This window comes from Planotetraspora thailandica, from assembly GCF_016863335.1.
GTDB classification, from domain to species: domain Bacteria; phylum Actinomycetota; class Actinomycetes; order Streptosporangiales; family Streptosporangiaceae; genus Planotetraspora; species Planotetraspora thailandica.
Genome location: NZ_BOOR01000012.1, coordinates 112,154 through 169,824, shown reverse-complemented (window position 1 = coordinate 169,824; position 57,671 = coordinate 112,154). Strand labels below are relative to the sequence as shown.

44 protein-coding genes and 1 pseudogene (2 of these 45 running past the window's edge) are annotated in these 57,671 nt (G+C 70.9%); 13 read left to right on the top strand and 32 right to left on the bottom strand.

The genetic code is table 11. The annotated features are described in order from the left end of the window. Positions 1-218, bottom strand: the beginning of a protein-coding gene (locus tag Pth03_RS11675) for an RNA-guided endonuclease InsQ/TnpB family protein (RefSeq protein ID WP_203944326.1). It extends 979 nt beyond the left edge of the window; only the first 218 of its 1,197 coding nucleotides appear in the window; the start codon lies at positions 216-218; its stop codon lies beyond the left edge, outside the window. Positions 219-240: 22 nt separating this feature from the next. On the opposite strand from Pth03_RS11675, the pseudogene tnpA reads away from it, so the two are divergent. From tnpA to Pth03_RS11660, 3 genes and pseudogenes are all read left to right on the top strand, one after another. Continuing rightward, positions 241-655 (top strand): annotated as a pseudogene (tnpA, locus tag Pth03_RS42475) (IS200/IS605 family transposase). Positions 656-1,029: 374 nt separating this feature from the next. Further along, positions 1,030-1,527: a Cys-tRNA(Pro) deacylase gene (gene ybaK, locus Pth03_RS11665; protein WP_203944194.1), complete on the top strand. Its 498-nt coding sequence runs from the start codon at positions 1,030-1,032 to the stop codon at positions 1,525-1,527. An 82-nt stretch (positions 1,528-1,609) separates the two neighbouring features. Next, positions 1,610-3,016 carry an amidase gene (locus tag Pth03_RS11660; RefSeq protein WP_203944193.1) on the top strand — a complete coding sequence of 469 codons (1,407 nt, stop codon included), beginning with the start codon at positions 1,610-1,612 and terminating at the stop codon, positions 3,014-3,016. Positions 3,017-3,022: 6 nt separating this feature from the next. Here Pth03_RS11660 and Pth03_RS11655 read toward each other — a convergent pair whose 3' ends face one another. Then, the gene (locus tag Pth03_RS11655) at positions 3,023-3,511 is read right to left on the bottom strand and encodes a hypothetical protein (RefSeq protein WP_203944192.1); all 489 of its coding nucleotides are present in this window, start codon (positions 3,509-3,511) and stop codon (positions 3,023-3,025) included. A gap of 77 nt (positions 3,512-3,588) precedes the next feature. Between Pth03_RS11655 and murA the strand changes: the two genes are divergently transcribed. Then, positions 3,589-4,926 carry a UDP-N-acetylglucosamine 1-carboxyvinyltransferase gene (gene murA, locus Pth03_RS11650; RefSeq protein WP_203944191.1) on the top strand — a complete coding sequence of 446 codons (1,338 nt, stop codon included), beginning with the start codon at positions 3,589-3,591 and terminating at the stop codon, positions 4,924-4,926. Between the two features lie 51 nt (positions 4,927-4,977). Beyond that, positions 4,978-7,539, top strand: coding sequence for a transglycosylase domain-containing protein (locus Pth03_RS11645; protein ID WP_239118944.1), 2,562 nt, complete (start codon positions 4,978-4,980; stop codon positions 7,537-7,539). A gap of 88 nt (positions 7,540-7,627) precedes the next feature. Here the strand turns inward: Pth03_RS11645 and Pth03_RS11640 are convergent, their stop codons facing one another. From Pth03_RS11640 to Pth03_RS42470, 3 genes are all read right to left on the bottom strand, one after another. Further along, entirely contained in the window at positions 7,628-8,518 is an 891-nt protein-coding gene (locus tag Pth03_RS11640) for a helix-turn-helix domain-containing protein (protein WP_203944190.1), read from the bottom strand. A gap of 34 nt (positions 8,519-8,552) precedes the next feature. Continuing rightward, a complete protein-coding gene (dnaE, locus tag Pth03_RS11635) occupies positions 8,553-11,813 on the bottom strand; it encodes a DNA polymerase III subunit alpha (RefSeq protein ID WP_203944189.1) in 3,261 nt (1,086 codons plus the stop codon). An 86-nt stretch (positions 11,814-11,899) separates the two neighbouring features. Continuing rightward, positions 11,900-12,829: a chorismate mutase gene (locus Pth03_RS42470; protein WP_373318528.1), complete on the bottom strand. Its 930-nt coding sequence runs from the start codon at positions 12,827-12,829 to the stop codon at positions 11,900-11,902. Positions 12,830-13,129: 300 nt separating this feature from the next. On the opposite strand from Pth03_RS42470, the gene Pth03_RS11625 reads away from it, so the two are divergent. Next, positions 13,130-15,550 (top strand): serine/threonine-protein kinase, encoded by a 2,421-nt coding sequence (locus Pth03_RS11625; protein WP_203944188.1) that lies wholly within the window; start codon positions 13,130-13,132, stop codon positions 15,548-15,550. Between the two features lie 378 nt (positions 15,551-15,928). On the opposite strand, the gene Pth03_RS11620 is transcribed toward Pth03_RS11625, so the two are convergent. The 3 genes from Pth03_RS11620 to Pth03_RS11610 form a co-directional block, all read right to left on the bottom strand. Beyond that, positions 15,929-16,471 (bottom strand): GNAT family N-acetyltransferase, encoded by a 543-nt coding sequence (locus Pth03_RS11620; protein WP_203944187.1) that lies wholly within the window; start codon positions 16,469-16,471, stop codon positions 15,929-15,931. 147 nt (positions 16,472-16,618) lie between these two features. Beyond that, entirely contained in the window at positions 16,619-18,049 is a 1,431-nt protein-coding gene (locus tag Pth03_RS11615; RefSeq protein WP_203944186.1) for a M1 family metallopeptidase, read from the bottom strand. Positions 18,050-18,136: 87 nt separating this feature from the next. After that, positions 18,137-20,962, bottom strand: coding sequence for a M14 family zinc carboxypeptidase (locus Pth03_RS11610; protein WP_203944185.1), 2,826 nt, complete (start codon positions 20,960-20,962; stop codon positions 18,137-18,139). 250 nt (positions 20,963-21,212) lie between these two features. Here Pth03_RS11610 and Pth03_RS11605 point away from each other — a divergent pair, with 250 nt between their 5' ends. Both Pth03_RS11605 and Pth03_RS11600 read left to right on the top strand, forming a co-directional pair. Next, a complete protein-coding gene (locus Pth03_RS11605) occupies positions 21,213-22,829 on the top strand; it encodes a serine/threonine-protein kinase (RefSeq protein ID WP_203944184.1) in 1,617 nt (538 codons plus the stop codon). Between the two features lie 59 nt (positions 22,830-22,888). After that, complete coding sequence (locus tag Pth03_RS11600) at positions 22,889-24,253, top strand: serine/threonine-protein kinase (RefSeq protein WP_203944183.1); 1,365 nt, start codon at positions 22,889-22,891, stop codon at positions 24,251-24,253. Here Pth03_RS11600 and Pth03_RS11595 read toward each other — a convergent pair. Genes Pth03_RS11595 through Pth03_RS11585 form a run of 3 tightly spaced genes read right to left on the bottom strand, consistent with a single transcriptional unit; the run spans position 24,234 to position 26,090 of the window. Further along, positions 24,234-25,166 carry an RluA family pseudouridine synthase gene (locus Pth03_RS11595; protein ID WP_203944182.1) on the bottom strand — a complete coding sequence of 311 codons (933 nt, stop codon included), beginning with the start codon at positions 25,164-25,166 and terminating at the stop codon, positions 24,234-24,236. The two genes, Pth03_RS11600 and Pth03_RS11595, sit on opposite strands and share 20 nt — an antisense overlap. Beyond that, on the bottom strand, positions 25,159-25,731 hold the full coding sequence (lspA, locus tag Pth03_RS11590) for a signal peptidase II (protein ID WP_239118943.1): 573 nt from the start codon (positions 25,729-25,731) through the stop codon (positions 25,159-25,161). The genes Pth03_RS11595 and lspA overlap by 8 nt, the downstream gene beginning before the upstream one ends. Then, positions 25,695-26,090, bottom strand: coding sequence for a TraR/DksA family transcriptional regulator (locus Pth03_RS11585; protein ID WP_203944180.1), 396 nt, complete (start codon positions 26,088-26,090; stop codon positions 25,695-25,697). The genes lspA and Pth03_RS11585 overlap by 37 nt, the downstream gene beginning before the upstream one ends. Positions 26,091-26,724: 634 nt before the next feature. On the opposite strand from Pth03_RS11585, the gene ileS reads away from it, so the two are divergent. Continuing rightward, a complete protein-coding gene (ileS, locus tag Pth03_RS11580) occupies positions 26,725-29,883 on the top strand; it encodes an isoleucine--tRNA ligase (RefSeq protein WP_203944179.1) in 3,159 nt (1,052 codons plus the stop codon). A 175-nt stretch (positions 29,884-30,058) separates the two neighbouring features. Here ileS and Pth03_RS11575 read toward each other — a convergent pair whose 3' ends face one another. The 15 genes from Pth03_RS11575 to Pth03_RS11505 all read right to left on the bottom strand — a co-directional run bounded on the left by Pth03_RS11575 (position 30,059) and on the right by Pth03_RS11505 (position 48,134). Then, positions 30,059-32,191 (bottom strand): hypothetical protein, encoded by a 2,133-nt coding sequence (locus Pth03_RS11575; protein ID WP_203944178.1) that lies wholly within the window; start codon positions 32,189-32,191, stop codon positions 30,059-30,061. Between the two features lie 56 nt (positions 32,192-32,247). Further along, a complete protein-coding gene (locus Pth03_RS11570; protein ID WP_203944177.1) occupies positions 32,248-33,111 on the bottom strand; it encodes a DivIVA domain-containing protein in 864 nt (287 codons plus the stop codon). Between the two features lie 51 nt (positions 33,112-33,162). After that, positions 33,163-33,450 carry a YggT family protein gene (locus tag Pth03_RS11565; RefSeq protein ID WP_203944176.1) on the bottom strand — a complete coding sequence of 96 codons (288 nt, stop codon included), beginning with the start codon at positions 33,448-33,450 and terminating at the stop codon, positions 33,163-33,165. Positions 33,451-33,532: 82 nt separating this feature from the next. Further along, positions 33,533-34,060, bottom strand: a complete 528-nt coding sequence (locus tag Pth03_RS11560) for a cell division protein SepF (RefSeq protein ID WP_203944175.1) — start codon at positions 34,058-34,060, stop codon at positions 33,533-33,535. Between the two features lie 134 nt (positions 34,061-34,194). Beyond that, on the bottom strand, positions 34,195-34,911 hold the full coding sequence (locus Pth03_RS11555; protein WP_203944174.1) for a YggS family pyridoxal phosphate-dependent enzyme: 717 nt from the start codon (positions 34,909-34,911) through the stop codon (positions 34,195-34,197). A gap of 12 nt (positions 34,912-34,923) precedes the next feature. Then, positions 34,924-36,297 (bottom strand): cell division protein FtsZ, encoded by a 1,374-nt coding sequence (gene ftsZ / locus Pth03_RS11550; RefSeq protein ID WP_203944173.1) that lies wholly within the window; start codon positions 36,295-36,297, stop codon positions 34,924-34,926. A gap of 227 nt (positions 36,298-36,524) precedes the next feature. Further along, positions 36,525-37,199: a cell division protein FtsQ/DivIB gene (locus tag Pth03_RS11545; RefSeq protein ID WP_239118942.1), complete on the bottom strand. Its 675-nt coding sequence runs from the start codon at positions 37,197-37,199 to the stop codon at positions 36,525-36,527. Beyond that, positions 37,196-38,593 (bottom strand): UDP-N-acetylmuramate--L-alanine ligase, encoded by a 1,398-nt coding sequence (murC, locus tag Pth03_RS11540; RefSeq protein WP_203944172.1) that lies wholly within the window; start codon positions 38,591-38,593, stop codon positions 37,196-37,198. The genes Pth03_RS11545 and murC overlap by 4 nt, the downstream gene beginning before the upstream one ends. Continuing rightward, positions 38,590-39,669 (bottom strand): undecaprenyldiphospho-muramoylpentapeptide beta-N-acetylglucosaminyltransferase, encoded by a 1,080-nt coding sequence (gene murG, locus Pth03_RS11535; RefSeq protein ID WP_203944171.1) that lies wholly within the window; start codon positions 39,667-39,669, stop codon positions 38,590-38,592. The genes murC and murG overlap by 4 nt, the downstream gene beginning before the upstream one ends. An 18-nt stretch (positions 39,670-39,687) precedes the next feature. Beyond that, positions 39,688-40,947, bottom strand: a complete 1,260-nt coding sequence (ftsW, locus tag Pth03_RS11530) for a putative lipid II flippase FtsW (RefSeq protein ID WP_373318527.1) — start codon at positions 40,945-40,947, stop codon at positions 39,688-39,690. Continuing rightward, on the bottom strand, positions 40,944-42,332 hold the full coding sequence (murD, locus tag Pth03_RS11525) for a UDP-N-acetylmuramoyl-L-alanine--D-glutamate ligase (protein ID WP_203944170.1): 1,389 nt from the start codon (positions 42,330-42,332) through the stop codon (positions 40,944-40,946). The genes ftsW and murD overlap by 4 nt, the downstream gene beginning before the upstream one ends. After that, positions 42,314-43,387 (bottom strand): phospho-N-acetylmuramoyl-pentapeptide-transferase, encoded by a 1,074-nt coding sequence (mraY, locus tag Pth03_RS11520; RefSeq protein ID WP_203944169.1) that lies wholly within the window; start codon positions 43,385-43,387, stop codon positions 42,314-42,316. Before mraY ends, murD begins: the two co-directional genes overlap by 19 nt. Continuing rightward, entirely contained in the window at positions 43,384-44,751 is a 1,368-nt protein-coding gene (locus Pth03_RS11515; protein ID WP_203944168.1) for a UDP-N-acetylmuramoyl-tripeptide--D-alanyl-D-alanine ligase, read from the bottom strand. The genes mraY and Pth03_RS11515 overlap by 4 nt, the downstream gene beginning before the upstream one ends. 55 nt (positions 44,752-44,806) lie before the next feature. After that, on the bottom strand, positions 44,807-46,366 hold the full coding sequence (locus tag Pth03_RS11510; RefSeq protein ID WP_203944320.1) for a UDP-N-acetylmuramoyl-L-alanyl-D-glutamate--2,6-diaminopimelate ligase: 1,560 nt from the start codon (positions 46,364-46,366) through the stop codon (positions 44,807-44,809). A gap of 40 nt (positions 46,367-46,406) precedes the next feature. Next, on the bottom strand, positions 46,407-48,134 hold the full coding sequence (locus Pth03_RS11505; protein WP_203944167.1) for a peptidoglycan D,D-transpeptidase FtsI family protein: 1,728 nt from the start codon (positions 48,132-48,134) through the stop codon (positions 46,407-46,409). A gap of 169 nt (positions 48,135-48,303) precedes the next feature. Between Pth03_RS11505 and Pth03_RS11500 the strand changes: the two genes are divergently transcribed. Next, positions 48,304-48,477: a hypothetical protein gene (locus tag Pth03_RS11500; RefSeq protein WP_203944166.1), complete on the top strand. Its 174-nt coding sequence runs from the start codon at positions 48,304-48,306 to the stop codon at positions 48,475-48,477. Between the two features lie 400 nt (positions 48,478-48,877). Here Pth03_RS11500 and Pth03_RS11495 read toward each other — a convergent pair whose 3' ends face one another. The 4 genes from Pth03_RS11495 to mraZ all read right to left on the bottom strand — a co-directional run bounded on the left by Pth03_RS11495 (position 48,878) and on the right by mraZ (position 51,404). Next, on the bottom strand, positions 48,878-49,072 hold the full coding sequence (locus Pth03_RS11495) for a hypothetical protein (RefSeq protein ID WP_203944165.1): 195 nt from the start codon (positions 49,070-49,072) through the stop codon (positions 48,878-48,880). Between the two features lie 51 nt (positions 49,073-49,123). Beyond that, positions 49,124-49,777 carry a cell division protein FtsL gene (gene ftsL, locus Pth03_RS11490; protein WP_203944164.1) on the bottom strand — a complete coding sequence of 218 codons (654 nt, stop codon included), beginning with the start codon at positions 49,775-49,777 and terminating at the stop codon, positions 49,124-49,126. After that, positions 49,774-50,754 (bottom strand): 16S rRNA (cytosine(1402)-N(4))-methyltransferase RsmH, encoded by a 981-nt coding sequence (gene rsmH, locus Pth03_RS11485; RefSeq protein ID WP_203944319.1) that lies wholly within the window; start codon positions 50,752-50,754, stop codon positions 49,774-49,776. Before rsmH ends, ftsL begins: the two co-directional genes overlap by 4 nt. 218 nt (positions 50,755-50,972) lie before the next feature. Continuing rightward, positions 50,973-51,404, bottom strand: a complete 432-nt coding sequence (gene mraZ, locus Pth03_RS11480) for a division/cell wall cluster transcriptional repressor MraZ (RefSeq protein WP_203944163.1) — start codon at positions 51,402-51,404, stop codon at positions 50,973-50,975. A gap of 459 nt (positions 51,405-51,863) precedes the next feature. On the opposite strand from mraZ, the gene Pth03_RS11475 reads away from it, so the two are divergent. Genes Pth03_RS11475 through Pth03_RS11465 form a run of 3 tightly spaced genes read left to right on the top strand, consistent with a single transcriptional unit; the run spans position 51,864 to position 56,520 of the window. Beyond that, positions 51,864-52,844, top strand: coding sequence for an AAA family ATPase (locus Pth03_RS11475; RefSeq protein ID WP_373318526.1), 981 nt, complete (start codon positions 51,864-51,866; stop codon positions 52,842-52,844). A gap of 11 nt (positions 52,845-52,855) precedes the next feature. Further along, positions 52,856-54,082 carry a DUF58 domain-containing protein gene (locus tag Pth03_RS11470; RefSeq protein WP_203944162.1) on the top strand — a complete coding sequence of 409 codons (1,227 nt, stop codon included), beginning with the start codon at positions 52,856-52,858 and terminating at the stop codon, positions 54,080-54,082. Continuing rightward, positions 54,079-56,520: a transglutaminase TgpA family protein gene (locus tag Pth03_RS11465; RefSeq protein ID WP_203944161.1), complete on the top strand. Its 2,442-nt coding sequence runs from the start codon at positions 54,079-54,081 to the stop codon at positions 56,518-56,520. The genes Pth03_RS11470 and Pth03_RS11465 overlap by 4 nt, the downstream gene beginning before the upstream one ends. A 96-nt stretch (positions 56,521-56,616) precedes the next feature. On the opposite strand, the gene Pth03_RS11460 is transcribed toward Pth03_RS11465, so the two are convergent. Beyond that, the gene (locus Pth03_RS11460) at positions 56,617-57,000 is read right to left on the bottom strand and encodes an SCO2097 family morphological protein (protein WP_203944160.1); all 384 of its coding nucleotides are present in this window, start codon (positions 56,998-57,000) and stop codon (positions 56,617-56,619) included. A gap of 147 nt (positions 57,001-57,147) precedes the next feature. Further along, on the bottom strand, positions 57,148-57,671 hold the 3' end of the coding sequence (locus tag Pth03_RS11455; protein WP_203944159.1) for a DNA polymerase IV. It continues 718 nt past the right edge of the window; the window shows 524 of its 1,242 coding nt (coding positions 719-1,242); the start codon falls outside the window, past its right edge — the gene reads right to left on this strand; the stop codon is at positions 57,148-57,150.

Genomic DNA, 57,671 nt, shown 5'->3' with positions numbered 1-57,671 from the left:
ACCTCGCCCAGCCACGAGCGTTCCGGAGTCTTCTTCGCTTCAGTGATGACCCGCTTGGACAGGTCCCCATCGGAGATGTACGTCAGCCCGGCCGCGTGGGCGTCCTGCCTCATACGCAGCCCGTCGTTGAACACCACCCGCGCGGACCCGAACGCCCGCGCCAGCGACTCACGCTGACCGGGCGTCGGGTAAAGACGGAAGCCGTACCGAAGCTGCACACCATGATCTTGCCATTGGTCTATGGCCGAATATGGAGACATCGGAAGCGGCAGGCACTGCGTTTTCGCTCTACACGCCCACTTGGTTTTCGTGACCAAGTTCCGGCACCCGGTCTTCACGAGAGCCCCATCTGGAACGCATGGAGTAGATCATGCGGGACGTGCGCGCCGACTTCGAGTGCGAACTGGCCAAGTTCAACGGCCAGGCCAGGATCACCTGCTGGTGAACTTCCCGCCCCAAAGTCGCCATCTCCAGGCTCGACAACAGCCTCAAGGGCGTCTCCTCACGACGGATGCGGCAGGAGTTCTCCGAGCTGGCCCGTCACTACTACCGGGCGAACAAGCTGTGGCCGGACTCCTACCTCGCCGGATCGGTGGGCGGCGCACCCATCAGCGTCCTACTCCAGTACATCAAGCAACAAAACCGCCCGGCCTGAGCCGGTGAACGCCGTTTCGCCTTGACGGCGAATCGGCGTCTCCTGCCCCGCTTGCGCGAGAGGGTCCGCTTCAGCCCAGGCCCGAAGGCCGGAGCACTGCGGACGAATCAGGTAGCCCGCCGTACCAGGCCTGGTTCGGGTCGGTGCCGACCGGGAAGTCGACGGGGCGATGGACTTGAGGATCTTGACGTTGGGGTTGTTCCTCAGGTTGTGGACCCAGCTGTACCACTCGCTGACCGACGAGGTGTACGTGGCGGCGCGGTGATCGCTGTTCGCCAGCCTTGATTCAAGTCGCGACACACCTGGCCGTCAAGGGCAGTCAGGCAGGCCGTCAGGATCAGGCCGCCGGCGTGTGGATCGCTAGTCTGTGCGTCGTGAGTAAGACCAGGAGCAAGGGCGGCCAGGGCACTCCCGCGACGGTCGCGCTGACCCAGGCGAAGGCGGAGTTCACCCTCCACCCCTACGACCACGACCCGGGCGCCCAGGCGTACGGCGAGGAGGCGGCCGACGCGCTCGGCGTGCCATACGAGCGGATCTTCAAGACCCTCGTGGCCGAGACCGAGACGGGGCTGGCCGTGGCGGTCGTCCCGGTGGCGGGCAAGCTGGACCTGAAGGCCTTCGCCGCGGCGCTCAAGGGCAAGCGTGCCGCGATGGCCGAGGCGGCCAAGGTGGAGCGGGTCACCGGGTACGTCGTGGGAGGCATCAGCCCGCTGGGACAGCGCAAGAGGCTCCCCACGGTGGTCGACGAGTCGGCGCTCGGCTTCGAGACGATCTACTTCTCGGCGGGCCGCCGGGGGCTGCAGATCGAGACCGCCCCCGGCAACCTCGTACGGCTCACGCAGGCGGTCACCGCGCCCATCGCGAAGGGCTGAGCCTGTCGAGTCTTGCCATCGCCCCTGGGGGCGCCCCACTGGAGACTCGTAGCGACGGCCGGTACGAGACGGGGGAGCCGAAGTGACCGAGCTGGTGGAGCTGACCGCGACCGAGATGTCCGCCCTGCTGCGGGCGCGCCAGGTGAGCGCGGTGGAACTGACCGAGGCCTGCCTGAGGCGGATCGAGGAGGTCAACGGCCAGGTCAACGCCATCGTGACGCTGGTGGCCGACCAGGCGCTCGACCAGGCGCGCCAGGCCGACGCCGACCTGGCCCGCGGCCGCCTGCGCGGCCCGCTGCACGGCCTGCCCGTCGCACACAAGGACCTGGCCGACACGGCGGGCGTCAGGACGACGTACGGCTCGCCGGCCTTCGCCCACCACGTGCCCGACCAGGACGAACTGCTGGTGGCCCGGGTCAGGGACGCCGGCGGCATCATGATCGGCAAGACCAACACGCCCGAGTTCGGCACGGGGTCGCACACGGTCAACGAGGTGTTCGGGGCGACCCGCAACCCCTACGACCTGTCCAGGAGCGCGGGCGGCAGCAGCGGAGGCGCCGCGGCGGCCCTGGCCACGCGCATGGTGCCCCTCGCCGACGGCTCCGACATGGGCGGCTCGCTGCGCAACCCGGCCTCGTTCTGCAACGTCGCCGGGCTGCGGCCCACCCCCGGGCGGGTGCCGTCGAAGTCGGCGTCCGCGGCCTGGTTCACCCTGTCGGTGCCCGGGCCGATGGCCAGGACCGCGGCCGACCTCGCGCTGTTCATGACGGCGATCGCCGGGTTCGACCCGGCCTCGCCGTACGCGATCAGGGAGGCGGGCTCGGCCTTCGCAGAACCCCTGGAGCGGGACTTCGCGGGCGCAAGGATCGCGTTCAGCCCCGACCTGGGCGGCCTGCCCGTCGATCCGGAGACGGCGCGCGTGACGGCCGAGGCCGCGGCGGCCCTCACCGGCCTGGGCGCCAAGGTGGAGCAGGTGGACCTCGACCTGTCCGACGCCGAGGACGCCTTCCGGATCTACCGGGCGTGGTACTACGCGCTGGCCTTCGGCGACCTGCCCGAGGCGGGACCCAACGTCCGGTGGAACGTCGAGCGAGGACGCGAGGTCACGGGCGCCGACCTCGCGCGGGCCGAACGGCTGCGCACCGGCCTGTTCCACCGGATGAACGCCTTCTTCGGCGGCTACGACTTCCTCGTCGCCCCGGTCAGCCAGGTGCCGCCCTTCCCCGTGGACGACCCGTACGTCCTGGAGATCGACGGTACGCCGATGCCGGACTATCTCGCCTGGATGCGCTCGTGCTACTGGGTCAGCGTGCTGCACGCGCCCGCGATGTCGGTGCCCTGCGGGTTCACCTCGGCGGGCCTTCCCGTGGGCCTGCAGATCGTCGGCAGGCCCTGGGCCGACCTCGACGTGCTGCGCCTGGGCCACGCCTTCGAGCGCGCCACCGGCCACTGGCGGCGGCGGCCAGAGCTCAGGCCCCTGAGCCGGTAGATCAGCTCACGCCTGGCCTCTCAGCCGGTAGGTCACGACGAACTCGACCACCCAGAAGATCCCGGTGGCCGCGACCGGCCAGGCGAACATCACCCCGTGCGCGGTCAGGCCGAGCGACGCGGTCGTCGCCACGCCGCCGGGCCCGGACGCGTGGATCGTTCCCTTCGCTGAGCTTCCGACGAGCAACGCGATGTATCCCGCGAGGAGGCCGCCCCCGGCCAGGCCGAGCAGGGCGGCGACCGGCCTGCGGCGGGCCAGGAGGTAGGCGGCCACGCCGCTGAGGAGCCCGCACACGAGCCCGACGACCGCGAACCAGCCGTCGGCCTGGATGAGGGTCTGCGTCTCGAGATCGACGAGCTCGGGACCCGTGTCGGTGATGACGTACTGGGAGACGGGCGCGAGGGCAGACCAGACGAACCCGGCAGCGACCCCGAGTAGTGCCAGGGCGAGCACGGTCGTGACCAGCGTTGTCAGATTGCCCCTCAAATGCCGCACCGTCCAGATGGTACCTACTTGGTGATCGGACCGGCCCCGATACCCTTGGCTCCACCAGCCCCAGGCGAGGAGTAAGTGTGAGCGAGCCTACCGAGCGCACCAGCAGGCACGGCAGTGACGAAGTTTGGCAGATCGACCCGTCTGGCCCCCTCCGGGGGGACGTCGAGGTGCGCGGGTCGAAGAACGCGGTCTCCAAACACATGGTCGCGGCGATGCTGGGAGACGGCCCGAGCACACTGCACAACGCCCCCGAGGTCGGCGAGGTCGGGCTGACGGCGGCGATGCTGGAGGCGCTGGGCATCCACGTGGAGATCACCCCGGGTGAGATCACGATCGAGCGCAGCGACGAGATCCGGCCGCGGGTGCCCGAGGAGTACACGGGGCTGAACCGCATCCCCATCCTGATGCTCGGCCCGTTGCTGCACCTGGCGGGAGAGGCGTTCGTCCCGCTGGTCGGCGGAGACCCGATCGGGCGGCGGCCTGTCAACTTCCATGTCGAGGCGCTGCGGTCGATGGGCGCCGAGATCGAGGTGGGCGAGTCGGGAATCATCGCGAAGGCGGCCCGGCTGCGCGGCAGCAGGATCACGCTGCCGTACCCGAGCGTGGGCGCCACCGAGACGATCCTGATGACCGCCGTGCTCGCCGAGGGCAAGACCGTCATCAAGGGCGCGGCGATGGAGCCCGAGGTGGTCGAGCTCGCGCTGTTCCTCCAGCGCATGGGCGCGATGATCGAGCTCAGCCCGGACCGGCGCATCGTGATCGAGGGCGTCGAGCGCCTGCGCGGCGCCTCCACCTGGCTCGCCGGCGACCGCATCGAGGCCTTCTCCTACCTGGTCGCGGGGCTGGTCACCGGCGGCGAGGTGCGCGTGCACGGCTGCCATCAGGACCGCTTGGTCACCGCCATCACCACCCTGGCCAGGATGGGCGCGCGGTTCGAGATCACCGACGAGTGGCTCACCGCCTCCGCCCCCGACGGCCTGCGCGCCGCCGCCGTGCAGACCGACACCCATCCCGGGTTCATGACCGACTGGCAGACACCGCTGGCGGTGCTGTTCACCCGGGCGGAGGGCATGTCGGTGCTGCACGAGACCGTCTTCGAGAACCGCCTGGTGTACGTGCCCGCCCTCCAGAAGATGGGCTGCGAGATCGAGGTGTTCGCCCAGTGCCTGGGCGGCCCCGCCTGCCGCTACCACGACACCAACGCCAAGCACTCGGCCGTCGTACGCGGCGTGTCGGAGCTGCGCGGCGCCGACGTCACGCTCCCCGACATCCGGGCGGGATTCTCCGCCGTCCTGGCCGCCGCGGTCGCCGAGGGCACCTCCACGCTGCGGGGCGTCAATCACATCGAGCGCGGCTACCACCGGCCGTTCGAGCAGTTCACCTCGCTCGGGTTGAAGATCAGCAGGCAGACGTAAAGCTTTCGCGGCCCGCGTTTGGGAGACGCGGCCGCGCCGCACTGATATGGCGTGCCCTCTCGTCTCCTCGGCGCCGCCGTGACGCTGGGCCTTTCCGGTGCGCTGGGCGGAGTCCTGGTCGCCGGACTGGCCATGCCCCTGGCGGGCGGCGCCGGTCTCGCGGCGAAGGGCGTCGCCTCCACGGTCAACGACCTGCCTCCCGCGCCGCGCGAGGAGCCGCTGCCGGAGATGACGCGGTTGCTCGACCGCAACGGCACGCAGATCGCCCAGTTCTACTACCAGAACCGGCAGTCCGTGCCCATCAGCAAGATCGCCGTGCCGATGCAGCAGGCGATCGTCGCCATCGAGGACTCCCGCTTCTACGAGCACGGCGGGCTCGACATCAAGGGCACGCTGCGGGCGCTGCTCACCAACACGCAGGCCGGCGGCATCAGGCAGGGCGGCTCGTCGATCACCCAGCAGCTCGTGAAGAACATGATGGTCACCCAGGCCGAGACGGCGCACGAGCGCGCCAAGGCCCAGGTCAGGAACATCGAACGCAAGGTCACCGAGCTGCGGTACGCCCTCGCGCTGGAGAAGAAGTACACCAAGAAGGAAATCCTCGAGCGCTATCTCAACATCGCCTACTTCGGGGCGGGCGCCTTCGGCGTTCAGGCCGCCGCCCAGCGCTTCTTCGGGACCGACGCCGCCGACCTGACGCTGCCCCAGGCCGCCACGCTGGCCGCCGCCATACGGACCCCGTCGGACACCGACCCGTCGCTGGGCGAGGAGGAGCGCATCCGGCTGCGTGAGCGGCGCGACGTCGTGCTCGACCGCATGGCGGAGCTCAAGATGATCACTCCTGAGGCGGCGAGGGCGGCGAAGCCCGGCACGCTCGACCTGCACATGAGGGCCGAGCCCGGCGGATGCGCCGACAGCGCCTACCCGTACTTCTGCGTCTACGTCGAGCACGAGGTGCTGAACAATCCGGCGTTCGGCTACACCCGCGCCGACCGGGAGCGCCGGCTCCAGCGGGGCGGGCTGACGTTGTGGACCTCGATCGACCCGGTCGCGCAGAAGGCGGCGCAGCAGGCGATCTCCGAACGCGTCTCACCGGAGGACAACCAGGTCGCCGCCGAGACCATGGTGGAGCCGGGCACCGGCCTCATCAGGGCGATGGCCGCCAGCAAGGCCTACGGCCGCAACCCGCACGACGACAAGCTGGGGCCGAGCACGACCTACAACCTGGCCGCCGACAAGGCCCACGGTGGCGGCGACGGCTTCCAGGCCGGGTCCACGTTCAAGGCGTTCACCCTGGCGACAGCGCTGTCCCAGGGCTGGCAGTTCGGCGACGGCTTCGACACCCCGGGGTCGTTCGTGCCGTCGAGCGGCTTCAAGGACTGCTCGGGCAAGGCCGTGAACGACCCGAACACCACGATCTACAACGCCAGCGGCGAAGGCGGCGGCGGGCCGTACAGCCTGGAACTGGGCACCTGGAAGTCGGTCAACATCTTCTACATGAAGCTCGAGCAGGCGGTCGGGCTGTGCAACGTGGTCAGGACGGCCAAGGCGCTGGGCATCGTCAGAGCGGACGGCAAGCCGTTGCGGGAGGTGCCGACCTTCACGCTCGGCGTCAACGAGATGGATCCCACCACGGTCGCCGCCGCCTTCGCCACGTTCGCCGCCCGTGGCCGCTACTGCACGCCCATGGCGATCACCGACATCGTGGAGCGGGACGGCACGCGCACGCAGATCCCGCCGAGCTGCACGCAGGCGCTCACGCCCGAGGTCGCCGACGCCGTCAACCATGTGTTGTCGGGCGTGTTCACCCAGGGGACGATGCGCGGCCAGTCGATCGGACGGCCCGCCGCGGGCAAGACCGGCACGAACAACGGGTACACGTCGGCCTGGTTCGCCGGATACACGCCCAACCTGGCCGCTGCCGTGAGCCTCGGCGACATCCGCGGCTCCTACCGCTATCCGCTCTTGGGCGTCGCGATCGGCGGCCGCTCGTACGGCGCGGTGCAGGGCGCCTCACTGCCCGGGCCGATCTGGGTCGACTCCATGAGCGCGGCCTTGCGCCACATCGCGCCGACGGGGTTCGTCGCGCCCGACTCGCGTTTCGGCGGGGGCTACACGCCCGGTCTCCGTGAGTTCCTGGAGGACGAGAACAGGCGCAGAGCCCGCGACGGCGACGGCGACCGGGATGGGGGCAGGGGCCGGGATCGTGGCGGCCGGGACGACAGCCGGAGCGGGGACGCCCGGAGCCGGGAGGACGGCGCCCACCACGACGAGGGCCACCACGACGGGGGCTTCCCCGACGGCGGCTCCCCCCGGCACGGCTTCCACGGAGACGGTCCCCGCGGGCACGGTGTCCACGAGAACACCCCACGCGGGCACGGACCCCGCATGGGCGGCGCCCGCGAGAACGCGCCCCACGGGGACGGCTCGCAGCACGACGGCAGACTCCCAGACGGAAGGCACGAGGACAGCAGCCACCAGAACGCAAGCCACCAGGACGCGAGACACCAGAACACCGGACGCCGGGAGGCCCACACCGGAACACACGACGCCGGAGCGGGCCACCACCCCTCTGGGCGTGATCATGCAGAAACTCGCGGTCACACCACCTGACCTGCGCAAACCCCGCTCGTGATCATGCAGAAGTTCGCGATCATGCCCTGTGACCTGCACCGATTCCTTTCGTGATCATGCAGTGCGATCAGTCGTGCGCGCGCAGAGCCGCGATCACCCAAGCGAAGGCCGGTACGGCAGGCGGCGCGGGCTCCCGGCCGTTGACGGCCTCCAGCAGCTGCCAGTAGCGCTCGACCCGGGCGTCGGCGAGGGGCTCCAACCACCCGACGAGCCCGTCCCGCTCGGCGGCAGGCAGATCGCGGGCGACGACGCGGTCGAGCACGGCCTTGCCTTCCGGGGACGACGGCGCGACCCCCTCCTCCAGGGCGCGACCGGCGTGCTCCATCACCCGTGCACGCAGGTCGTAGGCGAACTCCGGAGCCGCCGCGCCGCCGGCCAAATGGCGGATCTTCCGCTGAAAGTCCTCGTCGGCCACCAGTTCGGCGAGCTCGATCCAGGCATCCACCTGTTCGGGGGCCGGATCGTCCGGCAGCTCGCGCATCCATTGAGCAATGATCACGGCGTCGTCGCCGAGATCGACCCCGGCGATCGCCCGGTCGACGAAGTCGTCGATGATCTGCCGCCGCTCACGTGCGGACAGCCGTGCCAGCCTGTGCATCGAGAGTGTCTCCTCGGTCGTGCTGCCGCGCTCGGCGACCGTGCGGAGCACGGCGCGGCGCAGCCGCAGTTCACGGATCTCCGCGTCGAGCGCCCTGACATGGGCCGGAGCCACCTGGGCCACCGTGGCCTGCCGTGACAGGACCTCCCGCACCGCCTCCAGCCCCAGGCCGAGGTCGCGCAGGGTCTTGACCAGCTCGACGCGGGCGGCCCCCTCCTCGTCGTACAGGCGGTAGCCGCCGGATGACCGGGCGGCGGGCGGGACGACGCCGATGTCGGACCAGAACCGGACCGTCCGTACGGCGAGCCCGGCGCGGCGAGCGAGCTGCCCGATCGTGTAAAGCGGTGTCTCCTCGCTCACGGCGTCCACCCTGCACCTTCCAGCGGGTGGAGGCTCAAGTGGCTGATCGCAGATCGGGCGCGGTCACGTCGGCCGCGATGATCTTCGCGGTGCCGTCGCGCATGTCCACCCGGCCTCTGACCAGGACGACGGAGTCCTCGACGAGCACCTCGGCGCGCGACTCGCACACCGACGGAAAGAAGAGCACGTCGACGGATCCTTCGAGGTCTTCCAGGGTGGCGCTGACCCAGGTTTCGCCGTTCCTCGTGAGTCTGCGCCGCAGGCCGGTCAGCAGCCCGCCGACGGTGACGGTCCTGCCGTCCACGCCGTCGCCGGTACGCAGGGCGGCCAGAGTGCAGTCGGCAAGCGATGCGAGGGCGGGCGCGGCGCCGAGGAGGGGGTGGCCTGAGACGTACTGGCCGAGCATCTCGCGCTCGAACCGCAGGAGCGTGTCCCCGTCCCACTCCCCCGGCGGGATACGCACGCCGAACGTGTGGTCGTCGGCCGCGTCGAACAACGAGCCCTGCCCGATCGTCTCGTTCCTCTTGACGGCGGCTGTGGCATCGACGGCCTGCTCGTGCACCAGCATCAGGCCCTTGCGGGGGTGGCCCATGGCGTCGAAGGCGCCCGCCTTGATCAGGGACTCGACCACACGCCGGGTGCAGACGGCCGGGGGGACCTTGCGGAGGAAGTCGCCGAAATCCGCGAACCCGCTCCCCCGGGAGCCGATGATGCCGTCGACGACCTCGGGGCCGACGTTGCGGACGGCCGACAGGCCGAAGCGCACGTCACCGCCGCGCGGCACGAAGCCGGCGCCGGAGTCGTTGACGTCAGGCCCGAGCACGCCGATGCCCATACGGCGGCACTCGCCGAGGTAGAGAGCCGACTTGTCCCTGTCGCCGGTGACCGAGGTGAGCAGGGCGGCCATGTATTCGGCCGGGTGGTTGGCCTTGAGGTAGGCCGTCCAGTAGGAGACCAGGCCGTAGCCGGTGGCGTGGGCCTTGTTGAACGCGTAGCCGGAGAACGGCAGCAACACGTCCCACAACGCCCTGATCGCGCCCGCCGAGAAGCCGCGCGCCCGCATGCCGCCCGCGAAGACCTCGAAGTGCTCGTCGAGGCGGAGCTTCTTGCTCATCGCGCGGCGGAGCAGGTCGGCGCCGGAGGCGGAATAGCCCGCGACCTTCCGCGCGATCGCCATGACCTGCTCCTGGTAGACGATCAGCCCGTACGTCGTGCCGAGGATGCCGGCGAGCGGGCCTTCCAGCTCGGGGTGGATCGGGGTGATCTCCTGCCTGCCGTTCTTGCGCAGCGCGTACGCGGTGTGCGCCCCGGCGCCCATGGGGCCGGGGCGGTGGAGCGCGAGAGCGGCGGGGATGTCGGCGAAGGTGTCGGGACGCATCAGGCGCAGCAGGGTGCGCATGCCTCCGCCGTCGAGCTGGAAGACGCCGAGGGTGTCGGCGCGGCTCAGCAACTCGTAGGTGGGCTCGTCGTCGAGCGGCAACTCCAGCAGGTCGACGGGCCGCCCGGCCATGGCGAGGCAGTCGTCGATGACGGTGAGGTTGCGCAGGCCGAGGAAGTCCATCTTGAGCAGGCCGAGGGCCTCGCAGGCCGGGTGGGCGAACTGCGTGACGATCGTGTCGTCGGACTCCCGCCGCATGACCGGGACGCTCTCCTCGATCGGCTCTGCCGACAGGATGACGCCCGCGGGATGCACGCCGGTCTGCCGGATCAGCCCCTCCAGGGGTCTGGCGAGGTCCATCGTCGCCCTGACGTCGGCGTTCGCGCCGTACAGGGCGCGCAGCTCGGCGGCCTCGCGGTGGCGCGGGTGCCGGGGGTCGAACACGGCCGCGAGGGGGATGTCCTCGCCCAGCACCGCCGGGGGGAACGCCCGCGAGATCATGTCCCCCAGCGCGTACGGCCGGCCGAGGACGCGAGCCGCGTCACGCACGGCGGCCTTCGCCTTGATCGTGGCGAATGTCGCGATCAGGGCTACCTTGTCGGAGCCCCATTTCTCGGTGACGTAGCGGATGACCTCGGGCCGCCTGCGCTCGTCGAAGTCGATGTCGATGTCGGGCGGGGAGACACGCCCGGGGTTGAGGAACCGCTCGAAGAGCAGGCCGTACGCGATCGGGTCGATGTCGGTGATCCCCATCGCATAGGCGACCAGCGAACCTGCGGCCGAGCCGCGCCCGGGCCCGACCCGGATGCCGCGCGCCTTGGCCCAGGTGACGACGTCGGCGACGACGAGGAAGTAGGACGGGAATCCCATCCGCACGATGACGTCGATCTCGTGCTCGGCTCGGGCTCTGCGCTCCTCGCCGAAGCCGCCGGGGTGGCACCTGCGCATTCCCGCCCAGACGGTCTCGCGGAAGAGGTCCTCCTCGGTCCGTCCCGGGACCACGGGGAAACCCGGCATCAGGTTTCGGGGAACGAACATGCCTGCGGGGTCGGCCCTCTCGGCGATCAGCAGGGTGGTGCGGCAGCCCTCCTGCCACAAGGCGGAGGAGTCGAGGGCCCGCATCTGTACGGCGGGCTTCAGGAAGTAGCCGGTGCCCTCGAACCGCAGGCGGTCGGGGTCGGACATCGGCCTGCCCGTGCGGACGCACAGCAGGGCGTCCTGGACGGCGGCGTCCGCCGCGTCGACGTAGTGGGCGTCGTTGGTGACCACCGGCGGGATGCCGAGCTCGCGCCCGATCGCGGTAAGCCCCTGACGGACCCGCCGCTCGATGCCGAGACCGTGGTCCATGATCTCCAGGAAGAAGTTCTCCCTGCCGAATATGTCCTGATATTTCGCAGCGGCGTCGCGGGCCTGGCCGTACTGGCCCAGGCGCAGGCGGGTCTGCACCTCCCCTGACGGGCAGCCGGTGGTGGCCATCAGCCCTTCTGCGTGTTCCGCCAGCGACTCGGCGTCCATGCGGGGCCGCCGGCGCACCAGGCCCTCCGTGTAGGCGCGGGAGCTGAGGAGGGTCAGGTTTCTGAGGCCGGCCAGGTTCGCGGCCCAGATCGTCATGTGGGTGTAGTGGCCGCCCCCCGAGACGTCGTCGGCCTTCTGGTCCGGCCCGCCCCACATGACCGGCGTCCTGTCGAACCGGGACCCCGGCGCGACGTAGGCCTCGATGCCCACGATCGGCTTCACCCCGGCGGCGGTCGCCTGCCGGTGGAAATCGTAGGCCCCGTGGAGGACGCCGTGGTCGGTGATCGCGATCGCGGGCATGCCGAGCTCGGCCGCGCGCTCGACCAGCCGCGGGATCCGGGCCGCGCCGTCGAGCGTCGAATATTCGGTGTGGACGTGCAGATGGACGAACGCGTCACCCATGAGACCCCCAGCCCGCCGTCGTGGACTCCGGACGCCCGGGCCCCCACGACGCACGCTGCTTCGAGCCTATGCGTGCCCACGCGTGCTCATGCGGGGCCGGGCGCGACCTCGCGATCCTCCTCGGCCAGGTGGAGCCCGGCCTCGATGACCGCGTTCATCACCGGGCCGAGCCTGGCCTCCCCCAGGCGCGGCGCCCTCCTGGCCATCGCGGCGACCAGGAGGCGCTCGCGGTCCATGTCGCGCCCGCGGAAGCCGCCGACCGGTTTGAGCCGCTGGACGGTCCCCGCCAGGCCGGCCCGCCGTTCGAGCAGCGTGGCGAGGGCCGCGTCCACCCGGTCGATCGCCGCCCGCGCGGCGGCCACCCCGTCCGGTGACTCCGACCGCAGGAGCGCGCCGACGACCGTGGCCGCCTCGTGCGCGGCCGCCGCCACGCCTGGCCGTACGGCGGGGCCGAGCAGCAGGCCGTCGGCACCCGCGGCGACCGCGGCCGCGGCCAGGGTGGGATCGTCTCCGAGATCGGCCACGACGGGGCGGCCCGAGCGTTCCCTGGCGTCCCTCATGAGCGCCAGGTCGAGCGTGGCGCCGCCCAGATGCGTACGGCTCCCGCTCTCGCAGAGCACCACCTGGTCGTTGCCCTCGGCCGCGCAGTAGTCCGCGATGGCCAGCCATTCGGCCTGCGTGGCGGACGGGCCGCGTTGCACGAGCACCGGCAGCCCGGTGCGCGCGACGGCCTGAACCAGCCGGAAGTCCTGCATCCACGCCGCGCCGATCACGACGCCGTCGGCCTGCTCGGCGACGGCGCCGAGGTCGGCGGCCGAGAAGGGCTCCACGAGCAGCGGGCCCGCCCACCCGGCCCGCGCCTCGCCGATCACCTCGTCCGCCTGGGCGCGGCCATCGTGATCTCTGAGGCTGAGCCATCGCGCGTCGTCCCCGCCGATGACGACCACGGGCATGCCGTCCCCGACGGGGAGGGTCCCGATCCGTACGGCGCTGCCGGGTCGTGCTGCCTGCGACATGTCCGCTCCTCGGTAAGCCGGCCATTCGCACCGGCACGTTGACAACGAAAAAGGCAGAGACGTGGGGTCTCTGCCTTCAGCCGGCTCCAGGTGGTCGCTACATCACGCTCGTACGACCGGCCCTTCCGGAGCCGGCCGCGTAAATACGTGACGCTCAGCCATGACATGGACCTTAGCAGCCGTCTGACTCCGATTCGAAATGATCTGTCTCACATGCCGAAATATCGATAGATGATCCGGCGTGGTCTGGCCGAACCATTTCTTATCCATGGGACGATTTTGGGCTCGGGAGGAGATCTGATGGCGCAAGCGGAAGGCCGGCTCGTCGGCGGCCGGTATCACCTCGAAGAGCCAATCGGCCGAGGAGGGATGGGGGTCGTGTGGCGAGCCCACGACCGGCTGCTCGACCGGCCCGTGGCCGTCAAGGAGGTCCGCTACGACAGCGCCATGGGCGACGAGCTCAGCGATCTCAACCGCAGGACCATGCGGGAGGCGCGAGCCGCGGGCCGGCTGACCCACCCGAACGTGGTCGTCGTCCACGACGTGATCGAGGAGGACGACCGCCCCTGGATCATCATGCAGCTCGTCGAGTCTCGCTCACTCGGCCAGACGATCCGCGAAGACGGGCCGCTCACTCCCGAGCGCACGGCCGAGATCGGCCTGCAGATCCTCGACGCGCTGCGCGCCGCGCACGCCCAGGGTGTGCTCCACCGCGATGTCAAACCCGAGAACGTGCTGCTCACCGGAGACGGGCGAGTCGTGCTGACCGACTTCGGCATCGCCCGCCTCGAGGCCGACTCGACGATGACGCGCACCGGCCTCGTCGGCACTCCCGCCTTCATCCCGCCGGAACGGCTCCGCGGCAGCCCCGCGCAGCGTGAGTCGGATCTGTGGTCGCTCGGGGCGACGCTGTACGCGGCGGTGGAGGGCAAGCCGCCGCACGACAAGGGCATGGCCATGGCGACCATGCACGCCGTGCTGAACGAGGAGCCCGCCCCCTCGGCCAAGGCCGGTCGGCTGGGGCCCGCGCTGATGCGGCTGCTCGCCAAGGAGCCCGCCGACAGGCCTGACTATGACGAGACCGCCCGCCTCCTGCGGCAGGTCTCCAGCCCCGCACCCGTACTCCCGGCTCCCACGTTGCCCGAGGTCGTCCCCCCGCCCGCCGCCTCCCCTTCGCCCGCAGGAGCCGGAGAGGGGCGAGATGGCGGAGATGGCGGCGACGCGGAGCAGGCGGCGCGCGGGGCGAGCCGGCCGCAACCGGCCGGGAAGGGCGCGGCGCCGGACGCCGCGGGCCCCGCACCCAAGGCCCCGCCCGCCGGCTCGAAGCCCGCCGCCGGTGGCTCCGGCCCGCGGGAAGAGGCGTCCGCCGGCTCCCCAGTGGAGAGCGCTGCGGAGAGCGCTGCGGAGAGCGCTCAGGAGCCCGCCGCCCGCCCGGCGGCGGCCCCTCCCGCCACGGGGGCGGTCGCGGAGGCCGCCGCGCCCGGCGGCAAGGAGGCCCCCAAGACGAAGGTCGTCCCGCGCGGAGGCCAGGAAGCCCGGCAGTCCGCGAGCGGCGGGCCAGGCGTCCCGGAGACGGGCGCTCAGGCCGGGCGCCCGGCGCCCGCAACGCCCCCAGCGCACCCAGCCCCCTCAGCGTCTCCGACGCCGGCGGTGCCCGCGGGCGGATCCCCGGGTACGGCAGGCCCGAAGAGCCCGGCAGGCGCCGGGAACGCGGCCGGGGCCACGGCAGGGACGGGCACGCCGTCAGCGGGCCGGTCCGAAGCCGCCCGCGGCCCGGGTGGCGTCTCAGGCGGCGTCTCAGGCGGCGTCTCGGGCGGGGGGCGGCCTCCGGTGGCTCCCGGCGCACCGGCGACGCCGTCGCCCGCACCGACGCGGGAGAACACGGCGCCGTCCGCCGGGCAGAGCCATAGCGTCTCCGCCGCGGGCTGGGGAGTTCCGGCGGGCCGGGATCTCACCACCGGCGCCGCTACACAGCGAGGATCGGTCTGGCACGCGGGCGACGGTGAGAGCCGGGACGCCGGGGCCGTCCAGAGATGGCGGCCCCCCCTCCTGGTGAAGGCCGCCCTGGTGATCGTCCCCGCGTTACTGATCATCGCGGGCATCGCGGGCTTCCTCGGCATGCGAGCGGGAGAGCGTACGTCGGCGCAGCCGAGCGACGACACGAAGACCACGCCCACGTCGGCCCCCGCGACCGCGACCAAGCCGGCGTCTCCGAGCAAGACGCCGTCCGCCTCGAGCAAGCCCTCCCCCACGCCCACCCCGGCCACCTCGCAGCCCGCGGACCCGCCGAAGAACTGGCACACGTACCGCGACCAGACGGGCTTCTCCATCGCCCTTCCCAACGGCTGGAAGGTCGACCGCCGCGACGCTTACAACGTCTGGTTCCGCGGGCCCGACGGCGTCGGCACCCTGCAGATCGGCATGACCAGCACGCCCAAGTCCGATGCGGTGAAGGACTGGAAGAACCAGGAGCAGTCCGCTCCCTCACGGTTTTCCGGCTACCGGCGCGTGACCATCAAGTCGGTGGACTACTTCAAGGAGGCCGCCGACTGGGAGTTCACCTGGCAGGGCAGCAGCGGGAAGCGGCACGCGATCGATCGTGGTTTCGTCACCGACAAGCACCACGGATACGCCATCTTCTGGCAGACCCCCGAAAGCCAGTGGCAGGAGAACCTGCACTACTTCGAGACGTTCACGGCGACCTTCCGCCCGGCCACCTGACCAGACACCCCCTTGCGCGTGATCATGCAGAAGTTCGGGAGCGTACCTCCTGACGTGCGCGAACCCTTGCCGTGATCATGCAGAAGTTCGGATTGTGGGGGGCTGACCTGGCCAGACGCCGGTCGTGATCATGCACGATTTCACGAACACCGCGACCTGTCCGAGCAGACGCCGTTCAGGATCATGCTCCTTGGGTTCGGCGTCTGAGATCCCTGGGCTTGATGGGCGCTCGTTGATATCTCTCACACGGGCACATGCCGTACTGGAGTGCATGATCACGGCGGGAGTTGGCGCAGGCCGCACGGCACCTGCGCAAGCTTCTGCATGATCACACGCGCGGGGGGACACGCGCGGAGGGCGCGGGCGGGGGCGGCTATGTCAGGCGCCGAGGTCCTTGCGGTAGACGAGGTAGTCGCAGGGCGTGGCGAGCAGCGGAGCCAGGGTGGGATGGGCCTCCTCGATCGCACCGACGTCCACCCGGCGGTAGCCGAGCCTGCCGTACCAACCGGCGAGGAACTCCTTCGACGGATGAGCCCAGCCGCGCGGCACGAGCAGTTCCAGCTGCATCGTGCGGCGGCCGAGGTCGCGACTGCGGCCCTCGGCGAACGCGACGAGGGCGCGGCCCACTCCGGCGCCACGGTGATCGAGGTCGGCGGCCAGCATGCCGAACTCCCCGGTGTGCTCGTCGAGGTCCTGGACGCGCACGCAGCCGACGATCCTCCCGTCCACGCGGGCCACGGCGATCTCCCCGGCCCCGACGAGCGCGGCGATCTCGCCGGGCGTGGTGCGGGCATAGCCGTCGGCCCACAAGCCCTTCTCGGCCACCGCGTAGACCTCGTTGACCAGCGTGGTGAGCCGCTCGACCAGGGCGGCGTCGGCATTCGCCGCGGCGAGCAGCGGTTCGACGGAGACGGGAGACATGCTGAGCTCCTTGCTCATGAGTGAGCTCGGGTGACGAAGCCCGAATGCTACCCAAATCCGACATATCGGGCCATCGGTGAGTGTCACCCATACGAACCGGCCCCCGCCCTGACGTTAGGGCGGGGGCCGTACGCGATCGGAGGACGCCTACCAGGTGGCGGGCTTGCCCTTCTGGAAGAGCCACACGTCGAAGAAGTTCGTCAGGTCCTTGCCCGACGCCTTCTCCGCCGCCGCGATGAAGTCGGCGGTGGTGGCGTTGCCGTACCGGTGACTGGTGGCCCACTGCTTCAGCAGCGCGAAGAAGGCGGTGTCGCCGATCTTGCCGCGCAGCGCGTGCAGCGTCATCGCCCCGCGGTTGTACGGCACGTTGCCGAACATGTCCTCGGGACCGGGGTCGGTGGCGACGACCTGCCAGAACGACGACGTCGCGGCGCGGCCGTAGTTGCTCGCGCTGTTGAACGTCTGGTCGGCCGTGGCACCGCCGTTGTGCTCGGTGTAGAGCCACTGGGCGTAGGTCGCGAAGCCCTCGTTGAGCCAGATGTCGGACCAGCGGGTGACGGACACGCTGTCGCCGTACCACTGGTGGGCCAGCTCGTGCGCCATCGTGCTCACGCCGGGGGCGCTGGAGAAGATCGGCTTGGTCTGGCTCTCCAGGGCGTAGCCGACGTCCGGCGCCCGGTCGATGATGGCACCCGCCGTGTTGAACGGATACGGGCCGAACAGCGAGGAGAAGTAGTCGACGATGTCGGGGATCTGCGCGACGGCGCCGGCCGACTGGGTGACCAGCTGCGGGTCGACCGCCGTGTAGATCGGCAGGCCCTCCGGCGTCTTCGACTCGGTGACGGTGAACTTCCCGATGGTCACCGTGGACAGGTAGGTCGCCATGGGCTCGGTCGAGTTCCAGAGGAACGTCGTCCAGCCCTTCTTGGTCTTCTGCGACAGCAGCCGGCCGTTGCCGACGGCGGTGACCCCCTCGGGCACGGTGGTGTGGAAGGTGAAGGTGGCCTTGTCGGTCGGGTGGTCGTTGCCCGGGAACCACGCGGGAGCGCCCTGCGGCTCGCCCGGCACGAACGCGCCGTCGTCGGTCGGCACCCAGCCCTCGATGGAGCCGTCGGGGTCGGTGACGACGGGGGGCGTCCCGGCGTACTTCACGACCACCGTGAACCGGTGCCCCTCGGCCAGCTTGTGGCGGGGGGTGACGACGAGCTCCTGGCCGCTGCGCTGGAACTCCGCCCGGTGCCCGTTCACGCTCAGGTACGAGATCTCCGGGCCGCGGAAGTCCAGGTCGAACGTGGTCAGGCCCTGGGTCGCGACGGCGGTGACCGTCGTGGTCGCGTCCATGTGCCGGGTGGCGGGATCGTAGGTGAAGGAGATGTCGTAGTGCTTGACGTCGTAGCCGCCGTTGCCGGCGTCGGGGAAGTAGGGGTCTCCCACGCTGGGCGCGCCGGCCGAGTACGTCGGCTTACCCGGCTTTCCGTGCTTTCCGGTCGATGCGAGAGCCGGCTGCGCCGCTTGGGCGATCAGCAGGCCGCACAGCGCGGCCGAGGTGGCCGCTGCGCCGAGAAGTCCCGATCTCATGTGTTTCCTTCCATCGGATCCGGCCGGGGTGGCCCCGGCCGGATCCGTCGTGCGAACTGTCCCTAGAAGGGTGGATCTGTGAGGTCGTCAGCCCACGACCGAACGCAGCGGGATCCGCGCGCTCTGCAGGGCGTTGACCATGTCACGCAGGAACGGGTGCTCGTCGGCCGCGAGCCCCTCGGGGTTCGGGATCGTGAAGTAGGCCGAGCCCCCCGCCTGCGCCACCTGAGCCGTGTCCGTGTACCGCCTGATGACGGCCTCGGTCCTGGCCAGGTCGTCCTGGGCGACCTCGATGCTGATCGGCCTCCACTGCCCGCCGAGGTCGGCCGGCTCGGCGGCCTTCGCCGCCGCCTCCCGCAGGGCCTCGGACCGCGTCTCGGGCTGGGCGGCCGCGGTGCGCATGGCCGCCACGGCGGGCGCCGACGCCGGGTGGAGCAGCGCGTTGGCCACGAGGTGGATGCCGTTCTCGTTGTAGGCGCGGAACAGGGGGTTGTAGGCGAACAGGACGGCGTGGCCGGACCCGATCGGCTCGTCGACCAGCGACGCGGTGCCCTTGAGCGCCTCGGCGCCGACCGTGTAGCCGTTGCCCCAGAACGTGTCGTCGGACGGGTAGGTGATGACGTTAGTCCCGGTCTGGCTGGGGTTGAGAATCGGGTCGCTGTTGTTGAACTGGAAGTCCTCGGCGGGCCGTCCGAGCGCCACCGGGCTGGAGCCGTCGACGTCGACCCGGAAGTGCGAGCCGATGACCTGGTAGCCGGTCGGCTTGGCCTTCTCCGTCGTCGAGGTCAGGCCGGCGGCGCGGGCCACCCGGGTGCCCTCGTTGCGCAGGCCGACGTACGTGCCGCCTGCGGCGACCCAGGCCTTCAGGTTGGCCAGGCCCTGCGCGGTGAGGCCGCCGGTCGAGTTGCTGCCGTCCGGAACCACCAGGGTGGTGCGCTCGGTGAACGCCGGGGTGTTGCCGTTGATGTCGGCGGTCGTGACCGGCTTGAGGTCGAGACCCCAGCGGGCGCCCAGGACGTAGCGGGCCTCGCCGTACGAGCCGGAGGTGGTGGAGATGCCGGTGCCGGCGAACAGGCCGGTGTCCGGCAGGCGCAGCGCGGTGCCGGAGGCGGCCTTGTGGCTGCCGGTGACGGTGACGCCGAGCGGGCGGGCCAGATCGTCCAGGTCGCCGGCCTTGATCGAGCGGGCCGGCAGGCTCACCACGCCTGTCGTGAGGTCACGGGTGACCGGCACGCCGGAGCCCAGCAGGCGGAAGGTCAGCTCGGAGGCCGCCGCCGAGTCGAGGGGGTAGGTGTAGGAGCCGCTCCGGGAGGCGTGCGAGGCGACGCCGCCGTCGATGCGCTTGACCAGGTCGGCCTTGGGCGACAGGGCGTCACCGGTGTAGATCGTGTCGACGCCCATGAGCAGCGGGTTGCTCCAGGAGGACACGTCGTAGAAGTAGGGGAACGGGACGTGCGGGTCCTCGCCGAGCAGCGCCTGGATCCAGTGCTTCTGCGGCTGGTCCATCGGGATCCAGTACGCGCCCTCGGGGACGGTGAAGTTCTTGGCGGAGCGGCCGCCGAAGATCTGCGCGTTCGGCACCTTGAGCGAGCGGTCGAGGCGGTAGACCTCGACGTCCATGCCGCGGAGCCGCTCCACGAGCCGACGCACGTCGCCGATCTGGCGGCCCGGCAGCAGGAAGTACGACCGGATCTTGGTGTCGGGCACCGGGAACTGCACGGTGTTGGTCGGCTGCACGACCTCGTTGGGCTCGAGCGTGCCGGCCTTGCCCTCCGCGAGGGCGGTCTGCCAGATCTTGTAGTAGCCGCCGAGGACCTCGCGCTTGTTGGCGGCGGCCCATCCGGTGGTGGCCCACTGGGTGTTGAACTGCTGCTGGACTCGGTCCTCGACCGCCGAGGAACTGCCCTTCTCATAGGTCATCCCGGCCGCGCCGAAGCCCGTGGCGGGCACCGTGTCGCCGTACCCCATGTAGAAGAGGTCGTAGGTGGCGTAGTTGAAGTAGCACTCGGTGGTCACGGTGGCGGTGCACGCGCCGTTGTAGCCGAAGGCCGCCGAGTTGGCCGCGCCGATGCGGTTGATCCAGTCGACCGGCTGGTCGGCGATCTCGTGGTGGATCGGGTCGGCGTTCGGCGGGAAGAAGAACTGCCGGCCGCCCATCTCGTGGGCGTCGACGAAGACCTGCGGCGGGTAGTCGCGCAGCATCGCGATCTTCCCGTCGGTCTCCGGCTGGGTGCGGGCGAACCAGTCGCGGTTGAGGTCGAAGCCGTAGTCGTTCTGCCGGCGGTTCGCGTCGCGGCCGTCGGGGTTCTGCGTCGGCACGATCACCGTGACCAGGTTCTCGTTGCGCTGGGCCACGTCGCAGGAAAGGCCGCTGGACAGTTCGTACAGGGTCTTGAGCGCGGCGTCGGCGCCGCTGGTCTCGCCGCCGTGGACGTTGCCCGCGATCCACACGATCGCGGGGGTGTCCTTGGCGATGTGCGCCGCCTTGTCCGGCCGCAGCGAGCGCGGGTCGCGCAGCGAGCGGATCTCCTCGGCGATGTCGTCGAGCTCGCCCCGGCTCATGTGGTCCTTGCCGGACACGATGGCGTAGGGAAGCTCCTGCCCGGAGACGCTGTGGGCCATCGTCCCGGTCACCACCCGGTCGGACGCCTTGCCCACCGCGTCGACGTACGCCCTGATCTCGCCGGTCGTGACGACCCGGGGCTGGCCCTTGCCCAGGGGGAACCCGAAGAACGCCTCGGGGGTCGGCACCGAGGCCAGGTGGGCGTTGGTGTCGGGGCTACATTTCGGCCCGCCGGAATTTGCGCTGGCGGGCGGCACGAACGCCATCGTCGCCGCCGTCAGCGCGACGGCCGCAACACTCGTGACCTTGCCGTAGGGAAATCTTCTGTACGTCGCCGCACGTGGCCGCACTCATGCCTCCTGAAGGGGGAGGGAACGCCACATCCTCGGGCGAGAACGTGGCGTCCATGGAAAATCGACACCAAAGAGGCGTCGGAGAAAGCCGAGAGCGATCGTATAAGGGGGTAATAAATCGGGCAAGAGTCGCAGTTATTAACGAAAGTCCGTTCCGAAATGTGAGGGTTTCGGTCTGGATCTGACCCCGTTTCCGGACAGCCGCCATGACCTGTGGGACGATGCAGAAGTTTCGGGAGGGGTCAAGTTGAACGACGGGCGGCGTATCGCGGGCAGATATCACCTGCTCGAACCCATCGGCCGAGGTGGCATGGGGGTCGTCTGGCGTGCCCACGACGAGGTGCTCGACCGCACGGTGGCCGTCAAAGAGGTCATCTACCGTACGGCGGGCGACGAGGAGCGGGAGGCCTTCAACAGGCGGACCGTGCGCGAGGCACGGGCGGCCGGGCGCATCGCCCACCCCGCGGTGGTCGTCGTCCACGACGTGATCGAGGAGGACGGCAGGCCCTGGATCGTCATGCAACTCGTCCAGGCGCGCTCGCTCGGGGATGTGTTGCGTGAGGAGGGACCGCTGCCCCCCGGGCGGGTGGCCTCCGTCGGCCTCCAGGTGCTCGACGCGCTGCGCACCGCGCACGCCGAGGGCGTGCTCCACCGCGACGTCAAGCCGGAGAACGTGCTTCTCCAGCGAGGCGACCGCGCCGTGCTGACCGACTTCGGCATCGCCACGATGCCGGAGGAGACCACGCTCACCATGACGGGCATGGTGACCGGGACCCCGGCGTTCCTGGCGCCCGAGCGGCTGACCGGGCAGCCGGCCGCCCCCGAGTCGGACCTGTGGTCGCTGGGCGCGACGATGTACGCAGCGGTCGAGGGCAGGCCGCCGTTCGAACGCGACTCGGCGATCGCCACCATGGCGGCCGTGATCCACACCGAACTCGAACCGCCCCGGCGCGCCGGAGCCCTGGGACCGGTGATCGAGGGCCTGCTGGTCAAGGACCCCGCACGGCGGATGACCGCCGCGACCGCGGCGAGCCGGCTGGAAGCCGTGACGCACCCCTCCCCCCTACGGCAGACCGCACCGGCAACCGGGCAGCACGAGGGCTCAGGAGAGTCCCCCGTGCCGCCCCGCGCGATCGGAAGCCGCGACCACAGGCGACGCGACGCCCCCGGCGCTGCCCCCTCCCGCGGCGCGTCCCGCACCAAGGTGGCACTCCTCGTCCTGCTGCCGATCGTGCTGGCCACCGGAGGCTGGTACGGCTACAGCAGGCTGGCCGCCCCCGCGACCGTCGTCACCGCGACCACAGGCGACGCGACCCCAGGCACCGCGGCCCCAGCCCCCGCGACCTCTGCCACCGGCGGCCCGGCGTCAACGAAGCCGGCGCCGTCATCGTCATCACCCGGCGCCGTGGCATCCGGCCTGCCCGCCGGGTGGACGACGTACACGGACGGGCTCCTCGGATTCTCGATCGCCCTGCCTCCGGGCTGGACCGCCTTCGACCGCGAGAAGACACGCGTGCGCTTCCACGGCCCCGGCGTTCCGGGCTACCTCCAGGTCGACTTCACCGCGTGGACGGCCGACGACCCCGTAACCGCGCTGACGGGCGTCGAGACCGCGTCGAAGGGCCGCGGCCTGCTCCCCGGCTACCAGCGCATCAGGCTCAGTCCCGTCGACTGGCGCGGCTCGCGAGCCGCGGAGTGGGAGTTCAGCTTCACCCCGAGCTATGGCAAGGTCAGGGTGCTCGACCGGGCCTTCCGCTCCCCAGCGGGCCGCGACGCCGCGCTCTACTGGCAGACGACTGAGAGCAAATGGACAGGAAGTATGTCCTATTTTCGGGTACTCTTGACCACATTCCTCCCCAAATAGGAAGTTCCGCGGGTCGCTTCCGCGGCATGCGCGTGTGCGAGAAGGGCAGCGCCTGGTCGATGACTGACGCCCAGACCTCCGAACGAGTCGTGGCCGGCCGATACCGGCTGATCGAGCCACTCGGACGCGGTGGCATGGGCACCGTGTGGCGCGCGCTCGACGACGTGCTCCGCCGGGAGGTCGCCGTCAAGGAGATCACCGCCGCCACCGGGCTCATCGGCGCCGACAGAGACGCCTTCACGGCACGGACCTTCCGTGAGGCCAGAGCGGCGGGACGGCTCAGCCATCCCGGCGTGGCCACCGTCTACGACGTCTTCGAGGAGCGCGGACACCTCTGGATCGTCCTCGAACTGGTCCCCTCGCGCACACTCGGGTCGATCGTCCGCGACGACGGCCCGCTGCCGCCCCGGCGGGTCGCGGAGATCGGAATCCAGGTGCTCGCCGCCTTGCGCGCCGCGCACGCGGCCGGCGTCCTGCACCGGGACGTCAAGCCGGAGAACGTGCTGATCGCCCATGACGGCCGCGCCGTGCTCACCGACTTCGGCATCGCGTCCATCGAGGACGACTCCTCGATGACGCGGACCGGCATCCTCATCGGCACGCCCGCCTTCATGGCTCCGGAGCGGGCCAGCGGCGGCACGGCGCAGCGGGCATCGGACCTGTGGTCGCTCGGGGTCACGTTGTTCCACGCCGTCGAGGGGCGTTCGCCCTTCGAGCGCGCCCACGCGCTGGCGACCCTGGCCGCGGTCACCTACGAAGAGCCCGACCCGGCCCGCCTCGCCGGTCAACTCGGGCCGATCATCGACGGCCTGCTGGTCAAGGACCCGGCCAGGCGCATGACCGCCGAGGAGGCCGAGCCGCTGCTCATAGCCGTCGCGGAGCCCTCCGGACCCAGCCCGGATCCCGGCCCCGCCGTACGGAAGGTCCGGCCCCGCCGCGCCCGGCCGGGGACCACCCCGTCATCCGGATTCCACAAGCGGAGCGCCCCGGACGCCGGAACGCGAATGCCTGCGTCGGCCCGGCGTGCCTCCCGGCGCAGGCCGTGGATCTTCACGGTGGTCGCCACGGCGGCGATCGCGGTGGCGGGCATGTCGGCCGGCGGCGTGGCCTACGTGACCTCGCGCGCTCCCGAACCCGGCGCGGCCCCGCTCAGCGTGCCCACCGTGACGGTCTTCACCACCCGTACGGCCAAGCCCGACGACAAGCAGGCCGCGTCCCAGTCGATGACGAACGCGAGCACGCCTTCGGAGGCCGCGAACGGGGACACCGGCAAGCAGGGCCGCAGAACTCCGGCGCCGCAGGTGGCACCGCGGCAGACCAGGCAGGCCGCGCCTCACCACGACGACAACCCAGGGCGGGTCCGGGGCGACTACGCCGGCAGCTACCAGCAGTGGCGCGGGAAGTTCACTGGCTCTCGTCGCTGACGATCTCCAGCGCCCGGGCGAGGTCGGCGGGGTAGTCGCTGGTGAACGACACCCATTCGCCCGTGGCCGGGTGCTCGAACGCCAGCGAGACGGCGTGCAGCCACTGGCGTGTCAGGCCGAGCCGGGCGGCGAGCGTGGGGTCGGCGCCGTAGAGCAGGTCGCCGGCGCAAGGGTGGCGCAGCGCCGACATGTGGACCCGGATCTGGTGGGTGCGGCCGGTCTCCAGCTTGATGTCGAGGAGGGAGGCCGCCCGGAACGCCTCGATGGTGTCGTAGTGGGTGACCGAGTCCTTGCCGCCCGCGACGACGGCGAAGCGGCCGTCGCCCGACGGGTGCCGATCGATCGGAGCGTCGATCGTCCCGCGCAACGGGTCCATGTGCCCCTGCACGAGCGCGTGGTAACGCTTGTCGACCGTGCGCTCCTTGAAGGCCCGCTTGAGATGGGTGTAGGCGAACTCGCTCTTGGCCACCACCATCGCGCCGGTGGTGTTGGCGTCGAGCCGGTGCACGATGCCCTGCCGCTCGGCCGCGCCGCTGGTCGAGACGCGGTGGCCCGCGCCGAGCAGGCCGCCGATCACGGTCGGGCCGGTCCAGCCGACGGTCGGGTGGGCGGCCACGCCGATCGGCTTGTCGACCACGACGATGTCGTCGTCCTCATAGAGGATCCCCATGCCGGGCACCGGCTCCGCCACGGGCACCGGGGCGGCCGGCGGCGGGGGGATGGTCACGTCCAGCCAGGCGCCCGCGTGCACCCGGTCCGATTTGGCCGGGACCGTGCCGTCCACCAGCACGTCGCCGGCGGCGATCAGCTCCGCCGCCCTGGTGCGGGAGAAGCCGAAGAGCCTGGCCAGCGCGGCGTCGAGGCGTTCGCCCTCCAGGCCGTCGGGAAGGGGGAGGCTCCGCTGGTCACCCATCGGCGGACTCCCCGGTCTGCCGGGTCCCGTCGATCTGGAATCCGCGCCAGGCCAGCAGCACCGCGAGGATGCCGCCGCAGACGATGGCCGAGTCCGCGAGGTTGAATACGGGGAAGCCGGTGACGGGGAACGCCTGGAGGAAGTCCACCACGTGGCCCTGGAAGGGGGCCGGCGACCGGAAGATCCGGTCCGTCAGGTTGCCCACCGCCCCGCCGAGCAGCAGTCCCAGCGTGATCGCCCACGGCAGACTCCTGAGCTGCCGTGCCGTACGGAGGATGGCGACGACCACGCCGACGGCGATGACGGTGAAGACGATCGTCATCCCGGTGCCGATGCTGAACGCCGCACCGGGGTTGCGGATCACGTTCAGGACCAGCGCCCCGGGGATGACCGTCACGGGGGCCTTGTGCTCGAGGAATTCCACCACCAGGAGCTTGCTCACCACGTCCAGGACGTAGACGACCGCCGCGACGGCGACCAGAAGGGCGATCCTTCGTGCCCGGACGGGCTGTGCGTCGGGTTCGCCGCTCAGCGGCGCTCCTCCCGCTGCTTGCACGCTACGCACAGGGTCGCCCTCGGGAAGGCCCGCAGGCGTTCCTTGCCGATCGGCTTGTGGCACGATTCGCACTCTCCGTAAGTTCCCGCGTCGACTCGGGCGATCGCCCGCTCGTTCTGCGCGAGCAGGTCGCGCGCATTCAGGGTAAGGGCGATCTCACGTTCGCGCTCATACGTCTTCGCCCCCGCGTCGGCGGGATCGTCTCCGGCGCCCTCGCTGGCGTCCCCCTGGGCGAGTTCGCTCTCGGCGCGGGTGATGTCGGCGCTGAGCTCGGCGATCTCGTGCTCAAGCTGCCTGCGCACCTCGGCGAGTTCCTCGCCGGACCAGGTGTCGTCGCTGGTAGCGGTTCTCGCCGCACGCGTGGCCATGAGGCCTCCCATTAGTCAGGAGTGATGATCAACAGATGAGCAGTCCGGGCAGCATAGGTCGCCCTCAACGGCCCGGCAATCGACTCGCCGACGGTTTTACCCCGCCAGGAGCCGCAGCACATTCGGCCAGTTCCTCCTCATTTCCCCCTATTTCCACCACTTTTTCGCGCAGTTTCGCCCGTCGCGCGACACCCCCACCCGGAAGCGCGGCGACGGCCCCTCCTGGGCCGCCTCCGTCGCCCTTCCGCCACCGCGGGGGCATTCACCCTGACAACATCGAGGCCTCGCCTTATGTTCCGCGAAACGACCCCGAACACGCGGATGACCTCCCATATCGGGAAGCTCATCCCGGCCGTCTGCGTTATCGTCTAAGTCTGCAAGGCGTTGATGGGGACGAGTACCTCCGCACCCACTCGCTCGAGCGACCCGGGGACGGTGTGAGCCCGGGGCGAGCCGCGGAGGGAAGATCACCCCGGAGCCGCCGGGAGAAAGGCCCCTGGGCCGAGTAGATCCGGCAGCGGAACAAATGAGAGGGCGCTCCCCGGCGGGGACGTCAAGAAGGGTGGTACCGCGGAGCCGTTTCCGGCTTCGTCCCTTCACGCCATTCCAGCCACGCGTGGAGGTCCCGCCGACGATGTCTCCCCAGAATTTCCGCTCCCTTTCCGGGCAGGTCGACCTGCCCGCACTCGAACGTGAGGTCCTCGAACGCTGGCGGGACGGAAAGGTCTTCGAGCGTTCCCTGGAGCAGAACGCCGGCGGCCCGTCCTGGATCTTCTACGAGGGTCCGCCCACGGCCAACGGCATGCCCGGCGTGCACCACGTCGAGGCCCGCGTCTTCAAGGACGTCTTCCCCCGCTACAAGTCCATGCGCGGTTACCACGTGCCCCGCAAGGCGGGCTGGGACTGCCACGGCCTGCCCGTCGAGGTCGCCGTCGAGAAGGAGCTCGGCCTGTCCGGCAAGCCCCAGATCGAGGAGTACGGCATCGCGGAGTTCAACGCCCGCTGCCGCGAGTCGGTCCTCCGGCACGTCGACGCGTTCGAGGAGATGACCGAGCGGATGGGCTACTGGGTCGACATGTCCCAGGCCTACCGCACGATGGACCCGCAGTACGTCCAGGCCGTCTGGTGGTCGCTCAAGACCGTCTGGGACAAGGGCCTGCTGTTCCGCGACTTCCGGATCACGCCCTACTGCCCGCGTTGCGGCACCGGCCTGTCCGACCACGAGCTGGGCCAGCCCGGCGGCTACGAGACCGTCTCCAGCCCGTCGGTCTACGTCCGCATGCCCGTGACCTCCGGCCCCCTGGCCGATCTCGGCGCCTCGCTGCTGATCTGGACGACGACGCCCTGGACCCTGGTGTCCAACACGGCGGTCGCCGTGCACCCCGACGTGACCTATGTCGCCGCCCGCCGCGGTGACGAGGTGCTGGTCATCGCACAGCCGCTGATGACCAAGGTGCTCGGCGAGGACGTCGAGGTGCTCGCCACCTACACCGGAACCGAGCTGGAGCGCACCACCTACTCCCGTCCCTTCGACTTCGTCGAGATCCCCGGGGCGCACTATGTCGTGCTGGGCGACTACGTGACCGTCGAGGACGGCACCGGCCTGGTCCACCAGGCCCCCGCGTTCGGCGCCGACGACATGACCGTCTGCAAGCGGTACGGCATGCCGGTCGTCAACCCCGTCGGCCCGGACGGCCGGTTCCTCCCGGACGTGCCGTTCGTCGGCGGCATGTTCTTCAAGGACGCCGACGAGCACCTCACCGAGGCCCTGCGCAGCCGCGGTCTGCTGTTCCGGGGCGACCACTTCGAGCACAGCTACCCGCACTGCTGGCGCTGCCACACGCCGCTCCTCTACTACGCGCTCCCGTCCTGGTACATCAGGACCACCGAGATCAAGGACCGCCTGCTCGCCGAGAACGAGCGCACCAACTGGTTCCCTGAGACGATCAAGAACGGCCGTTACGGCGAGTGGCTGCGGGGCAACGTCGACTGGGCGCTGTCCCGCTCGCGTTACTGGGGCACGCCGCTGCCGCTGTGGGTCTGCTCCGAGGACGACTCCCACGTCACCTGCGTCGGCTCCCTGGAGGAGCTGGGCGGTCTGGCCGGCCGCGACCTGTCCGCGCTCGACCCGCACCGGCCGTACGTCGACGACGTGACCTTCCCCTGCCCCGACTGCGGGGCGGAGGCGAAGCGGGTGCCCGACGTGATCGACGTGTGGTACGACTCGGGCGCCATGCCGTTCGCCCAGTGGGGCGCCCCGCACGTCAACAAGGACGTCTTCGAGGCGTCCTACCCCGGCCAGTTCATCGCTGAGGCGATCGACCAGACCCGCGGCTGGTTCTACTCGATGATGACCGTCGGCACGCTCGTCTTCGACCGCTCGTCGTACGAGAACGTGCTCTGCCTCGGCCTCATCCTCGCCGAGGACGGCCGCAAGATGAGCAAGCACCTCGGCAACGTCCTCAAGCCCATGCCGCTCATGGACGAGCACGGGGCCGACGCGCTCCGGTGGTACATGGCCACCTCCGGCTCGCCCTGGGCGCCCCGGCGCATCGGGCACTCAGCGCTCGAGGAGATCGTCCGGAAGGTCCTGCTCACCTACTGGAACACCGCGTCGTTCTTCACGTTGTACGCCAACGCCGAGTCGTGGTCGCCGACCAGGCTGGCCGAGGCCCCGGCGTACGCCGAGCGGCCCCTGATCGACCGGTGGGCCCTGGCCGAGCTGCACCGCACGGTCGCCGAGGTCACGGCCTCCCTCGAGGAGTTCGACACGGCCCGGGCGGGCCGCCGCCTGACCGACTTCCTCGACGACCTGTCCAACTGGTACGTCCGCCGCTCCCGCCGCCGGTTCTGGTCGGGAGAGGCGTCGGCGTTCGCCACGTTGTACGAGTGCCTGGAGACGGTCACCCGGCTCATGGCGCCGCTCGTGCCGTTCCTCACCGACTACCTGTGGGACGTGCTGCGCGCACCCGACGCACCGGCGTCGGTCCACCTCACCACCTGGCCCGAGGTGAACAAGGAGCTGCTCGACCCGGAGCTGTCGGAGCGGATGGCCCTGGTCCGCAGGCTCGTCGAGCTGGGCCGCTCGGCCCGCGCCTCGTCGTCGGTCAAGACCCGCCAGCCGCTCGGCCGGGCCCTGATCGGCGCGCCCGGCTGGCCGTCGCTGCCCGCCGAGCTGCGCGAGCTGATCGCCGACGAGCTCAACGTGCAGCGGCTCGAGGACATGTCCGGATTCTCGGCCGACCTGGTGACCTTCACCGTGAAGCCGAACTTCCGTGCCCTCGGCAAACGGTTCGGCTCGCAGACCAAGGTCGTCGCCGCCGCCGTCTCAGCCGCCGACCCTGCCACGCTGGCCCAGACCCTGCGATCCGGTACGGCTGCCGCCATCGAGGCCGGCGAGCTCGGGACGGTGGAACTCGGCCCGGACGACCTGATCGTCACCGAGCAGCCGAAGACCGGATGGGCGGTGGAGACCGGGGCGATCGACACAGGAACCGGTGAAACCGTCGCCCTCGACCTGGCCATCACCGACGAGCTGCGCAGGGCCGGCTTGGCCCGGGAGGTCATCCGCCTCGTCCAGGAGGCCCGCAAGGCGACCGGCCTGTCCATCACCGACCGGATCGACCTGTGGTGGTCTGCCGACGGCGACCTTGCCACGGCGCTTCGCGAGGCGGGCGGCACCGTGGCCGAGGAGGTGCTCGCGACCGGCTTCACCGAGGGTGATTCCGGCGAGGACCTCCACCGGCACGAGGACGCCGATCTCGGCCTCGTCTTCCAGTTGCGCAAGGCCTGATCGTCGTGCGCCTGGGCGCGGCACCGCCCCGCCCAGGCGCACGACCGGCGGCCATCCGATCAAACGGGCCGCGGGATTTCGGCCGGGGTCGTCGTCCCTGAAAACGCCGCATCGCCCACACGAGGCATCCGGCTGTCCGGTGCCTCGCGCGGGCGATGGGCAGGGTGTTCGGCGGCTAGCGCGTCTCGCAGACCGAGCAGTGGGTCAGGCCCGCCTCCTCGGCAGCCTCCCGCGACATGATCTCGATGCTGTCGTCGTCGATGCCGCTGATGAGCGGGCATTCGGAGCTGTGGTAGCGGCGGGTGCCCGTCATGACGCGCACCGATCCCGCGGGAACGGCACGAGGGACGTCCGGCCGGATGGCCGCGAAGACGCCGGTCTCCTCGTCGTCACGCTCGTCGTCGGCGTGGGCGGCATCCGCCTCCGCGCGCTCTCCGGCACTGCCCGCGGCCTTGTCAGGCTTACCCGAATCGCCGGTCCCGCTAGGCGCGCTCTTGCCGGAATCACCGGAATCGCCGCCTGCCGTGGAATCGTCGGTCCCGACCGGATTCGCGGCGGTCTTCGCCGGGGTCGTGCCGGCCTTCGCGGTGTCGCCCGCCTGCCGTACGGAACCGGAGTCGGGCGCCGTGGCTGCCGGGCGCACGGCCGTGGGAGTCGCGGAGGCCGTGGAGTCGGCGGGCGTCTTCGAGGGGGTGGCGGGGATCGGCGGGATGCTGAACCCGGCGCGCCCGGGTTGCGTGGTCTCGCTGGGATCCTCAAGGTCGTCGAGGTCGGTGCTCGCCGCCTGTCCTGTGGTCGCCGCCGTCCCGCCGTCTCGGGCCGTCACGGCCCGGGCGCCCGCGGTTCCTGTGGCCTTGGTTCCTGCGTCTCCGGTCCCTGTGTCTTCAGTCCCCGTGTCTTCAGTCACGGTGTCTTCGGTGCTCGGGCTCTCGGTACGCGCGCTCTGCGCCTTCGAATCGCCGGCCTTCGAATCGTCGGCCTTCGGACCCGCGGTCTTCGGCTCTGCGGTCTTCGGCTCTGCGGTCTTCGGGCTGCCGGCCGTCGAGTCGCCGGGCTTGGCGCTCTCGCGGTCCGGGCTTTCCGATCCTGCGGAGGCGGGTTCGGCCGTCTTGGGCTTGGCCCTGTCGACCCGGAACCAGTCGTCCTTGGCAGGCGCCGACGGGGCCGACGACGGCTCGGTCGTACGGCCCGGCGTGCCAGGCCCCTGCGCGGCCCCGTCACCGGCCGAGGGGGCGGACGGCGCAGGCGCGGGAGGCGGAGTTGGCGCCGACGCGAACGTACGCGAGAACCAGTCGTGCTGACCCGGCTCCGATCGCGTCGACGCCGACGAAGAAGTCTCGGATGCGGCGGCCTCAAAAGAAGCGGTCTCGGAAGAAGCGGCCTCAGAACGGGCCGCGTCAGGCGCGGAGGCCTCCGCAGGGGTGGACCGAGGATCGGCGTCTTTGCCGCCCCGATCGCGGTTGCTCACATCGCCGCCGCTTGTGCGCCGGCCGCCCGCGGCTCTGGTGGCGCCGGGATCTTCGGCGGCGGGCACGGCCGTACGGGATGTCCCTGGGCCGGACGGCGTCGCCTGCCAGGCGTCCTCGCCGGGCCTGGTGTTCCCGGTCCCCCTGGAATCCCTTGACGGGCCCTGGGTCCGGGGCGCGGCCTGGCCGGTCGGCATGGGCGTCGCGGTGGTGCGTGCGCTCTCCCCGCGCTCCGGGGCGATGAGCCCGGGCTCGTCCGCCGCACGGGCGGACATGTCGGGAAGGCAGGTGGTGCAGGGGCTGAAGCCCTCTTCTCGGGCCTCGGCGCAGGTCAGCTCCTCGGTCTCGCGTCCCAGTAGCTGGCGGCAGTTCGCCACGTGGAAACGCCTGCGACCGGGGACGACCAGCACGATGTCGTCGGGGCCGAGGTCACCGTCATGACCGGGCTGAGCCGGCGGACGCATGAGAGGGGTCGTCGGCTCCTGCCTGGGGTGCGGGAACGCCACGGTGGGCTGCACCCCATGGGTGATCACCGGGGGCGCCGCCACCATCGGCACGGCCACCGGATGCGCCGGCGCCCCGCTTGAGGCGGTGGCTCCGGCGTGGGCGAGCTCGGAGACGGGAGAACCCTGGGGGGTGAGATCCGTCCCGACGGCGGCACGTCCGCCGGCGGGGAACAGCAGATGACGCTTCAGCAGGGCCCCGGCGAGGAGGAAGACGGCTGCCAGGACGGCGATCGCCATCGACCACACCACCAGGTACACCTGCGTCATCGCCCACCCGGCTATGAGGATCAGGAGAGCGGCGATGGCGAGCGCCAAGGCGGCGCTGAAGAGGATCACAGGAGGTTCTCCGAGCTTGCGGGTCGCATGAAGCGAGGGGGGTAGGACCCCGCGGGCTACCGGCGGTCGGTGTGCGGACCGTCAGGCCCGGGGAACACCCCCGTGTGCTGCGCGGGCTCCTGACCGAACGGGTTCGGGGGGGCCGACATCTGCTGGACACCCGGAGCGACGGCGTGCGCCATCGCCGGAGCGCCGGCCACCATCGGGAACGCGCCGCTGCCCTCGGCCGCGACGTTCAGCTCCGCGAGCTGGTTCTCCAGGTACAGCTTGAGACGGCTGCGGTACTCACGCTCGAAGCTGCGCAGCTCCTCGACCTTGCGCTCGAGCTCGTCGCGGGTCTGCACCAGCGAGCCCATCGCCTGGCGGTGCCGCTCCTGCGCGTCGCGCTCCAGCGTCTCGGCACGGGCGCGGGCGTCGCCGATGATCTGCTCGGCCTGGCGGCGGGCCTTGCCGAGGATGTCGTCGGCCTCGCGGCGGGCGCGGGTGACGGTCTCGTCCGCCTCGCGGCGGGCGTCGGCGATGGCCTGGTCGGCGGTCTGCTGCGCGAGGGCGAGCACACGGGCCGCGGTGTCCATGTTGTCTTCGGCAGGCGGCAGGCCCATGCCGACGGGGACGGGCTCGGGACGCACGGGCTCCGGGGGCCTGATCGGCTCAGGCTGGGGGATCATCATCTCCGGCTTGGGCTCGGCCACGGGCGCGGACGCCATCTGCATGGGGCCGCCCATGCCCATGCCACCGGGGACCTTGCCCCTCAGGCACTCGGCCAGCTTGGCACGAAGCTCCTCGTTCTCTTGGATGAGGCGGTCGAGCTCGGCCTCGACCTCGTCGAGGAAAGCGTCCACCTCCTCCTCGTCGTACCCCGGCCGAAGCCGGGTGGTACTGAACTGCTTGTTCCGCACATCAGCGGGCGTCAACGGCATGTGGGTCTCCTTGGCGCGCTCGGAGTCTTTGTCCGCGGGGACGGTACCCGATCAACGAAACGCGTTCACGACTTGGATCAAGACCAAAACCACAATGAACAGCACAGTGAAGCTCAGGTCAAAGGCCACCGTACCCAACCTCAGGGGCGGAATGAAACGGCGGAGGAATTTGAGAGGAGGGTCCGTCAGTGTGTAAGTGGCCTCCGCCAGCACCAGAACGACCCCGGAAGGCCGCCAGGAGCGGGCGAACGCCTGCACCGTCTCAAAGATCATCCTGCCGATCAGCAGAATCAGATAGAGGGTGAGGGCGATGGACAAGATCTCGCTAACGATCCCCACGGTCCGACCCCGCCTCCCTCTGGTTCCGCCGCATCCGGTCCCAGTGGGTACCGCTCTGCCGGTCACTGCTCATGATGGAACTCTAGCTCTGGTTGAAGAAGCCGCGTTCCGCGATTCGGGCCTTGTCTTCGGCGGTCACCTCAACGTTGGCGGGGGACAACAGGAACACCTTGTTGGTAACACGTTCGATGCTGCCGTGTAGGCCAAAGACGAGACCTGCCGCGAAATCCACAAGACGCTTGGCGTCGCTGTCGACCATCTCGGTCAGATTCATGATGACTGGGGTGCCTTCGCGGAAGTGCTCCCCGATCGTGCGCGCTTCATTGTATGTGCGGGGGTGGAGGGTCGTGATCCGCGCCAGATCGGTCGTACGGCGCTCCAGCACCGCCGTGGGCGGCCGGACTGCGGGAACGACCGACTCGACGTCCTCATCGTGCTCGTGGGACCCCGCGTGCGCCCCGGACGGGCCCGCGACGAAACCGCGGCGCGGCGCGTCGTAGTCGTCGCCGTAGTCGTCGTCGTTGCCGTACTCGGTCGCGTACCTGTCGTCGTAGTGGTCGTCCTCCACGAGACCGAGGTAGACCGCCATCTTGCGCATCGCGCCGGCCATCGCTCGTCGTCCTCCGCGTTACTGGTGCCTTCAAGGTCCCTATGGGAAGGCCAGGGCGGTAGCCATACCCCCCTTGTAGCTCACCGCTGATCGACCTCTACCTGTCGCGGACACCAAGGTCCACTTGGGGGACATTACCTGACGAAGGGCTTCCGACGGCCGAGCAACGCCGTACCGACACGCAGGTGTGTCGCGCCGTTGGCTATCGCGTGGGCAAAATCTCCGCTCATTCCCGCCGAAATGACGTCCGCGGAGGGGTGTTCCTTCTGTATGGTCTGCGCCACGCCGTACAGGCGGGCGAAGGCCTCGTCCGGATCGCCCCCGAGTGGGGCGACCGCCATGACGCCCCGCAGACGCAGGCCCGGGGATCCGGCGACCGCCTCGGCGAGCCGCATGATCTCGGCGGATGCGACACCGCCTCGCGCTCCAGGGCCGCCCTCTCCCCCGTCCTCCAGTGCGACCTGGATGAGGCAGCCCACCTCACGTCCCGCCCGTACGGCCTCGCGGCTCAGCGCCTCGACCAGCCGGGGACGGTCGATCGAATGGATCAGGTCCGCGTAGGAGACCACCGAACGGGCCTTGTTCGTCTGTAACTGCCCGATGAAGTGCCAGGTGAGGTCCAGGTCGGCGCATTCCGCGGCTTTGTCGTGCGCCTCCTGGTCCCGGTTCTCCCCGATGTCGCGCACGCCGAGCTCGGCGAGCAGGCGCACGTCGGAAGCCGGGTACGTCTTGGTGACCGCGATGACGGTGATCTCGGAGCGGGCGCGGCCGGCCGTACGGCAGGCCTCGTCGACCTGCCCTTCCAGCTCCGCCAGACCCGCCGCGATCTCTTCGCGGCGGGTGTCAGTCACGTCGTGCACTGGTCACTTGAGGAAATCCGGCACGTCGAGCTCCTCCTCCTGCTCCTCGAACACCACCGGGCGCCGGGGGGCGGGCTGGGTGACGCGCGAGGTGATGGGGGTCGGCGGCTCGGGCGTGGGGCGCGGGATCGAGAGCGGGCCGGTGTTGCCCTGCTCGGACCTGGCGGCCTCCCCCTCCTGCGCCGCCGCCGGCTGCGGAGCCGGCGTGACGGGAGGGGTCGCCGGTTGCGGAGCAGCCGGCGGGCTCACGGGACTCACAGAAGGAGCGGCCGTGGCCGCGCCGAGCGGGCGGGACAGCGGCTGCTCCACGCGCACCTCGGGCTTGGCGGGAGCGGGCGCCGGTGCAGGCGTGGGGCGTGACGGCGGCGGCGGCGTCGCGGGCCGGCTCTGCTGGGGTCGCGACAACGTCGACGACACCGGGTTGGAGGACGCGGGCTCGTCGAATCCGGCGGCGATGACGGTCACCCGCACCTCGTCGCCGAGGGCGTCGTCGATGACCGTGCCGAAGATGATGTTGGCGTCGGCCGCGGCGGCGTTGGACACGAGCTGGGCCGCCTCGTTGATCTCGAACAGGCCGAGGTCGGATCCGCCGGCGATCGACAGCAGCACGCCGTGGGCGCCGTCGATGCTGGCCTCCAGCAGCGGGCTGGAGACGGCCATCTCGGCGGCGGCGACGGACCGGTCGTCGCCCCTGGCGTGGCCGATGCCCATGAGGGCGGAACCGGCTCCCGACATGACCGACTTCACGTCGGCGAAGTCCAGGTTGATCAGACCTGGAGTGGTGATGAGGTCGGTGATGCCCTGGACACCGGAAAGCAGCACCTGGTCGGCGGCCTTGAACGCGTCGAGCACGCTCACCTGACGGTCGGAGATCGACAGGAGCCGGTCGTTCGGGATGACGATCAGCGTGTCGACGTCTTCGCGCAGGGTCTCGATACCGGCCTCGGCCTGCATCGCACGGCGCTTGCCCTCGAAACTGAACGGCCGGGTGACGACGCCGATGGTCAGGGCGCCCAGGGATCGGGCGATGCCGGCCACGACGGGCGCGCCGCCGGTGCCGGTGCCACCGCCCTCGCCCGCGGTGACGAAGACCATGTCGGCGCCCTTGAGCACCTCCTCGATCTCCTCGCGGTGGTCCTCGGCGGCCTTGCGGCCGACCTCCGGGTTCGCCCCGGCCCCGAGCCCTCGCGTGAGCTCACGCCCGACGTCGAGCTTGACATCGGCGTCACTCATCAGCAGCGCCTGGGCGTCGGTATTGATGGCGATGAACTCGACGCCCTTGAGTCCCTCCTCGATCATCCGGTTCACGGCGTTCACTCCGCCGCCGCCGATTCCGACGACCTTGATGACCGCGAGGTAGTTCTGCGGTGCTGCCACGACGAGGGGCCTTTCCGCTCGTTTGCGTTTCCATGCGGGCGACCGCCCGCGCTGTCTCAACTCTCACCCTCAAGTTGAGATTTAGAGTTATGTCAACCTGAGGATTGATACGGACAGTAGGGTTGCCCCTCCCCCAGGGTCAACTAACCGCGCCGCAAGGCCGTCCGGCGTGTCGCGGGCCGTCCGTTTCGCTCGCCCGGCCGCCGCGGGGCCCGAGGTGAGATTTGTCACCTGACCGTCACGACATCCGGTGAGCTGAGGTCATAACTGGTGCCGGGCTTCTTGAGCAGGGCCGCCAGAAGGCGCCCCTTCTCCTCCGAGTCCGCGGCGTCTCCCCACACGATGGTCTTGCCGTCGGTGAGCTTCAGGGTCACCGACTTCGGCGAGGGCGCGCGGACCTCACGGACTCTGTTCAGCACGGCCTCGGGGAGCACGCTCAGCACCGTGAGGGCCGAGCGTGTGGCGGGGTCGCCGGCCGCCAGGCGCTGCACCTTCAGCACCGGCAGCCAGGACGGCGGGACCGCGGCCTCGCGCAGGATCACCCCGAAACGGTCGAGCACCGCCGCCCTGCCCGGCCCGAGCTGCACGGCGGCGACCGCGGTCCGCTCGACCACGCTCACGTGGAGCGTGCCGGGCCACACCCGGTCCACCCGCGCCGACTCGACCTCGCGCACGGAGCCCACCCGCTGCCGCACCACGCCGAGGTCGACGGTGGCGAGAGGCGTTCCCAGCTTGATTCCGGTGGCCTGCCTGAGCTGGTCGGCGGGAACCGTCGTGTCGCCGGTGACCTCGATCGTGCGCACGCCGAGCACCGGCGAGAAGAACACCACCCAGGTGGCGGCCCCGACCACCCCGCCCGTGAGCAGGGTGGCCACGACGGTGCGCCGGACGGCGGGCTTCACCGGGCGGCCAGCTCCGCGACGATGCGGGGGCCTAGTTCGGTGACGTCTCCCGCGCCCATGGTGAGGACGATGTCGCCGGACCGCGCGCGGTCCGCCACGATGGCGGGCACGGCGTCGCGGTCGGGCGCGTAGGCGACGTGTTCGGACGGCAGCGGCACCTTGCCCGCGACGAGGGCTCCGGACACACCGGGTTCGGGGTCCTCCCTCGCGCCGTACACGTCGAGGACGATGGCCTCGTCGGCCAGCCCCAGCGCCGCGCCGAACTCGGCCGCGAAGAACCGGGTCCGCGAGTACAGGTGCGGCTGGAACACCGCGATCACCCGACCGTCGCCGGAGACCACGTCACGTGCGGCGCGCAGGTCGGCGGCCAGCTCCGTCGGGTGATGGGCGTAGCTGTCGAACACCGTGACGCCCTGCGCCTCGCCCTTCGCCTCGAAGCGCCTCTTGGCGCCGGTGAAGGCGGCCAGGCCCTCCCTGATCTCGTCGAACGGCAGGCCGAGCTCGAGCGCGACGGCGATGACGGCGGTCGCGTTCAGCGCGTTGTGCCTGCCGGGGACGACCAGGCGCACGCGGCCGCGCCCGGCGACGGTGAACTCCAGGCCCAGCCCGTGCGGCACGACGTCGACCGTGCGGTAGTCGGCCTCCTCGGCCTCGCCGTACGTGACGACCTTGAGGCCGCGCGCCCGCGCGATGGGCGCGAGCTGCGCCGCGCCCGGGTCGTCGGCGCACAGCACCAGCACCGAGTCCACCCGCTCGACGAACCGCGCGAAGCTGTCGTAGACGGCCTGCGGGTCGCCGTAGTTGTCGAGGTGGTCGGCCTCCACGTTGGTGATGACCGCGATGCGGGGCGCGAGCATCAGGAAGGAGCCGTCGCTCTCGTCGGCTTCGGCCACGAAGACGTCGCCGGAGCCCTCGTCGGCCCCGAGCCCGGTGGTGACGAGCTGGCCGCCCACGCAGTACGACGGGTCGGCGCCGCACTTCTGCAGCGCTACCGTCAGCATCGAGGTGGTCGTCGTCTTGCCGTGGGTGCCCGCGATCGCGATGCCGGTACGGCCGGCCATCACGGCGGCGAGGGCGGCGGCCCGCGGGATGACCCGGAGGTTCTGCCGCAGCGCCTCCCCCAGCTCGGGGTTGGAGTCGCGGATCGCGGTGGACACGACGACGGTGTTGACGTCCTTGATGTGCGAGGCGGCGTGGCCGACGTGCACGGTGGCGCCGAGGTCGCGCAGCTCGTTCAGCATCTCGGAGGTGCGCGCGTCGCTGCCCGAGACGTCGACGCCTCGTTTGAGCAGGATCCGGGCGATGCCCGACATGCCGGCGCCGCCGATGCCGATGAAGTGCACGCGGCCGAGGTCGGCCGCGGGGACGGGCTCCACGAGCTTGACGAGGCTCATCGGGAAGCGATCTCCAAAACCTTGCGGGCGAGCGCCACGTCGGCGTCGCCGCGGCCCATGCGGGACGCTGCCTCCGACATCCTCATGACACGCTCGGGGTCGTTCAGGATGGGCAGCACGGTCTCGACGATCCAGCGGGCCGACAGCTGGGCGTTGTCGATCATGATGCCGCCGCCGCCGCGGACGATCGGCTCCGCGTTGAGCCGCTGCTCGCCGTTGCCGTGCGGCAGCGGGATGAAGGCGGCGGGCAGGCCGACCGCGGTGAGCTCGGCGCAGCTCATGGCGCCGCCGCGGCACAGGGCGAAGTCGGCCGCCGCGTAGGCGTAGTCCATGCGGTCGACGTACGGGAGGATGACGTACTGCGGGTCGCCCGGGGGCGGCTCCACCTCCACGGTGTTCTTGGGCCCGATCACATGCAGCACCTGGATGCCCGCCCTGCGGAGGTACGGCGCGGCCTCCAGCGCGGCCTCGTTGATCGAGCGGGCGCCCTGGGATCCGCCGAAGACCAGCAGGGTCGGCCGGTCCGACTCCAGCCCGAAGTACGACCGCGCCTTGTCCCCGAGGGACAGGCGGTCCATCTTCGCGATGTCGCGGCGCAGCGGGATGCCGATGTACTCCGCGTTGGGCAGCGAGGCGTCCGGGTGGCCGGTGAAGACGTGCTCGGTGAGGCGGGCGCCCAGCCGGTTGGCCAGGCCGGGACGCGGGTTGGCCTCGTGCACGACGATCGGGATGCCGCGCCGCCGCGCCGCGAGGTAGCCGGGCGTGGCGACGTAACCTCCGAAGCCGACGAGCACGTCGGCCTGGACCCGGTCGAGGATGCCGGCCGCCGCACTGATCGCGCCCGCCAGACGGCCGGGTACGGCGAGCAGCTGGGGGGTGAGCGAGCGCGGCAGCGGCACCGCGGGCACCAGTTCCAGCTCGTAGCCGCGGGCCGGAACGAGCCTGGTCTCCAGGCCCCTCTCCGTGCCGAGGCAGGTGATCCCGATCGAAGGGTCGTGCTGACGAAGTGCATCGGCCAGCGCAAGTGCCGGCTCGATATGGCCGGCCGTCCCGCCGCCGGCGAGGACCACCCTCATGTCACTCCTCGTTCCGTGTCATCGCCTCGGTCGGCCACCCAGGCCAAGCCAGCTTAGAGCCCTGGCGGCCGGTCCGGGTCCACGAGCGGCGAGGGCCTCGGCGGCGCCGGGCTCCCGTTTGGCGAACGACAACAACATTCCCAAAGCGGCCAGGGTCGGCAACAGGGCAGACCCGCCGTACGACACCAGCGGCAGGGGGATGCCCGTGATCGGGAAGACCCCGATGACCGCCCCGATGTTGACGATCGCCTGACCGGCGATCCAGGCCACGGAGGCGGAGGCGGCGAGCCGGACGAACGGGTCCGCGGTCCTGGCGGCGATCCGCAGGCCGGCGTATCCGAGCAGTCCGAACAGCGCGACGACCACGAGCGTCCCCATCAGGCCGAGTTCCTCGCCCAGGATGGAGAAGATGAAGTCGCTCTCCGCGTGAGGCAACCAGTCCCATTTGGCGCGGCTGCTCCCGAGACCGAGGCCGAACCAGCCGCCGGATCCCATCGCGATCTGACCCTGCGCCGCCTGGAAGCCGGAGGTCTGCGCGTGCGCCCACACGTCGAGGAAGCCCGTGAGGCGCTCCATGCGGTACGGCTCCACCATGATCATGATAACGGTGGCGAGTACCAGCAGCGCAAGGATGCCGCCGAACAGGCGGACGGGCGCCCCGACCACCCACAGCAGGGCCAGAAAGATGATCATGAGCACGATGGTCGTACCGAGGTCGCGGCCCAGCATGACCAGGATCGCGATGATCGCCGTGCCCGGCATCAGCGGGATCAGCAGGTGCCGCCATTCGATCCGCCCGTCGCGGGCCTTCCTTGCGAGCAGGTCCGCGCCCCACAGCGCGAGGCCGAGCTTGGCCGGCTCGGAGGGCTGGATCGAGAAGGGTCCGATCGCGATCCACCGCTGGGCGCCGAGCAGCTCCTCACCGATGAAGATCACCATCAGCAGGCCGAGGATCGAGATGCCCAGGAGGGGATATCCGGCGAGGCGGAAGAACCGCTGCGGCATCCGCGAGCAGATCCACATCAGCGGGATGCCGATCGCAACCGAGATCGACTGCTTGATGAACCAGTAGAACGGGTTGCCCGTCTTCTGCAGCGCCTCGATGCTCGAAGCCGACAGCACCATCATCAGGCCCAGGGCCAGCAGCAGCGCGCTGCACCCGAGCACCAGGTAGTAGGACGTGAGGGGACGGCTCAGCAACTCCCGCAGGCCCGCGAAATGCGTGCGGGCCAGGCCGGCCTGTGCCTGAGGGGACGTCTCCGCCTGCTGCGCCGTCACCGCTCGGCCAAACGCCGTACGGCTCGCGCGAACGCCTCCCCACGGGCTCCATAGCTCGCGAACATGTCCAGCGACGCTCCGGCGGGGGCCAGCAGCACGGTGTCTCCGGGGGAGGCCAAGCGGGCTGCTTCGGTGACGACACGGTCCATGACCCCAGTGTCTTGCCCGGGCACCTCCACGACCGGGACATCCGCGGCGTGTCGCGCCAATGCCTCCCGGATTCGCTCCCTGTCGGCGCCGAGCAGCACGGCCCCCCGCAGGCGCGGGGCGGCCTGCCGTACGAGGTCGTCGACGTCGGCGCCCTTCAACTGGCCGCCGGCGATCCAGACGATCGACGGGTAGGCGGCCAGCGAGGCGGCCGCGGCGTGCGGGTTGGTCGCCTTGGAGTCGTCCACGTAGTCGACCTCGCCAAGCGTCGCCACGTGGGCGATCCGGTGCGGGTCGGGGACGAAGTCGGTGAGACCGCGCCGCACCGCCTCGGCGGGCACGCCGTACGCGCGGGCGAGCGCGGCGGCGGCCAGCGCGTTGGCCACGTTGTGCGGTGCGAAGGGCCGCACGTCGGTGAGGGAGGCGAGCTCCTCGGCCTCGGCGACCGGGTCGGACACGAAGGCCCGGTCGACCAGCAGGTCCTCCACCACGCCGACCTGCCCGGGACGTGGCACGCCGAGCGTGAAGCTGACCCGCCGCCCCTGCCCGTACGGCTCGGCCAGCCGGGTGGACCACTCGTCGTCGGCGTTGTAGATCACGGTGCCGGCGTTGTGGAAGATGCGTTCCTTGGCCGCGGCGTACTCCTCCAGGGATCCGTGCCAGTCGATGTGGTCGGGGGCCACGTTGAGCACGGCCGCGGCCAGCGGCTCGATGCTCGACGACCAGTGGAGCTGGAAGCTGGACAGTTCGACCGCGAGCGCGTCGTACGGCTCGCGGACCGCGTCGACGATGGGCAGGCCGACGTTGCCGACGGCCAGGGCCCGGTGACCGGCCGCGGTGAGGATGGAGGTGAGCATCCTGACCGCGGTGGTCTTGCCGTTGGTGCCGGTGAGCGCGAGCCAGGGGGCGGCCGAGCCGTCCGAGGAACGCAGATGCCACGCCAGCTCGACCTCGCCGATCACCGGGATGCCGGCGTCCGCGGCGGCCACGAGGAGCGGGTGGTCGGGCCGCCAGCCAGGCGAGGTGACGACCAGCGACGCGCCCTGTGGCAGGACCGGCTCGCCGAACCTCACCTCGACGCCGGAGGCGGCCAGCTCGGCGGCCGCGGCACGCTGCCGCTCGCCGTCGGCCGCCTCCAGGACGATGACCCGCTCGCCGCTTTCCGCCAGGCCGCGCGCGGCTGCCAGGCCCGAGACGCCGAGCCCGGCGATGACGACACTCACTGTTTGGGCATCCATTCCAGGTAGAACAGGCCGAGTCCGGCCGCCACGCACAGGGCCGCGATCAGCCAGAAGCGGACCACGATGGTCGTCTCCGCCCATCCCGACAGCTCGAAGTGGTGCTGCAGCGGGGCCATGCGGAAGACACGTTTCTTCGTCATCTTGAAGAAGCCGACCTGGATGATCACCGACATCGTGATGATCGCGAAGAGGCCGCCCAGAATGGGGAGCAGGAGCTGCGTGCGGGTGGTGACGGCGAGCCCGGCCAGGACGCCGCCCAGCGCGAGCGACCCGGTGTCACCCATGAAGATCTTGGCGGGCGGGGCGTTCCACCACAGGAACCCGAAACAGCCGCCGAGCACCGCCGCGGCGACCACGGCGAGGTCGAGCGGATCGCGCACCCAGTAGCAGTTGGGGCTCAGCATGAACGTGCAGCTGTTGCGCAGCTGCCAGTTGCCGATCAGCACGTACGCCGCCAGGACCAGGCAGGTGGCGCCCGAGGCCAGGCCGTCCAGACCGTCGGTCAGGTTCACCGCGTTGGAGAAGCCGACGATGATGAACAGCACCCAGATGGTGAAGCCGATCAGGCCGATGGACGGCCCGAAGTCACGCAGGAACGAGATGCGCGTGGTCGCGGGGGTCATCTCGTAGGCGTTGGGGAATCTGACGACGAGGATCGCGAAGATCGCGCCGACGACGAGCTGCCCGGCGGCCTTGGCGCCGCTGCGCAGGCCGAGGGAGCGCTGCTTGTAGATCTTGATGAAGTCGTCGAGGAAGCCGACCATGCCGAGACCGGTCATCAGGAACAGCACCAGCAGCGCGGAGGCGGTGGGCGACTCGACGTGGCTGGTCAGCATCGTCGACAGGTGGGCGGTGAAATAGCCGATGAGGGAGGCGATCACGATGACGGTGCCGCCCATGGTGGGGGTGCCCCGCTTGTCGTAGTGCCCGGAGGGTCCCTCCTCGCGGATGTTCTGCCCATACCCCCGCCGGCTGAACAGCCGGATGGCCAGGGGGGTTCCGGCCATCGAAAGCAGCAGCGATACCGCGGCCGCGATGAGGATGTTCCTCACCGGGGGTCACCTCCGAGGATCGCCTCGGCGACCCGTTCGAGACCGGCCGCACGCGGCCCTTTCACCAGCACCACGTCTCCCGGCGCCAGCCGTGCGGCGAGCGCCTCGGCGGCGGCCGTCACGTCGGGGACGTGCAGCGCGCCGGGGGCGCCGGCGAGGATGAGCCCGGCGTCCTCCCCCACGACGATCAGAGTCTCGAGGCCGGCCTCGGCGGCGAGCCGCCCGACCCCCTCGTTGAGCGCGGCGCTGTCTTCGCCGAGCTCCCGCAGCGACGCGATCACAGCGAAGCGCCGCCTGCCTTCCCCCATCGCGGCGAGGCTGCCGAAGGCGGCCCGCATCGAGTCGGGGTTGGCGTTGTAGGCGTCGTTGATCACCGTGACGCCGTCGAAGCGGTCTGTCACCTCCATGCGCCAGCGGCTGCGCGGCTCGGCCTCCGACAGCTCCTCGGCGATGGTGGCCACCGGCAGCCCCAGCTCGTATCCCGCCGCGGCGGCCGCAAGGGCGTTCTCCACGGCGTGCGCGCCGTACAGGCGCAGCCGCACGGGCGCGGCGCCGGACGGCGTGCGCAGGGTGAAGGACGCCCTGCCGCGCTCGTCGAGCGTCTCGTCCTCGGCCCGGACATGGGCGTCGGGGCTCCTGCCGAAGAAGGTGACCCTGGCGGCGGTCCTGCCGGCCATCGCCCGCACGAGGGGGTCGTCGGCGTTGAGCACGGCGACGCCGCCCTTGGGCAGCGCCTCGACGAGTTCGCCCTTGGCCTGCGCGATGGCCTCCTTGCCCCCGAAGACGCCGAGGTGCGCGGTGCCGACGTTGAGCACCACGCCGATGCGGGGCGGGGCGATCCCGGTCAGGTAGGCGATGTGGCCGATGTTGCGCGCGCTGAGTTCCAGAACCAGGAAGCGGGTGGCCTCGTCGGCCTTCAGCACGGTCAGCGGGTGGCCGATCTCGTTGTTGTACGAGCCGACCGGCGCGACCGTGGGGCCGATGCGCGCGGCAAGTCGGGCCAGGAGGTCCTTCGTCGTCGTCTTGCCGGCCGAGCCGGTCACGCCTGCCACGGTCACCGCGGGCAGTTCGGAGATCACGGCCTTGGCCAGCTCCGCGAGAGCGGCCAGCACGTCACCCACGATCACAGCGGGGGCCTCGACCGGCCGCGACGCCAGGATGGCGGTCGCCCCGGCCGCATGGGCCTGCATGGCGAAGTCGTGCCCGTCGGCGCGTTCACCCTTGATCGCCACGAACAGCGACCCCGGCTCGGCGGCGCGGGAGTCGATCACGACGGGGCCGCGCACCACGGCCCGGGGGTCGGCCATGCCGGTCAGGGCGCCCGAGGTGATCTCGGCGACCCTGGCCAGTGGCAACGGGATCATTGGTCTTTCCTGCTCTCTTTCGCGCGATCAATCGATCAGTCAGGTTCAGCAAATCTTAGGAGCGGGCGCCGCCCTCCCGTGCGCGTCTCCTCAGGACGGCCTGCGCCGCCACCTCCCTGTCGTCGAACGGGATGACCTGGTCCCCGACGTACTGACCCTGCTCATGACCCTTGCCCGCCACGACGATCACGTCGCCGGGCTCGGCGCGGGAGACGGCCAGCTCGATGGCGGCCGCGCGGTCCGGTTCCACGATGACGTGAGCCCGCTCCTCCTGGGGGACGTCGAGCACGCCCTCCAGCATGGCCGTAAGGATCTCGAGCGGATCTTCGGTTCTGGGGTTGTCGCTGGTCAGGATCACCGTGTCGGCCAGCCGGGCCGCGGCTTCGCCCATCTGAGGCCGTTTGCCCCTGTCCCGGTCGCCGCCACAGCCCAGGACGACGGTGAGCCTGCCGCCGGGACCGTCCTCCAGGACCGTCCGCAGCGAGGTGAGGACCGACTCGACCGCGCCCGGTTTGTGAGCGTAGTCCACGATCACCTGGTAGCCGTCCGCGGCGGGCACGCGTTCCATGCGGCCGGGCACGCCGGTGAACGTGCCGACTCCCGCCACCGCGGTCTGCAGGGGAATGCCGGCCTCCACCAGAGCGACGAGCACACCGAGGGTGTTGGCCACGTTGAACGGCCCGGGAAGGGCCACGGAGACGTCGGCCTCCACACCGCCGGGACCGACGACGCGGAAGGCGCTGCCGTCGGAGCCGAGGCGCACGTCCTGCGCCCGCCACTCCGCCTCGGGTGCGCCGGCGGCGGAGAACGTGGTGATCGGGATCTTCGCCAGCTCGGTCAGCTCCCGGCCGTGCGCGTCGTCGACGTTGACGACACCCACCCGGGCGAACTCGGGCGTGAAAAGGCGCGCCTTGGTGGCGAAGTAGTCGTCGAGGTCGCGGTGGAAGTCCAGATGGTCCTGCGACAGGTTGGTGAAGATCGCCACATCGTAGAAGACGCCGTCGACCCGGCCGAGCGCGAGGGCGTGGCTGGAGACCTCCATCGCCGCGGCGGTCACCCCCCGCTCCCGCATGAGCGCGAACAGGCCCTGCAGGTCGCTGGCCTCGGGGGTGGTCAGCTCCGGCACGAAGGACACGTCGCCCGCGCGGATCTCCACCCCGCCGACGAGGCCGGTGGTGTGTCCGGCGGCGCGCAGACCGGCCTCCAGCAGGAACGTCGAGGTCGACTTCCCGCTCGTACCGGTCACGCCGATGATCGTGATGCCGGCCGCCGGCCTGCCGTACACCCATGCCGCGACCTGCCCGAGCAGGGCGCGGGGGTCGGGCACGACGAGGACGGGCAGACCCGTGGCGGCCGCGCGGTCGCGGCCCTCCTCGTCGGTGAGGATGGCCGCCGCGCCCGCCGCGAGGGCCGCGCCGCTGAATTCGGCGCCGTGGGCGGTCTTGCCCGGCATGGCGACGTAGAGATCGCCGCGCTGGACGCGGCGGGAGTCGATGGTGAGACCGGTGACCGTTCCGCGCGCCGGCCTGGCTCCGGGAGAGGAGACCGCCGAGGAGGCGCCGAGAAGGGAGGCCAGCCCGGACAGCGGGCGGGCCGGGACGGCCTCAGGCCGCATAGAGGACGGGGGACGCACGGCGAGAGCGTACCGTCCTTCGTCACCTACCGGCTTGAAGGACGACACGCGGCGCCTTCGTACCGGTCGGGGGAATTTTCCTGCTCTTCAACGCGAAGGTCATGACGTCCTTGAATACGGGGGCGGCCACTTCGCCGCCGTAATGGCCGTTCTTGGGATCCTGGATGACGGCCAGTGCCACGAGCCGGGGGGCGTCCGCCGGAGTGAACCCGACGAATGTCGCAGTGTAGCCGCAGTAACCCTTGCACTTCTCGTCATACCGCATGGCGGTGCCGGTCTTCCCGGCGACCCTGTATCCGGGGATCGCCGCCTCCACTCCGGTGCCGTCGTGACCGACCGCGGCCTCCAGCATGCCCGCGATCTGCCGGGCGGTCTCCTGGCTGACGACCCTGGTCTGCTTGGGCGCCGGCGCGGGCACGAACTTCCCGCGCTCGTCGGTGGTGCCCGCCACGATGGAGGGCGTCACCCTGACCCCGCCGTTGGCGATCGTCTGGTACACGCTCGCCATCTGGAGGGCGGTGACGGAGATGCCCTGGCCGTAGGCGATGGTGCAGCGCTGGCTGCCCGACCAGTTCTGGTAGGCGGGCAGGAGGCCCTCCTCCTCGCCCGGCACCCCGGCGCCGCTCTTGGCGCCGAACCCGAAGGACTGGAACATCTGGTAGAGCTTCTGGTCGCTGATCTGGCGCGCCGCGAGGATCGTGCCGACGTTGCTCGACTCGGCGATGATGCCGGTGAACGTCAGCGGCTCCGGCTTGTGCGGGTGGGCGTCGCGGATCTCCCGGTCCGCGCACGTGATGTGGTCGGGCACCCGGAAGACGGTGTCGTCGTTGACCGCCCCCGCCTCGATGGCGCCCGCCGCCGTGATGACCTTGTTGGTGCTGCCCGGCTCGAACACCTCGGACACGGCCCGGTTGCTCCAGTCCTGCTCCGGCGTCGACTGCCAGTCGTTCAGGTCGACCTCCGGCGCGTTGGCCATGGCGACGATCTGGCCGGTCTTGACGTCGAGGACGACCACACTGCCGCTGCGCGCCTTGGTCGCCTTGACCTGCCGGGCGATCGACTCCTGCGCGGCCCACTGGATGTCCCTGTCGATGGTGAGCCGCACGCCGCGGCCCGGCACCGGCGCCTGGCGGCTGGTGCGCGTCATCGGGATGCGCTGGCCGTCTCCGCCGATCTCGACGCTCTGCTTGCCGTCCTGACCTGCGAGGGTCTTGTCGTAGGACTGCTCGATGCCGGTCAGGCCGTGCCCGTCGAACCCGACGAAGCCGATGAGGCCGCCTGCGAGGGAGTCGCCGGGGTACATGCGGCGATAAGTCGCCTTCGAACCGACGCCCTTGAATCCGTATGCCATGATCTTCTTGGCCCGGGGCGGATCGATGTTCCTGGCGACCACGATGTAGCGCTGCGTGGTCTTGGCCAGCTTGGCCGCGATGCTCTCCTTGGGGAGGTTGAGCTCCACGGCCAGCGTGGACGCGATCAGGTCGCGCTTGTCGGGCGTCACGTCGGCCGGGTCGACGTAGATCTCCCGCGCGTCGGCCGTCACCGCGAGGTCGTGGCCGCCGACGTCGGTGATCGAGCCGCGCCGGGCGGGCAGGATCTCCGGCTGCACACGTTGTTGCGCCGCCTTGGCCTGCAGCACCTTCGAATCGAGCCCCTGGAGCTGGATGAGCCTTCCGGCGAACAACGACAACACGAACGCCATCGCGATCAGCGCGGCGTTGAGCCGCCGGCCCGGGTTGCCCAGCCGCATGACGGCCGGCGGCCTTGGGGGCGGTGCCGGGGGACGCGGCGGGCGGGGTGTGCGCGGCGGGCCGCCGTCCACAGGGCCCCTCGGACGCGGAGCACCGCCGTCGACCGGTCCCCGAGGGTGCGGCGGGCCGGCCGGGCCTGTCGCGCCGGCGCGTCCCGGGGGGCCGCTCTTGCCCTGCGGCCCCGTACGGCCGGCCGCCCCTGGCGTGGACGGCGCCGGCGCCGCAGGCTGGGACGAGCCGGGCCTGGGCGTGCCGCCCTTGGAAGTGTCGGCCTTGGAGGTGCCGGGCGCGCCGGAGTTGAACGCAGCCGGCTTCGAGGTGCGCGATGACGGCTTCTTCTGAGGCTCGGACGCGGGCGACTGCGGCTGCCTGCCCTGCTTGCGCTGCCCGGACGTGCCCGGCCCCCGGCCCGGCTGCGACGCGGACCGCGACGACGGCTGCGAACCCGACCGCGAACCGGACTGCCGGGACCCCGACGACCTGCCGGACGCTGACTTGCCAGCCTGGGAACCGCCGGACTGTGACCCGCCGGATCGCGTGCCGGACTGGGACGCGTTCGACGAGGACCCCTTGGACTGTCCTCCTTGCGGCCCGGCTCCCTTGCCTGCCCCCTTCGACCCGGCGCCCTTCGACCCCGCACCCTTCGGTCCGGTCCCCCGCGACTGCGCCCCCTGAGATTGGGACCCCTGGGATTGGGACGCCCGGTCTCCACGCTCATCACGACGGCCTGGGGCCCCGTCGCTCACCTCGTCAGGACGCCCGGGCCGCGGGGTGCGGCCAGGACGGCCCGGCTGGTCGGGACGGGCGCGGCCGGCCGTACCGTCCGAGGGTCGTCCCGAGCCCGGAGAGCGCCTGCCGCCGCCGGAACCGCCGGAGCCGCCGCCGCGGCCCTGACCACCACGACCGCCGGGGCCGCCACCGCTGGGGCCCTGTCCACCACGTCCTCCGGGACCGCCGCGGCCGGGGCCCGGGCTCCGGCCGCCGTCTTTCACCGGGCCACGCCCTCCTTCTGGGGCGTGCCCGCCCCAGCCGCACCGACGTCAGGACCCTTGTCCGGCTTGATGAAACGAGGCGGCGCGGTGTCCTTCACCACGCCGAGCGGCTTGGCGGCCTCCTCGATCGCGCCCGGCTGGTCCCAGACCCGCAGCTCGTTCTCCAGGGTCGCCGCCTGCTCGTGCAACTGGTCGGTGCTCGACCTGAGGTCGCTCAGCTTGAAGGAATCCTGCGCGAGCACGGTGTTGAGCAGAAGCAGGGTCACCAGGCCGCCGCACATGAGGCCGACGACGAGCAGGACGAAGGGAGCCCTCGGCGGACGCCGGAACATCGCCCCTGCCGGCCGTACACGGGTGACCGGACGGGCGGCGGGCGCGTCGGTCACCTGCGTGGCGGTGCCGCGCGTCTTCGAACCGCCCGTATCGGGGCGCGCCTGCTCCGGACGGGCCTCGGGACGGGCCCGGCTCGGGCGGCGCGGCGCCACGGGAGCGGGCGCCCCCACGGCGACGGCCGGCGCGCCGTCGGTGGCTGCCGTTCCCGCGTTGCCGGGCCTGGCCGCCATGCCGCCGCCCACCGGCCGCGCAGGCCGGCGAGGCGGGGCAGGCGCGCGGCGAACCGACGACCTGTTCTGCTGCTCTGTCGTGCTCATCCCTGGCGGATCCTCTCTGCCGCCCGCAAACGGGCCGAGGCCGCCCGCGGGTTGCGGGCCACCTCGTCGTCGTCCGGGAGCTCGGCTCCCCTCGTCAGAAGGCGGAACCGGGGCTGGTGTTCCTCCAGCGGGACGGGAAGCCCGGGAGGACTGGTGTCCCTGGTTCGCGCCACGAGAACCTGCTTGGTGAGCCGGTCCTCCAAAGAGTGGTAGGCGAGCACCACGACGCGCCCGCCGAGCGCCAGCGCGTCGAGCGAGGCCGGGAGCGCGTGCTCCAGCGCCGTGAGCTCTCCGTTCACCTCGATGCGCAGTGCCTGGAATGTCCTCTTGGCGGGGTTTCCCCCTGTCCGTCTCGTCGCGGCGGGGATGGCCGCGCGCACGAGTTCGGCAAGTCGTTTGGTGGTCTCGATGGGCCCCTGGGCGCGTTCCCTGACGATGAAGCCCGCGACGCGGGACGCGAAACGCTCCTCGCCGTAGTCGCGCAGAATGCGGGTGAGCTCGGCGGCGGAGTAGGTGTTGACCACACGCTCGGCCGTGAGCTCCTGATCCGGGTCCATCCGCATGTCGAGCGGGGCGTCGTAAGAGTACGCGAAACCGCGCTCCGCCTCGTCCAGCTGGGGAGAGGAGACGCCGAGGTCGAACAGGGCTCCGTCGACGCGGCGCCGCCCCGCGGCCGCCAGCACGTCGGTCAGCTCGTCGGAGACGGCGCGGACGATGGTGACGCGGTCCGCATAGGGCGCGAGACGCCGGGTGGACCGCTCGATGGCGACGGGGTCGCGGTCGATGCCCACGAGATGCAGCGCCGGATGGGCGGCGAGTAGAGCCTCCGCGTGGCCGCCGAGGCCGAGGTTGGCGTCGACGACGACCGGCTCAGGGCCCGTGAGTGCGGGAGCGAGCAACTCCAGCACGCGATCGAGCATGACCGGAACGTGACCGCCCGACTGCTCGAAATCTGTCGACAACGTCTCCACCCCCATCTTGGCCGCCTCGAAGCTCGCGGATATGCGGCTGCCGCCGGTGATCACCCTCAGGGTCCCCACCCATGCCGGTCCCCCCTCGCGGGACCGACCCGTCCGGCCAGGTCCCCATCCGCTTCGCCTGCCGCGGCATCTGACACCGGGGAAGGTGCATCAGCTGCCTCGGGGAGCGGGTGGAGACCTCGCCGAACGTCACCGACGGGTAATTCGCTGATCGATCACAGGATCCCTGGCAACACCTCCTCCGACAGATCGGAGAACGCCTGCTCCTGAGCTTCCAGATAGGTCTCCCAGGCCTGGGCGTCCCAGATCTCGAGCCTGGTGTTGGCCCCGATCACGACGCAGTCGCGATCCAGCCCGGCATACTGCCGGAGGCTCGGAGGGATGGTGACGCGCCCCTGCTTGTCCGGGGTCTCGTCGGAAGCACTGGCGAAGAAGACGCGGCTGTAATCCCTGACCGCCTTGGCGGTCACCGGCGCGGTGCGCAGAGCCTCGGTGATGCGCTGGAACTCCTCTACGGGGAAGACGTAGAGGCAGCGCTCCTGGCCTTTGGTGATCACAAGACCCTCCGCCAGCTCCTCACGATACTTCGCCGGCAGGAACAGCCGTCCTTTGTCGTCCAGGCGCGGTTGATGGGTGCCGAGGAACACCGGACCCACCTCCCGTGCCTTGTGGAGCGCTCAGCGCTGTAGCCCCTGCCCTCCACTGCGCACCACCATACTCCACTTCTCCCCACCGTCAACAGATTCAGACTGTGTCGGCATTGGATTTCCGCCGGGTTTCCGCAGTTCAGAAGGGGTGGGGCGAAGTGGGGCACCCCGGGCGCCACCCACCCGCCACCGGGCGTGTCCGGACCCTCGTCAGGGGCCCCGGACGGCCGGATTCCGGCTCGCGCGTGGATCGGGTGGGGGAAAGTGGAGCGGGTAGCCGCCGGGCGAGGAGTGAAATCCACCGCTTCGCCGGACGATCGCCATTCGGCAATCACGACCAGTTCACCCGGATTTTTGGACAAAGTCCCTACGGAACCACATCAGTCATAGGGTCAGTACACAGAATGGGAAAGTAACCTTTAACGCCCCTTCTCGGGACGGACCTTCATTGGAGGCCTGGTGGCAGCAACCCCCGACGTCACCGCAGCGGAGGTACCGCTGGAGACCCTGGTGGACACGGCGAACAGGATCCGGCGTGCGATCGAATCCGTGATCGAAGGAAAAGGCGACGTCGTCCGCCTCACCCTCACCGTTCTCCTCGCGGAAGGTCACCTGCTGATCGAGGATGTGCCCGGTGTCGGCAAGACGATGCTCGCGAAAGCGTTGGCGCGCTCTATCGACTGCCCGGTCAAACGGGTGCAGTTCACCCCTGACCTGCTGCCCAGCGACGTCACCGGCGTCAGCGCGTACAACCAGCAGAACGGGGAGTTCGAGTTCAAGCCGGGCCCGGTCTTCGCCAACATCGTCGTCGGCGACGAGATCAACCGCGCCTCCCCCAAGACGCAGTCCGCCCTTCTGGAGTGCATGGAAGAGCGTCAGGTCACGGTCGACGGCGTGACTTATGGGCTCGGGTCGCCCTTCATGGTGATCGCGACCCAGAACCCGATCGAGATGGAGGGGACCTACGCGCTGCCGGAGGCACAACGCGACCGCTTCACCGCGAAGATCGCCATGGGCTACCCGGCGCCGGCCGCCGAACTGGAGATGCTCGACGTCCACGGCGCCTCCCAGCCGCTGGACAAGCTGGAGCCCGTCGCCACCACGGCGGAGGTCCGCGCGCTGATCCAGGCGATCCGCGCGGTCTACGTGTCGCAGTCGGTGAAGAAGTACGCCATCGACATCGTCACGGCCACGCGCACCTCCCCCGATCTCGCGCTCGGGGCCTCGCCGCGCGCCACCCTCCACATGGTGCGGTGCGCCCGCGCGCACGCCGCGCTGTCGGGACGCGACTACGTCATCCCCGACGACTTGAGGGACCTGGCCGTGCCGGTGCTCGCCCACCGCCTGCTGCCCAGCATGGAGGCCCAGGGCCAGCGCCGCCTGCCCGAGCAGACGATCGTGGACCTGGTCGCGCGCGTCCCTGTGCCGGACACCAAGTAGACGGAGGCCCGATGACGGGGTTGAAGGCTCTGACCTCGCGGGGGCGGTCGTTCCTCGCGTCGGGCGCCGCCGCGTTGGTGTGCGCCTTCGTCCTGGGCGAGAGCGACCTGCTGCGGGTCGCCGTCCTGATCATCGCCATGCCGCTGCTGGCGACGATGGTGGTCGCCAGGACCCGTTACCGCCTGCGCAGCACCCGCCGGGTGGCGCCCTCCCGCGTGGAGGTCGGCAACGACAGCGTCGTCACGTTGCGACTGGAGAACGTCACCCGGCTGCCGACGGGCCTGCTGCTCGTCGAGGACACCGTCCAGTACGCCCTCGGCAGCAGGCCGCGGTTCGTGCTCGACAAGGTGGAGGCGCAGGGCGTGCGGGAGATCGACTACAAGGTGCGGTCCGACCTGCGCGGGCGCTTCCCCGTCGGGCCGCTGTCGGTGCGGATCGCCGACCCGTTCGGTCTCGTCGAGCTGACCAGGTCGTTCACGATCATCGACACGCTGGTGGTGACCCCCAAGGTCATCCCCCTGCCGGCCGTACGGCTGTCCGGGGAGTGGGCCGGCGGAGGCGACAGCCGTACCCGATCGGTGGCGGCGGCGGGCGACGACGACGTGGCGCCGCGGGAGTACCGCCAGGGTGACGACCTGCGGCGGGTGCACTGGCGCTCCACCGCGCGGCACGGCGAGCTGATGGTCAGGCGCGAGGAGCAGCAGTGGCAGAGCAGGGGCGCGCTCCTGCTCGACACGCGCAGGCACGCCCACCGGGGCAGCGGCCCCTCCTCGTCGTTCGAGGTCGCGGTGTCGGCCGCGGCGTCGATCGGCGTGCACCTGTCCCGCGACGGGCTGGGGTTGCGCCTGGTCACCGACCAGGGCGCGCAGCACCTGGCCGAGTCGAGCCTGTCCTGGTCGCTGATCGACACCCTTTCCGTCGTACGGCAGAGCACCTCGCGCTCTCTGGACCACGGGATCGGGGCGCTGCGCCAGGGCGGCGGCGAAGGCCTGATCGTGGCCGTGCTCGGGTCGGTCGACGCCGAGGAGGCCATGGCCCTCGCCAGGCTGAGGCACACCGGTGTGACCGGCGTCGCGGTCATGCTGGACGTGGGCACCTGGGACGGATTCCCCGACGAGTCCGCCGAGACCGCCCGCGCCCTGCTCACCCGGGCGGGGTGGCGGGTCCTCAACCTTCCGGCGGGCACCTCGCTCGCCGCCGTGTGGCCCGAGGCCGCTTATAAGAGGAGTGCGGCATGAAGTTGCCGATCGCCGCGGGGCTGGCGACGGCCGCGGTCTCGCTCACGCTCTACCCGTTGTTCAACGGCGGCTCCTGGTTCTGGACCAGCATGGGGGCGATCCTCGTCGTCACCGGCGCCAGCGCGGCGACGATCCGCCTGCGTGCTCCGTTGTGGGCGGGTCCGCCGATCATGTTCCTGTCTCTCGCCCTCTACCTGACCCTGGCGTTCGCCTACAACCTCGCGTGGCTCTGGATCATCCCCACGAAGAGCTCGGTGTACATGATCGGCATGCTGGTCACGGCCGGGTTCGAGGACATCCAGCAGTTCGCCGCGCCCGTGCCGGCCAGCGAGGGCGTCACCCTCCTGACCGCCGGCGGGGTCGGCCTGATCGCCGTGCTCGTCGACCTCTTCGCCGTACGGCTGCGCCAGGCGGCGCTGGCCGGGCTGCCGCTGCTGGCCCTCTTCTGCGTGCCCGTCGAGGTCATGCCCGACCCGATCGGCTGGCCGGCGTTCGTGCTCGGGGCGTTCGGTTACGTCGGCCTCCTGGTCGCCGACGGCCGGGAACGCCTCGGGCAGTGGGGCCGGGCCGTCCTGGTGCGGCGGTCGAGGGCCTCCCACGCCAGGACGACTCCCGACACCGGGCGGCTCGCGCTGTCCGGCCGCAGGATCGGTGTGACCGCGGTCGCGCTGGCGATCGTGCTGCCCGCGCTGCTGCCCAACCTCACGCCCTCCCCCCTGATGAGCTTCGGCGTGGGCAACGGCACGGGCCCCGGCGGCAGCAGCATCACCATTCCCGACGCGATCGCCGAGCTCGGAGGTCAGCTCCGGCAGCAGGAGAACGCGACCGTCCTGACCTACACCAGCAGCGACGACCAGCCGCGTTACCTGCGGATCTACTCCCTCGACATCTTCGACGGGAGGAAGTGGACGCTTTCCAAGATCACCGCGGGCGAGGAGGACCGGGTATCGGAGGGCCCGCTGCCCGCCCCTCCGGGCCTCGCGCCCGGGGCAGCGGTGAAACGGGCCGAGACCCAGATCGCGATCAGCGACGACATCGGGCCCCTGCGGTTCCTCCCGCTGCCGTACCCGGCGACGCAGGTCGACGCCGACGGGGACTGGCGGGCCGACCAGAACTCGCTCATGGTCTACTCCACCAAGGACCAGGCCGCGGGTCTCAGCTATCACGTGGTCACCGGCGAGCCCGAGCCCACGCCCGAGCAACTGGAGGCGTCGGTTCCCGACCCGCAGAGCGACCGCTACCTCGAGCTTCCCCCCGGCCTCGATCCCCGGGTGGCGGCCATGGCCGCGCAGGTCACCGCGGGGGCGACCAGCGAATACCAGCAGGCCATGAAGCTGCAGGAGTGGTTCACCAGGACCGGCGGGTTCACCTACAGCCTGGAGGCGCAGGGTTCGGGTGGCAGGGCCCTGTCGAGGTTCGTCCTGACCGATCGCACCGGCTACTGCGAGCAGTTCGCCAGTGCGATGGCGGTCATGGCACGCATGCTGGGCATCCCCGCCAGGGTGGCGATCGGCTTCACCGGCGGATCGAAGGTCGGCGACTCGTGGATGGTGCGCACCCACGACGCGCACGCGTGGCCGGAACTGTACTTCTCCGGAGTCGGGTGGCTGCGTTTCGAACCCACCCCCGCCGGCGGCGCAGGACAGGGCACCGCCCAGGTGCCGCAGTACACGTTGCCTGTGCTGCCGAATGCGAGCCCGTCGGCCACGCCGTCGGCCGGCGCGTCCAGCGGCCCCGACGACACCTCCGGCACGTCCGGCCCGCAGGTGCGCAACCCTCGCGACTTCGAGCGCGACCTCGGCGCGGCTCCGCAGATCCAGGAGACCGGGACACCGATCACGGTCAAGATCGCCCTCGGATTGGCCGCCGCCCTGGTGCTCGCGCTGATCCCGGCCGCCGTCCGCCTCCTGGTGAGGGGACGACGGCGCCGGCTCGTCGCCTCGGGAGGGATCCGGCGCGGGGTGTCCGCCGTCCAGGCCGCATGGACCGAACTGTGCGACCTGCTGATCGACTACGGAATGGCGCGAAACCCCGGGGAAAGCCCCCGTGCCCTGTCCCGGCGGCTGGCCGAACGGCTGGGCGGCGACACGCGGACCGGGCCGGCGGTCATCGCCGCGATCACCACGATCACGTCGGCCGAGGAACGGCGCAGATACGCGAGAACGGCGTACGAGCCCGCCCCGAAGGCCGCCGACCTGGCAACGGTGAAGAAGGCTCTGGCCTCGGCGGTGTCGAGGAAGCGGAGACTGGCCGCCGCCCTCACTCCGCCGTCGACCTTGATGTGGGTGCGGGCCCTGGGAGAAAAGGCGCTGGACGGCTTCGACCGGCTGGAGAACATCCGGCCGTCACTGCGCGGGCAGCGTGGCACCGCCGACGGTGCCGAGCGCGAGGATCGCGGCGAGGTGAGGGAACCGACGCTCACCGGACCCAGGAGCTGACCGGTTCGGACGTACCGGTCGTACGGCTCGGCGCCCCCGGTTCCCGGGGGCGCCGCACGTCTTTTCAGAGGTTCGCGGCCGAGGGCCGGAAGCGGCTCAGCGCTCGTCGTGACGACGGCGCCAGCGCTCCTCCATCCGCTCCATGAAGCCCTGACGCTGAGGCCGGCGGGCGCGGCCCTGCCCCGCGGCCGAGCCCTCACCGCCGAACCCGCTCATGCGCTTCCAGCTGGACAAGCCCCACAGACAAGTCGCGAGCATGACCACGAATCCGGCCACTCCGAGGGGGATCTGATTCGCGACGGCCCCGACCATCAGCAGGACGACGCCCAGGGCGAAGCCGACGGAGGCCTTCACCAGACGGCGCTTGTAGTGGCTGCGCGGGTCGCTGATCCGGACGGTATTGGCCCACTTCGGGTCCTCGGCATAGAGGGCCTGCTCGATCTGGTCGAGCAAGCGCTGCTCGTGCTCAGACAGCGGCACGGCGCCTCCCAAGGACGGCCCCATTCAGGGGAAGACGGCAACGGACGACACGGGGTGTCCGAACCTCGCGGTCGGTTATCCCCAGAATACGAGGCTGTAGACGTAGACGAAAGAAAACGTCCAACGCGGACCAAACCGGAGGTGACGTCATAGATCCATTGGACCAAATGGGCGCTGAACGAGCGAGGCCGGCCGTACGGCATCCGGGCCGAACCGACGGACCGCCTTGTCCACCGCCTGTTCGGCCTCCCGCCAGCCCATCTCCTTCTCTCCCAGGCCTAGCTGCCGCGTCGCCGAGGAGGCGGGGCGGAGGTTCTCGACCCGGACGCCGACCAGTCTGAGGCGCACGCGCTCCAAGCCTGCGGCCACGAACAGTTCGCATGATGTGGTGTATATCTCTTTTGCCACATCTGTGGGCTCGCGCAGAGTGCGCGATCTGGTGATCGTGGTGAAATCGGCACGGCGCAGCTTCACGCTGACCGTGCGCCCGACGTGACCGGAGGCCCTGAGCCGGGCGGCCACCCGCTCCGACAGCCGCAGCAGCTCTCGCCTGATCTCCTCGGGGTCGTCCACGTCGTGGGAGAACGTCTCCTCGTTGCCGATGCTCTTGTCGGGCGTGTGCGGCACCACCGGCCGCTCGTCGCGCCCCCAGGCGAGGGCCGCCAGATGGG

Bases quoted from the DNA above. Each gene is read 5' to 3' on its own strand.
- dnaE (WP_203944189.1), bottom strand. From the start codon at position 11,813: ATGGGTGACGCGTTCGTCCATCTGCACGTCCACACCGAATATTCGACG.
- Pth03_RS42470 (WP_373318528.1), bottom strand. From the start codon at position 12,829: ATGTCGCAGGCAGCACGACCCGGCAGCGCCGTACGGATCGGGACCCTC.
- Pth03_RS11625 (WP_203944188.1), top strand. From the start codon at position 13,130: ATGGCGCAAGCGGAAGGCCGGCTCGTCGGCGGCCGGTATCACCTCGAA.
- Pth03_RS11620 (WP_203944187.1), bottom strand. From the start codon at position 16,471: ATGTCTCCCGTCTCCGTCGAACCGCTGCTCGCCGCGGCGAATGCCGAC.
- Pth03_RS11615 (WP_203944186.1), bottom strand. From the start codon at position 18,049: ATGAGATCGGGACTTCTCGGCGCAGCGGCCACCTCGGCCGCGCTGTGC.
- Pth03_RS11600 (WP_203944183.1), top strand. From the start codon at position 22,889: ATGACTGACGCCCAGACCTCCGAACGAGTCGTGGCCGGCCGATACCGG.
- Pth03_RS11595 (WP_203944182.1), bottom strand. From the start codon at position 25,166: ATGGGTGACCAGCGGAGCCTCCCCCTTCCCGACGGCCTGGAGGGCGAA.
- Pth03_RS11585 (WP_203944180.1), bottom strand. From the start codon at position 26,090: ATGGCCACGCGTGCGGCGAGAACCGCTACCAGCGACGACACCTGGTCC.
- ileS (WP_203944179.1), top strand. From the start codon at position 26,725: ATGTCTCCCCAGAATTTCCGCTCCCTTTCCGGGCAGGTCGACCTGCCC.
- Pth03_RS11570 (WP_203944177.1), bottom strand. From the start codon at position 33,111: ATGCCGTTGACGCCCGCTGATGTGCGGAACAAGCAGTTCAGTACCACC.
- Pth03_RS11560 (WP_203944175.1), bottom strand. From the start codon at position 34,060: ATGGCCGGCGCGATGCGCAAGATGGCGGTCTACCTCGGTCTCGTGGAG.
- murC (WP_203944172.1), bottom strand. From the start codon at position 38,593: ATGAGCCTCGTCAAGCTCGTGGAGCCCGTCCCCGCGGCCGACCTCGGC.
- murG (WP_203944171.1), bottom strand. From the start codon at position 39,669: ATGAGGGTGGTCCTCGCCGGCGGCGGGACGGCCGGCCATATCGAGCCG.
- murD (WP_203944170.1), bottom strand. From the start codon at position 42,332: ATGGATGCCCAAACAGTGAGTGTCGTCATCGCCGGGCTCGGCGTCTCG.
- Pth03_RS11515 (WP_203944168.1), bottom strand. From the start codon at position 44,751: ATGATCCCGTTGCCACTGGCCAGGGTCGCCGAGATCACCTCGGGCGCC.
- Pth03_RS11510 (WP_203944320.1), bottom strand. From the start codon at position 46,366: ATGCGGCCTGAGGCCGTCCCGGCCCGCCCGCTGTCCGGGCTGGCCTCC.
- Pth03_RS11505 (WP_203944167.1), bottom strand. From the start codon at position 48,134: ATGCGGCTGGGCAACCCGGGCCGGCGGCTCAACGCCGCGCTGATCGCG.
- ftsL (WP_203944164.1), bottom strand. From the start codon at position 49,777: ATGAGCACGACAGAGCAGCAGAACAGGTCGTCGGTTCGCCGCGCGCCT.
- rsmH (WP_203944319.1), bottom strand. From the start codon at position 50,754: ATGGGGGTGGAGACGTTGTCGACAGATTTCGAGCAGTCGGGCGGTCAC.
- Pth03_RS11470 (WP_203944162.1), top strand. From the start codon at position 52,856: ATGACGGGGTTGAAGGCTCTGACCTCGCGGGGGCGGTCGTTCCTCGCG.
- Pth03_RS11465 (WP_203944161.1), top strand. From the start codon at position 54,079: ATGAAGTTGCCGATCGCCGCGGGGCTGGCGACGGCCGCGGTCTCGCTC.